Consider the following 57,450-nt stretch of genomic DNA (forward strand, 5'->3'; position numbering starts at 1 on the left):
CGAGGCCGCCATGGCGCGCGGCGAGGTGGCCTTCCTGCCCATCGCGGCCCTGGCGCCGCGCATGGCGTATCTGCTGTCGCTGCGGCGCGTGCTGGGCGTGCGCAATTCCACGCACACGCTCGTGAAAATCATGCAGCCGTTTGCCGGGCCGGCCTTGCGCCTGGTGTCGTACACGCATCCGGAATACCTGGAAATGCTCGGCGAATATTTCCTCACGGCCTCTCCGCCCGGGTGCGGTGACGCTTTTCTCATGCGCGGCACGGAAGGCGAGACGGTGGCCAACGCCAACAAGGCGCAGCAGATCGACTGGTTCCACGACGGTGAACGCACGGTGCTGGTGGAAAAACAGTTGCTGGTGGAACAATTGCCGCATTTGCCGGCCGAGCGCGATGCGGCCACGACCGCCGAGTGGATCGCCGCCGTGCTGCGCGGCGACGTGCCCGTGCCGCCATCGATTGCCGAGCAGGTCGCGCAATGCCTGATGGCGTCGCGGCAGATTGCAGCACGGCCGCGCTAGCCGCGTCGCCGCAGTTTACAATGGCGTCTTTGTAATCAGCGGTGACCGGAATTCTTATGGCAAAACAATTTGATGTGGCAGTGATCGGCGCGGGCGCGGCCGGCATGATGTGTGCGGCCGTGGCCGCCCAGCAGGGCAAGCGCGTGGTGTTGATCGATCACGCGGCCAAGCTGGCCGAAAAGATCCGCATCTCGGGTGGTGGACGTTGTAACTTCACCAATATTAATGCGACGCCGCAGAACTTCCTCTCGGAAAATCCGCATTTCTGCAAGAGCGCGCTGTCGCGCTACATGCCGCAGGATTTCCTCGCGCTGGTGAAAAAATACCGCATCGGCTACCACGAGAAGCACAAGGGCCAGCTGTTTTGCAATGACTCGGCCGAGCAGATCATCGACATGCTCAAGGACGAGTGCGCCGCTGGCGGCGTGCACTGGCGCATGCCGTGCAAGATCGACGATGTTGTTCAGCAAGATGACGGCGGCTTTGTGCTGCAGACGGACAGCGGCGACATCGAGACGGCCAGCATCGTCATCGCCACGGGCGGCCTGTCGATCCCGAAGATCGGCGCCACCGACTTCGCCTACCGCATCGCCAGCCAGTTCAAGCTGCAGATGGTCGAACCGCGTCCGGCGCTGGTGCCGCTGACGTTCGACCCGGCCAGCTGGGCGCCGTTCGCGGAGCTGTCCGGCATCGCGCTGGAAGTGGACGTGGAGACGGGCAGCCTGAAGGGCCGCAAGGCGACGGGCGCGCGTTTCCGCGAAGACTTGCTGTTTACGCACCGTGGCCTGTCGGGGCCGGCGATCCTGCAAATTTCCAGCTACTGGCTGCCGGGCACGCCCATCGTCATCAATTTGCTGCCGGAAGTGGACGTGGCGCAGACCTTGATCGAAGGCAAGGGCACCCTGAAGAAGCAGCTGGGCAATATCGTCGCGCAATGGCTGCCGCAACGCCTGGCCGACTGCTTGCTGGCCGTCAACGGCCTGGCGCCCGATGCGCGCATCGCCGACATGCCGGACGCGCAGTTGCGCAAGCTGGGGCAGGCCATCAATGCCTGGTCCATCGTGCCGAACGGTTCCGAAGGCTACCGCAAGGCCGAAGTGACGCGCGGCGGCATCGACACGCGCGAACTGTCGCAGCAAACCATGATGGCGAACAAGGTGCCGGGTCTGTACTTTATCGGCGAATCGGTGGATGTGACGGGCTGGCTGGGCGGCTATAACTTCCAGTGGGCCTGGGCTTCGGGCGTGGCGGCAGGAATTGCCTTGCAGTAACAATCAGTTGTTATTTCACGGCGGCAGGTGATTATTGGTGACAATGTTCTTGACTTCGATCAAGTGATGTTGAATACTTGGCATGTAAATTGATTTTTAAACATTTTTCATGCCTGAGTGTAATGTCAGGCATCCCTGACCATCGCCCTGGAGTCGCCATGAAACACCTGATCGCCGCCGTCGCAGCAACCCTGCTCAGTAGCGCCGCCCTTGCCAGCACCCCCGTGCTGAGCAATGGTGGTTTTGAAAACAATACCGTCGGTGGCGGCTACGTGTATGGCAATGTGGCGCCGGGCTGGAGCTTCACGGGCGGCGCCGGCGTGTCGGCCAGCTACACGGCGTGGAATGGCGTGGCGCAGGAGGGCAATGCCTTTGCCTTCCTGCAAAATACGGCATCGATCTCGCAAAGCTTCGTCAGCTCGGGCGCGGCCGACTACACGTTCGCCTTCAACCTGGCGCTGCGGCCCGGCTACGACCAGGGCCAGGCCGTGACGGTCAGCCTCGATGGCAGCCTGCTGGGCCAGTATGCGGTGACGAACACGGGCTGGACCAGCTTCAATGTGAACGCGCTCAACATCGGCGCCGGCAGCCATACCCTGAGCTTTGCCGGCATCAACCCGAACAATGCCTACGATACCTCGGCCTTCCTCGATGGCGTCAGCATGAACGTCAGCGCCGTGCCGGAACCGGGCACCTACGCCATGCTGCTGGCGGGCCTGGGATTGCTGGGCTTCATGGCGCGCCGCCGCAAGACGTCCGTTTGAGGTAAACTGCTGTCCGGATGCGTGGTTTACACCACAGCCGGGCAGCAATCTCAGGCTGCATGCCGCACGCAAGTGGGGGAGGGGCTTCCCTTTCCGAATAAAAGCTGCTACTATCTATCTCTTCCTATACACCACCTCAACGGTTTGAATTTTACATGACCACTATTCGCCTTAAAGAAAACGAGCCGTTCGAAGTCGCAATGCGTCGCTTCAAACGCACCATCGAAAAAACTGGTCTGCTGACCGAATTGCGCGCTCGCGAATTCTACGAAAAGCCAACAGCTGAGCGCAAGCGCAAGCTGGCAGCTGCTGTCAAGCGTCATTACAAACGCATCCGCAGCCAACAACTGCCGAAAAAATTATTCTAAGACTGTTCAGTCAGAACCAACCCGGGTAGCACGGCGCATTGTTCGCCACGGGTTTTGTTTTGATTCGCCTGGGGTTATACTTCAGATGAGTCGCATACCCGCTCCGGTTCGCCGCAGCGGGTTTTCGCTTTTCTGGCCCCGTCGCGCGCACGAGCATCGAACACCACTGACCAACGAGGATTGCCATGAGCTTGAAAGAACAAATTACCGAAGACATGAAAAACGCCATGCGCGCCAAGGAAGCGGGCAAGCTGGGCACGATTCGCCTGTTGCTGGCGGAAATCAAGCGCAAGGAAGTCGACGAGCGCATCGAACTGACGGATGCGCACGTGACGGCCATCGTGGAAAAGATGATCAAGCAGCGCAAGGATTCGATCACGCAATTCGAAGCTGGTGGCCGCGCCGACCTGGCCGATATCGAGAAAGCCGAACTGGTGCACCTGACGGGCTACATGCCTGCCGGCCTGTCGGACGAGGAAGTGGCGGCCGAAGTGGCTGCCGCCGTGGCCGCCTCGGGCGCCGCCGGTCCGCAGGACATGGGCAAGGTGATGGCCATCGTCAAGCCGAAGCTCGCTGGCCGCGCCGACATGACCGTCGTCTCGGCGCTGGTCAAGAAGGCATTGACGCCGGCTGCCTGAGCCGCATATAACAAGCAAGCAGCAATCACGGCTGCCGGCCCACGCTGGCAGCCGTCCAACAGCCCACACGTTGACCTGGCTCAACCTCCGGCCACGTGCGGTAGTATAGTCTGACCTATAACAAGACCCGCCCTAGCCAGTGATACCTCAATCCTTCATTTCCGATTTGCTCAACCGCGTCGATATCGTCGATGTCGTGGGGCGCTATGTGCAACTGAAAAAAGGTGGCGCCAATTTCATGGGCCTGTGCCCGTTCCACAGTGAAAAGTCGCCCAGCTTTACCGTCAGTCCCACCAAGCAGTTCTATCATTGCTTCGGCTGTGGCGCGCATGGCACCTCGATCGGCTTCCTGATCGAGTACTCGGGCATGGGTTTCGTCGACGCCGTCAAGGACCTGGCGCAGAACGTGGGCATGGTGGTGCCGGAGGCGGACGACAAGATCCCGCCGGCCCAGCGCGCGCAGATCCAGGCGCAGAGCCTGGCCCTGTCCGATGCCATGACGCAGGCGTGCGATTACTACCGCGGGCAATTGCGCCATGCGCCGGAAGCCATCGCCTACCTGAAGAACCGGGGCTTGACGGGCGAAGTGGCCGCTCGCTTCGGCATGGGCTTCGCGCCGGGCGGCTGGGACAACCTGCGTTCCGTCTTCCCCGACTACGACGTGGTGGCCCTGGCCGAAGCGGGCCTGGTGATCGACAAGGTTGATGAAGAGGGGAATAACCGCAAGCGCTATGACCGCTTCCGCGAACGCATCATGTTCCCGATCCGCAATACCAAGGGGCAAGTCATCGCCTTTGGCGGCCGCGTGCTCGACCATGGCGAACCGAAATACCTGAACTCGCCGGAAACCCCCTTGTTTTCCAAGGGGTTCGAACTCTATGGGCTGTTCGAGGCGCGCCAGGCCATCCGCGATGCCGGCTACGTGCTGGTGACGGAAGGCTATATGGACGTGGTGGCGCTGGCGCAGATGGGTTTCCCGCAAGCCGTGGCGACCCTGGGCACGGCGTGCACGCCCACTCACGTGCAAAAACTGCTGCGCCAGACGGACAACGTGATCTTCAGTTTCGATGGCGACAAGGCCGGCCGCCGCGCCGCGCGCCGCGCGCTGGAAGCGAGCCTGGCCCATGTGTCGGACAACAAGACGATCAAGTTCCTGTTCTTGCCGTCCGAACACGATCCGGACAGCTACATCCGCGAATTTGGCGCCGAAGGCTTCGAGCAGCAAGTGCATGAAGCCATGCCGCTGTCGCAATTCCTGCTCAAGGAAGTGTCGGGCGAGCATGACCTGTCGGAGCCGGAAGGGCGCGCGCGCGTGCAGTTCGACGCCAAGCCGCTGCTGCAGCTGATGGCGCCGTCATCGTTGCGGCTGCAGATCGTGCGCGGCCTGGCGCAGCTGACGCAGTCCACGCCGGCCGAGATCGAAGGCTTGTTCGAGCTGGCGAAACCTGTTGCTGTGGCGCATCGCGCGCCGCCGAAATCGGGCCGTCCCGTGCCGGTCGGGCTGGAATTGAAGATCATGCGCATGCTGGTGGCGCATCCGCCGCTGACCCTGCGCATCGATGAGGCGGCGCTGGCCGCCTTCCAGCACCTGGGGCCCGATGCGGCGCACAGCCTGGGGCAGCTGGTGGCCGTGGGTCAGGCGCTCGGCGAGCACGGCAGTTTTGCCGCGCTGGCGCAGCAGTTGAAGGAGCTGGGCAGCGAATACGACGAGATCATCGGCGAGATCGCGGCCGGCACGGAATCCGATTACGACAGCGAATTGTCGTGGCTGGTCAGCACCATACGCGAGATCAAATTGAATGCCTTGAAGGCGGAATTGCAGCAATTGTTTGCCTCGGGTTTGCCATCCGAGAAAATTGGTGTACGCTACCGCGAAATCATGCAGGAGCAGGGGGCGCTGGAGCGCGAGCGCGATGCCGAGTTGGTGAATCGCTAATCTTGCCCTGAGGGTATGGCGCGCACTGGAAAAACATTTTTCGCGTGCTATAATTAAATGCTAAGTATTGTGTGCTTTGGCAAGCTAGTTCTGTTTCGTAAATAGTATTTGTTTTCAGTAAGTTAGGCTCTTGATCGGCGCGGAAGATCGTGTCGGCAGCCAGGGCCAACTGGCGTTTTCGGCGTTGCAGGCAAGTCTTGCAGACGCTGGCAAGCCGCGCCAGGCTCTCGCTCCCAACGCGGTCGGATGCAGAATTTTCTGCCGAACACGGCTGGCGACAGTCGGTGGACAGGAAGTGCTGCGTATCCCGCAGATCGTGGCCGATGAGGTGTAAGTAACGTAACAGTGTCGAATTTGCGTAGTCGGCAGGTTCGAAGATGGTGGTTCCCGCAGGTAGACAGGGAACTGGCAGCAAACTTTATCCTAATCCACCGTAAAGCAAGTCGTTGTGTAATCGAAAGCGCCTGTGCCAATCAAGAAACCCGAATCCAAAGCGGCTGTAAAGCCCACTAAAGTTACCACGAAAGCCGAAAAGGCGCTCGACCGGCCAGAAGCGCGCGTGACCAGCGCGCCCGTGGTCAGCCAGACCACCGACGCCGCCACGCTGGCCGCGATCGATACGTCCGGATATGTCTTGCCGTTGGTAAAAGTGCCAGGCCGCCGCGGCCGCAAGCCTAAAGAATTCCAGCCAGAAAATGATGAAGTCGCCGCGCTGAACGCCGTCGAGCGGGCCGAACTGAAGGCTGTCGACAAGGCCAAGGCCAAGGATCGCAAGGCGAAGGAGCGCGCGCTGCTGAAGGACGCCTTCTCGTCCGACACGGAAGCGAGCGAGGAAGAACTCGAGCGCCGGCGCCAGAAACTCAAGACCCTGATCAAGTTCGGCAAGGAACGCGGTTTCCTCACCTACGCCGAAATCAACGATCACCTGCCCGAAAATATCGTCGATCCGGAAGCCATCGAAGGCATCATCGGCACCTTCAACGACATGGGCATCGCCGTCTACGAGCACGCGCCCGATGCGGAAACGTTGTTGCTGTCGGATAACGTTGCCGTTGTCACCAGCGACGACGAGGCGGAAGCTGCCGCCGAGGCCGCATTGTCGACCGTCGATTCCGATTTCGGCCGCACCACCGATCCCGTGCGCATGTATATGCGCGAGATGGGCTCGGTCGAGCTGCTGACGCGCGAAGGCGAGATCGAGATTGCCAAGCGCATCGAAGATGGCTTGAAGGACATGATCCAGGCCATCTCGGCTTGCCCCGTGACGATCGCCGAAATCATCGCCGCCGCCGACCGCATCGCCAACGAAGAGATCAAGATCGACGAAATCGTCGATGGCCTCGTCGATGAAAACGAGCCGGTCGCCGCTGCCCCTGTCGTGTCCGCTCCCGTCGAGGAGGACGAGGAAGAGGGCGAGGCGGAAGAAGAGGAAGGGGAAGAAGAGGAAGAAGCGAGTGCGTCAGGCGCCGCCGGCTTCTCCGCCGAACAGCTGGAAACGCTGAAACGCACGGCACTGGAGAAATTCGCCGTCATTTCTCAGCAATTCGACAAGATGCGCCGCGCCTTCGAAAAGGAAGGCTACAACTCGAAACCGTACGCCAAGGCGCAGGAAGCCATTTCGCAAGAGTTGCTGGGCATCCGCTTCACGGCCAAGGTGGTGGAAAAGCTGTGCGACACCCTGCGTGGCCAGGTCGACGAAGTGCGCCATATCGAGAAGCAGATCCTCGACGTGGCCGTGAACCGCTGCGGCATGCCGCGCGCCCACTTCATCAAGGTCTTCCCCGGCAATGAAACCAATCTCGACTGGGTCGATGGCGAAGTCAACGCCGGACATGCGTACAGCGCCATCCTGGGCCGCAACATTCCGACCGTTAAGGAACTACAGCAGCGCCTGATCGACCTGCAAGCGCGCGTCGTGCTGCCGCTGCCGGACTTGCGCAACATCAACCGCCAGATGGCGGCCGGTGAAATGAAGGCGCGCAAGGCCAAACGCGAAATGACGGAGGCCAACTTGCGCCTGGTCATCTCGATCGCCAAGAAATACACGAACCGCGGCCTGCAATTCCTCGATCTGATCCAGGAAGGCAATATCGGCCTGATGAAGGCCGTCGACAAGTTCGAGTACCGCCGCGGCTACAAGTTCTCGACCTATGCGACCTGGTGGATCCGCCAGGCCATCACGCGCTCGATCGCCGACCAGGCGCGCACGATCCGCATTCCCGTGCACATGATCGAGACGATCAACAAGATGAACCGGATTTCCCGCCAGATCCTGCAGGAAACAGGCGCGGAACCCGATCCGGCCACCCTGGCGATCAAGATGGAAATGCCCGAGGACAAGATCCGCAAGATCATGAAAATCGCCAAGGAACCGATCTCGATGGAAACGCCGATCGGCGACGACGACGATTCCCACCTGGGCGACTTCATCGAGGACAACAACACCCTGGCACCGGCCGACGCGGCCCTGCATGCCTCGATGCGCGGCGTGGTCAAGGACGTGCTCGATTCCCTGACGCCACGCGAAGCGAAAGTGTTGCGCATGCGTTTCGGCATCGAGATGTCCACCGACCATACGCTGGAAGAAGTGGGCAAGCAATTCGACGTGACGCGCGAGCGCATCCGCCAGATCGAAGCGAAGGCGCTGCGCAAGCTGCGCCACCCATCGCGCTCCGACAAGCTGAAAAGCTTCTTGGAAGGCAACTAGAAGCCAATAGGGCTTGACGTACGCCCCTGATACCCCTATCCTCGCGTGTCCGTTTCCAAAACGGCCGCGCGAGGCGGGCATCAACAGCGCCGCCCCGCCGCAGTCCCAGGGCCTCTAGCTCATGCTTGGTTAGAGCAGCGGACTCATAATCCGTTGGTGCCGTGTTCGACTCACGGGAGGCCCACCAGAATTTAGCAGGATAGAACGAGCCCCGGCGGGTGACTGCCGGGGCTTTTTTCATGCTGTCGTACAATCGCGGCATGGCGATTTGATGAAAGATGAAACGAGATGACGGCTGAAGTGACGATTGAAGATGTCGTGGTGGGCGATGGCAAGGCGGCGGCACGCGGCGCGCTGATCACGGCGCATTACCGGGGCTGGCTGGAAGATGGCACGGAGTTTGATTCGTCGCACCGGCGCGGCGAGCCTTTCCGCTGCGTGTTGAGCAATAACAAGGTGATCCAGGGCTGGATACTGGGTTTGCAAGGCATGCAGGTCGGTGGCACGCGCAAGCTGTGGGTGCCGGCGCAGCTGGCATATGGCGAGCGCCAGGTGGGATTGATTCCGCCGAATGCCAATTTGATGTTCGAGATTGAACTGCTGGAAGTGCTGACGCGCGACTGATGTGTAGGCGCGCAGTCAGGCGGGCAGCACATCGGCTTTCATGCCGGTTTTTTGCATCAGCAACTGCTCGATATCGGTGCGCAGCGCCTGGTGCGTCGGGAAATTTGCATAGCGCAAGGTGACATAGCCCGCCTGCCTCAGCATGGCGTCGCGCTCCCGATCCTGGCGCGCGCGGCCGGTGTGGCTGCTATCGTCGAGTTCGATCACGGCGATGACGTGCAGTTGCTGGCTGCACAGGACAAAATCGGCGACCTTGCGGTCGAAACGGTTTCTGTTTGCCCATCCTTTTGCCGTCACCAGCGCGGAAAATGCCACTTGCGCCAGTACCGTGCATTCCGGCAAGGCCGCCTGCAACAGGTGGTACATCCGCTGCTCCCGCGCCGTCATGACGGGTTTTCTTTGCAGCCGCAGCGGCATACGGGACTTGCTGTTCCCACGCATGGCCAGCATGGCAAGGAACAGGAGCAGTGCCGCGATGGCGATCAGGACGGTGCAGGGCGGCATGGGCTGTCACCAGGATGGAAAGTCCTGATGGTACGTGAGAAGCGGCGTGTTTTCGTGCCGCCGCCAGCGTATTTCACGCGGTGCGCTTGTCGCCGATCAAGCCCGTTTCAGCTTGACCGGCAGCGCGTCGAGCACCGGCACGATGTCATGCAGGCTGCTCACTTCATAGGTCGGCGTGGCGGCCGAGGTATTGGCCAGGCGGTCCGGATTGAACCAGCAGCTGTCGATGCCGTAGCGGTTGGCGCCGAGGATGTCGGCGTCGAGCCGGTCGCCGATGATGACGGCCGCGTCCTTGCTGAACGGGCGGGCCATGTTGGCGGCATAGTCGAAGAAGCGCACATCGGGCTTGGCATGCCCGCACGCTTCGGAGGTGGCGACGAAGGAAATGTAGTCGCTCAGGCCGGATGCGGCGATGCGCCGGTTCTGGATGGCTTCGACGCCGTTGGTGATGATGCCCACTTCGCCGATGGCTGACAGGGCTTCGCAGACTTGTCTGGCGCCATCGATGAGCACGACCGTGTCGGGCAGGGAGTCCAGATACAGGCGGCTGGCCAGTTCCGGGTCCAGGTCAATGGCGTTTTCCCGGAAGGACTTGCGGAAGCGTTCCACTTTCAGGAAGTCCTTGGTCACGGTGCCGGTTTCGAAACGTTTCCACAGATCGACATTGATTTCCTGGTAGCGCGTAAACAGGGCATCGATGCCGTCGCGCAAGCCCAGGGTCTGCATGGTGTGCAGGAACGAACGTTTTTCGGACGCCCTGAAATCGAGCAGGGTATCGTCGAGGTCAAACAGGAATAAGCTGTACTTCATGGCGTGTCTTGAAAGCGGTGGATGCATCTTGCATGGTAGCACGTACTGATGAGTCCGGATGGCTGCCCCACGCACGGGACGCCTGTCTGCGGGGCCGTGCGATCAGCTACAATCGCCGCACACCCGTGTGCCTTGTTTATTTCCCATGATCCTGACCGCCGACGCTTGCCGGCCGCTCCAGCCTGAGCCGGACTGGCCATTTTTCGATGCCGATTTTCATGTCGCGGCACAGATGCGGGCACAGGTGCGCGCGCTGACGCCAGACGCCGCGGCGCGGCTGTGGACGCGCCATGTCTCTGCGCAACCGGACGAGACTCATCCCATGCATTTATCCAACGGACATCGCCTGGGCCCGACGGTTTGCGGACCGGATTGGCAAGCGGAGTTCGATGCCGTGTTGTCCTTCGAGCATCCTGCGTCACAGGGCAGCGTGGCCGCATTTCTCATCGGCCATTTCCATGGCGTCGTCGCAGACCCCCTCTTTTTCATCGCCAGCCGGTCGCTCGCCTATGTGCTGACGCGAGCCGTGCTTGCCGCATGCTGGCCTTGCCTGTTGACCTTGTCCGATGAAGGGCCATTGCTGTACCAGCCGGTCACGGGAAAGTTCGTCTGGTTTCGGCCGCACGGGGCGTTGGCTGCTGGCGGCGACAAACTGGCGGCCGTTTAGGCGCTGCAGCGGCTGCTTGCCGTGTCATGGCCGTCATGGGAAACCGGCAGCGCGAACGGCTTCATTCGACCACCGCATAGCGCTCCGGGCGATTCGCCGGTCCCGCCGCCGAACGGCCAAAGTGAATCACGCGGGTGCCGGGTTTGTGGTTGCGCCGCTGGTCGAAAATTTCGATGCCGCCGGGTACCTGGCGGATAAACAGCGCGGCATGGTTGCCATGCGGCAGATGTTGATAGCGACCGTTGACGAAGGTGGCAATCACCGTGCCTTTCGCAATGCGCCCTTTTTCCAGCAGATCGGGCACGCTGGCACCTTCGCGCCACAGTGAAGAGGCGCGGGCGCCAGCGAGATGCTGGACCAGGGTGTCGCACTGGCCATTTCCCACGACTTCTTTTTGCTTGGCATAATCGGCGCGCGCAATGTACGGCATGCAATTGCTCCCCATGGTGGACGATGGCGCAAGCATGCGCCAGATGCGTGCGCGCGTCTTGATACGTACACGGAGAAATGCGCGGTATTGATGCGCATCATGGCAGCGTTTCAGCATGCCAGCCGTCTTACATCCCCACCCACCAGTTGAGCAGGGTTTCATCATCGTCGTCATCGAGGTTGACGTAGATGTTGGCGAAGTACCATTGGACACCCGTCGCTTCGCGGAAGGCGTCGAAGGGGGCGTTGACGTTGTAGATGCCGTGGTGTCCCGGCACGCTGAAGGTCAGGTTGCCCTTGTACTGGCCATCCATGGTGCCGCCCAGCTGGCTTTGCACGTCGCGTTCGAGCTGCTCGACGGCGGCCTGGTCGACGGCATCGGCGTAGATCTGGATGCAGAAGTTGCCGCCGCGCTTCAAGACTTCGGCGCGGGCGAGCGGGTCGGCGATGCTGACGATGTCGCCGCGCGCCAGGTTCAGGGTCAGGCCTGGCGAGGCCAGCAGTTCGTAGACGTGCTCGTCGATCTGGCGCGCCGGCAGGGTTTCATACACGGGCCCGTCTTTATTTTCGCCTGCCAGCACGCGGATGTGCGGCAGTCCTTCGCAATTGATCTCTTCCATTCCTGCTTTCATGATGCCTGGGCCAACCCCAGTACTGTGGTGTGTGGCAATATTGTACCGGGTACCTGTCGTTGGGCTAACGCAGAAGGGAATACGATGGAAAACGTGGTGCAGGCGGGCGGCTGCTTGTGTGGCGCCGTGCGCTTCGAGGTGACGGGCGTGGGCGCCAATCCGCATGGCTGCGCCTGCCGTAATTGCCAGCGGCACACGGGGGCGCTGACGGCCGCGTGGGTGGAGTTTGCGCGCGATCAAGTGCGCTGGACGGGCATGGCCGGCGCGCCGGCCACCTACCGTTCTTCCGCTTATTCCAGCCGCGCCTTTTGCGCCACTTGCGGCAGCTCCATCGGCGCCATCGATGATGCGCCGACGGTGGCCTTGCTGGTGGGCAGTTTCGACGATCCCGGCCAGGCGGCGTTCGCGCCGGCGTATCACTCGTTCGAGGACGGCGTGCCCGGCTGGTGGCCGAACGGCGGGGGCGCGGATTAGGCGGGTTTGGCAGGCGCCACGGCGCGCTTCCATCGCAGGTGGGCGATCACTTCGCGTCCGTGCGCCAGCATGGGTTTGTATGTGCTCAGGTGCAAGATATCGCCGTCGAGGCGCGCGACGCGCTGTTGCACCTGGCCTATCCAGTTGGGGAACAGCGACAGTTCCACGTAGTGGCTGAGCAATCCTTGCTGTTCATCGACGTGGTAGGGGCCGGAATAGCTGAGGTAAGCGCTCGCTGCATCGCGGAACTCGTCGGCGCTGGCCTGGTAGAGATCGCCGCCCGGAAATGGCTTGCGGCCCCGCCGCATCAGCTGCGCGGCCATGTAGCCGTCCGGTGCATACAAGATGGTGCCTTGCGCATCCTCGCCCATCGGGTAGGAGGCGTGCGATTCGCCCACCGCTGTTTCCGTGTAGGACTGCAGTTGCCAGGTGCCGATCAATTGTTCGCGTAATGTGCCGCTCATCGCATACTCCTTGAGGTTGGTCAAAGTATGTTGCAGTGCACATTGAATCACAGGGATTATTTCCATGCCGCACGTTTTAAGTCGCCGGCGGACAGGAAAAAAGCACGCCGCAGCGTGCTTTGATGAGTGGCGTGGCGCGTTCGCGCCTAGCTTAGAAGCGGTAAGTGGCGCTGATGCGCAGCACCGGGTAAGCCTTGAAATCCTTGACCTTGTCGGCCAGTTTTTCGTTTTCAGCGGCAACGTCCGTTTTCAGGGCGGCGCATACGAGCGGGTCGCAGCCGGTATTGCGCAGCGAGGTGCTTGGCGAACCCTGGAACAGCACGCCGATATCGCTGGAAATGCCCCAGCCGGCTTCTTTTACCGGGTTGCCCCAGCCGATGCCGATGTAGGGAGCGACCTTGCGGAAGTCGATAGTGCCGTCCAGCTGGCCTGCACTGGCTGCCGTGTAGGTATTGCCATTGAGCGTGTAGCTGCCGGTTTTGTTCGGCTTGCCTTTGGCGTCGATTTTATTGCCGTTGTACACGACACCAGCGCTGACGCGGAAGGCGCCGTCCATGGGGAAGTAATCGAGCAGGGCGTCGAAGGTGCGCAGCTTGAGCTTCAGCTTGTAGTCGACGTCGTCGGTGCTGGAGTCGTACGAGTAGTTCAGGAAGCCGACGCCGAAACGGGCATTCAGGTTCGATTGCAGCGGCACGCTCAGGTGTGCGCCCACGCCCGTGGTGCCCACGTCGGCCGAGATGGCCATTTCTGCCTGGGCTTGGCTTGCGCAGAACATGCCAGCCAGCAAGGCGGCGATCAGGTGTTGCTGTTTCATGCTTACGGACTCCAGTCGTTAATCTAACTACGCGATAAATATGCCATGCGGGAAATAAAGTTTCCACAAGGAAATTTCTTCGAGGATGATAGAGCCTGGAATGGCGTAAGGCAAGATGAAGCGGAGACTGGCGGGGCAAGGTGTTGCTTTCCTGCCGCAACACTGCTCCGCCAAGCCGTGATCGCTGCTTAATTGTGGGCGCTGATGCCGCTGCGGAATTGTTCGAAGCCGGCACGTGCTGCCTTGTAGCAATTGCCTGCCGCCACTTCCAGGCCTTCACGGTCCAGTACTTCCACCGTGCCGCGGCGGTACTGGATCAAACCTTCGTCCTGTAACTTGCGCGCCGTGACGGTGACGCTTTCGCGGCGCACGCCCAGCATGTTGGCCATGGTGTCCTGGGTGACTTTCAGCTCGTTCGACAGTGAACGGTCGAGGCGGTCCAGCAGCCAGCGGCACAGCTTTTGTTCGATGCTGCAATGGCGGCCGCCGACCACGTTCTGCGCCATTTGCGCAAACATGGCGCTGGTGTAGCGCATCAACAATTGCGCCAGCGCACCGCCTTCATTGAACACTTCGCGCAGGAAGGCCGTTTTCAGGCGATAGCCGTAGCCGGCGCTTTGCACGATGGCCGTGCAGGTGGCGCGCTCGGCTTCGTACAGCACCACGCCAGCGACGCCTTCGCGGCCGATGACGGCGATCTCGGTGGTGGCGCCGTCTTCCATCACATACAACAGGGAAACGATGGCGTTGGTGGGGAAGTAGGTGTACTCGATCTTGCCGCCGCAATCGAACAGGTGTTTGCCGGCAGGCAGGGCGACCAGTTCAAGCTGGCAAAACAGGCGCTCCAGATCGGTGCGCGACAAGGCGCGCAGCAATTCGTTCTGTTGCGCACCGGTGATGCTGATCATCGGCGCGGCCGGCGTTTTTGCCGGGGCTGCTTGCCAGTCATGCTGGGCGGCGGCATGGTGATTCGTGGCTGGGGTCAGGTTGCTATAAGCTTTGTACATGATATGGCCTCGTCTTCTGATTTTGTTGGATGGCGCTGCGCTTCCGGCTTGCTAGCGTTGTGCTGAATGTTGTATCCACTATAAGACGAGGGGGCGTTCGCTGGCATCGGATGAGCCGACGCGCTTATGTAGGCTAGGAACATTGCCTCGTGTCATCCGACTCCTACGCCGGCTTTTTCTTATCCCCGCCGGTAAATAACAGTGGTTTGGCAAAAATGCGACATGAAGCCGGCATAAAGCGAACTTTGCCTGCATGGAGCGGTCAAACCATCCTGTGCCCTCGAGCTGCGGTGATAAAATGTTGCGGTGCGGAAATTTGACTTGCGTCTCAGTATGAACTGCGTTTGTGTGCAGGGCATGTCGCGGTGCGCGCTGTTGCTTCGCGCTGCCTGCCCTGCCACCATCCTGCGATGCCTGTCGTGCTGCGCTCCCTGTGGCCGCAGCGTGTCCTTACCGTGCTTTCGTCGCGCCGTTGATCGCGTGCGCCGGCCTCGCCCCCGTTTGACTTAATGAAGGAAGCAACGCATGAAATGGTTTCTTGATCTGAAAATTGCCACCAAGTTGATCTTGTCGTTTGGCGCCGTGCTGTTATTGACGGCGGCACTGGGCGTGTCGGCGATTTTTTCCATGGCGCGCATCAATACCGCATCGACCGACCTGTCCGCCAACTGGATGCCCAGCGTGCTGGCGGCCATGTCCATGCGCAGCGATGTCAGCGATTTCCGCCGCTGGGAACTGGCGCACATGCTGGCCGCGCAAGACGCCGACATGGCGCAGAATGAAACGCGCATGACGGAAACGCAAGCCAAGCTGAAGGCGGACGGCGACAAGTACCGCGCGCTGATTTCCGAACCGGGCGAGCTGGAAGTCTTCGAGCGCTTTCTGGCGCTTAACGATGAATTCATGCGCCTGCATGCGACCATGCTGAGCCTGTCGCGCGAGATGAAAAAGGAAGAGGCGCGCGCCTTGGCCGTGGGGCCATCGGCCAAGGTCATGACCGACATGATGGTGGTCCTGGATAAGCTGGTGAGCATCAATTCCGATGGTGGCGTGCGCTCGAGCGCCAGCGCCGATGCAACCTATGCGGCCTCGCGCGTCAGCCTGATCGGCCTGGTGGTGGGCATTGTGGCCGTCGGCATGCTGCTGGCGCTGTGGGTGGCGCGCAGCGTGTCGCGTCCGCTGATCGAGGCGGTCGGTGTGGCGCGCCAGGTGGCGGCCGGTGACTTGACGGCGCACATTGTGGTGCAATCGCAAGATGAAACGGGGCAGCTGATGCTGGCCCTGAAAGAGATGAATGCCAGCCTGCAAAACCTGGTGGGGCAGGTGCGCAGCGGTACGGACACCATCGCCACGGCGTCGAGCCAGATTGCGGCCGGCAACCAGGACCTGTCGTCGCGCACGGAAGAGCAGGCCAGCTCGCTGGAAGAGACGGCTTCGTCGATGGAAGAGCTGACCTCGACCGTGAAGCAGAACGCGGACAATGCGCGCCAGGCCAACACCATGGCGCTGACGTCGTCGAGCATCGCCATCGAGGGCGGCAAGGTAGTGGGCGAAGTGGTGGGCACGATGGCGTCGATCAATGCGTCCTCGCGCAAGATCGTCGACATCATCGCCGTCATCGACGGCATCGCCTTCCAGACCAATATTCTGGCGCTGAATGCGGCTGTCGAGGCGGCACGCGCGGGCGAGCAAGGGCGAGGCTTTGCCGTGGTGGCGACGGAAGTGCGCAACCTGGCGCAGCGTTCGGCCGCGGCGGCCAAGGATATCAAGGTGCTCATCGGCGATTCCGTCGAGAAGGTCGAGGCGGGCTCAAAACTGGTGGACCAGGCGGGCCGTACGATGGACGACATCGTCGCCAGCATCACGCGCGTGACGGACATCATGAGCGAGATCACGGCCGCCAGCAACGAGCAGAGCGCCGGTATCGAGCAAGTGAATCAGGCGATCGCCCAGATGGACCAGGTCACGCAGCAAAATGCGGCGCTGGTGGAAGAGGCGGCCGCGGCGGCCGAGTCGATGCAGGAGCAGGCCGCCAGCTTGAGCGAGGTGGTCAGCATCTTCAAGCTCGATGCCGCCAGCGCCGTCGTACACGCGCCGCGGCCGGCCTCGACAGTGGCCGCCGTGGCAGTGCCGGCGCGGACGACCGCGGCGGCGCCACGACAACTGGCTGCCGCGACGCGCAGCGCGCCGGCCGATGAGTGGGAAACCTTTTAAGGCTGGGCCGGCTTGCGGCGCTTGCTGACGGTTTTGGCGGGCCCTGCGGCAGCGACGTTGGCCTGGCGTTGTTGCCATGCGCGCAGCGCGTCTTCGTAGGCGGCCAGGTCTTCCTGGTACATTTCCAGCACGCAAAAGGTGCAGCCGCTATGGCAGCACTCGTCATTGCCTGGTTTGACAGGCGGCTGCGGCTGCGGCTGGGGATCGTGGGGAGGGGAAGCGCTGGACATGGTGGCGGAAGTGGGTTGCAAGGGGGGGGCGGAGCCGGCATGATACGGTATTCGGGCAAGCCGTTGCTGGAACGTTTTTTGCTCAAAAATCACGGTTTCCGTGTACAGTTGCGGTGAATTAGGGTATCGTTTACAGCACTGATATTGTATCTTCTGCGCGCGATGTTCCGCCGGCGCGATCTCCGCCGCCATCGCAGCACACTTCCCCGACGCTCCCGCACTCGCCCTACAGCATGTCCCGGAGGACGGAAGTGCCGCAAGAACAATGATCCATGGCTTGCAAGACGGAGCTGCCCGTGCCCCGAAATGTTGTTTATTGAGAAAGCATGGCTTCCGCAGTGCGGAGGCACACCAGAAAATTTATGTCTGAAACCGAATCGACTCCTACGCCCAGCCCGGCGATCGCCACTGACGCGGCGCCTGCCGCCACGACGGCACCTGTTGTACCTCCTCCCCCCATTGCTGCCCCTACCGTGAGTTTTGCCGACTTTGGCCTGGCCCCCGAGATCCTGCGCGCGCTGACCGAGCAGGGCTATACCCATCCGACACCGATCCAGGAACAGGCGATCCCCGTGGTCCTGCAAGGCCGCGACGTGATGGGCGCCGCGCAGACGGGTACGGGCAAGACGGCCGGCTTTTCGCTGCCGATCATCCAGTTGCTGCTGGCCCATGCCAGCAGCAGCATGTCGCCCGCCCGCCATCCGGTGCGCGCGCTGATCCTGACGCCGACCCGCGAACTGGCGGTGCAGGTGGCGGAAAACGTCAAGGCTTATGCCAAGCACACCCCGCTGCGCTCGACCGTCGTCTTTGGCGGCATGGACATGAAGCCGCAAACCGTCATCCTGCGTGGTGGTGTGGAAATCGTCATTGCCACGCCGGGCCGTCTGCTCGACCATATCGAGCAAAAGAACATCAGTCTGAGCCAGGTGCAGATGCTGGTCATGGATGAGGCCGACCGCATGCTGGACATGGGTTTCTTGCCTGACTTGCAACGCATCATCAACTTGCTGCCAAAACAACGCCAGAACCTGATGTTCTCGGCCACGTTCTCGCCGGAAATCAAGAAGCTGGCCGCGACCTTCCTCAACGATCCGCTGACGATCGAAGTGGCGCGCAGCAACCAGACGGCCGACAAGGTCACGCAAGTGGTCTACAAGGTGCCGGAAGACCAGAAGCATGCGCTGGTAGCCCATCTGTTGCGTCAGCGCGACCTGAAGCAGGTCATCGTGTTTTCGAACACCAAGATCGGCGCTTCGCGCCTGGCCCGCGTGCTGGAGCAGGAAGGCATGAGTGCCACGGCGATTCACGGCGACAAGAGCCAGCAGGAGCGCATGGCGGCGCTGGAAGCGTTCAAGAAGGGCGAAATCGACGTGCTGGTCGCCACCGACGTGGCCGCGCGCGGCCTCGATATCTCGGACCTGCCGTGCGTCATCAACTTCGATTTGCCCTACAACGCTGAAGATTATGTGCACCGCATCGGCCGCACGGGCCGCGCCGGCGCCTCGGGCGACGCCATTTCGATCTATTCGGACAAGGACGAGCGCCTGCTGACGGATATCGAAAAACTGATCAAGCAAAGCATCAAGCGCGGCGAACTGACGGGTTTCATACCGTCTTCCAGTCGTGGCGACAGCGAACGTCGTCCATCGTTGCGCCGCCCGGCCGAAGGCGAGGCGCGCGCGCCACGCTATGCCGGCGACGCTGAAGTCAGGCCGGCGAGCCGCATGCCGGAGCGCGGCAACCGTCCATCGGTTCCCGGCGCGCGCCGCGACAAGGTTGATCCCTGGTTCTTGAAACCGTACGAGCCAGCCAAGGTCGCCGCGCCTGTCAGCACGGTCATCGCACCGACAGTGAGTAAGCCGAAGCAGAAAGTGGCGGCCTTGCTGGGCGGTTTGCTGAAACAGTAAATGCCAGTTGAAGAAAGATTGTGCATTTTGTCGAAGAAATCACAATTCTGGTGCCGACAGCGCCGTACACGATGATACGGCGTGCAGCTTGCAATGATTGGCAATATGTTTGCTCGGGGGAGTGGATGCATACCGCTCCATTTTCCGGGAGATTTAAATATGGCTATGTCACCGTCAAGTGTGGGAATGCTCCCAGCGTTGCTTTCAATAACGTTTCGGGTGAACGGATGCGCCCGGCATCGAGTATCCAGCGCCATCCCAGATAATTTGGCAGGTAGCGCGTGGCCACGCCGTGAAATGGCCGTAGCCATTGCCGCAAGCGGTGGTGATAGGCGTTGACGTTCTGTACGTGGGCGGCGCCCTGCACGCGGATGCCGGCGCGCAAGTTGACAGTCTGGTGGCTGATGCCCGCTTCGCTGGCAAAAGCCCGGTAGGCCGCATGGTCATCGGTGACCAGCAGGATATCCTTGTCGATCACGGGCGATAGACAGCGGTGTAGCTGTGCTTTCGTCAACGCCCCTTTGCCCGTGATGAAATCCAGGGTTTGCCCGGTGCGGTCGCGCGCCACCAGGATGCAGATTTGTTCATTGGCTATGCCGCGTTTGTGCGCACGGCCACCCCGGCGGCGGGCCGGACGCGTCATCTGTCGCGCACCTTTTTCCGACTCCAGCACATAGAATTCGTCAGCTTCGGCGATGCCATGCAAGCCATGCGGCCGGTCCGTCTTCGCTATGCTGAGAAAGCGGTGGCGCCAGCGAAACGTCGTGTTGCGGTGCAATCCTAGCTGCAGAGCGGCCCGGCGCACCGAGGTGGAGTCGAGCAGGCAATCGGCATATGCGAGCCATAGCGCCTTGTGGTGCAAGCGGGCAAGCGACGTGCCTGTCAATGCATTGAAGGTGCGGCCGCAGGGCACGCAGCGGTAGCGCTGCAGGCCGTGCGCATGGCCATGCCGGTGCAGGTGAGCCGAGTGGCAGGCGGGACAGGCCAAGCGCGTCTGCGCCAACTTTTCAAGCAGTGCCACGGTCGCGTCGTGGGGCGTATTGCCCTGCAACAGGACGATTCCAGCCTGCCGTTGGCGTCTGCTCAGGTGAGCAAACTGTGCGATAAAGCTGATCCATTCGGCTGTCTGCATGATCTGCTCCCTCGAGGGTGAGTATGCAGAGTCAGACAGCGCAGCCGGGGAATGATTCCATCATTTCCCCTATTTGACGATGACAGAGCCTTAAATATCGAACTTCGAGCGGTTTTTAATCCACCATGCACGTCCTAATACGACGATGATCGATCCAAACAATCCCATTGCAAAGGCCCGTAGCAGCGCGGCCGACAGACGCGTCGAACGGTGTTCCGGCAAGCTTGGCCCGGCGATAAAGCGGCTCTTTTCGAGGTACAGGTTATTTGCCAGCTGGTTGTCCATGGTGATTTTGTTGTACACCTCTTGGATGGTCTTGTCCTTTAAATCTTTGTTCTTGAACACCGCCAGCTTTACCGACTCGAGTCCACGCAAGATGGCCTCTCCGGATTTAGTGTTATCCAGCAGAATTTTGGCTTGACCGTAGTATTCACGCAGCAAGATATTTTTTTGCTGTTCGCGTTTTGCATGGTAAATCACTTCGTTGGTTGTCGCGGTATCTACTTCTGTCGTCATGAGCTGCGTGACCGGCGACAAATAGCGTGCATTGTCTTCCGTGACTGAAATCACCTGGCGCGAAGTTTGATTGGCCGACTCCGGGTAGCGCGCCATAATCTGTTTCAGATTTGCGCTTTTGCGTTGATAAAGATCGAGTTTTTCTTTGTTTTCAATAATGTCATTATCGAGTCTGGTAATAAGTGCCGTAATTTCGGTATACTTAAAACGCAATACATCGGAATAAATCAGATAAGTAATGCTGTCCATTGCATAGCGCCCCAACAAGCCAACCATGCGCTGGGCGTTTTCACCACTTCCGGCCGCATACACGATGCGCAAACCGATGACATTGTTGCCGCCATCCCTGGGCTGCTCCATCAATTCCTTGGCATCAAGTTTTGTGAATGGGAAAACTGGCTGCATCAGTTTTGCAATGTCGTCGGCGGAAGAAAATACTTTGCGCAGACCCTCTACGCCAGGCGTGGCTTCAAGCTTGTTTTGCTGCACAAATTCGTTGAAGCGTCCGCTAGTACTGAAGACTGCGGCATAGCGCTTGTAATCGGCCAGCATGATGCCAGGAGGAGGTTCTTTGTCCTTGATATTTCTATCCAATGGCATTGGAATGGCGCCACCGAACTGCAGGAAACCTTCACTTTGATATTTTGCACCACGTATTCCCTGCCATAAGCCAAGTCCTGATGCAACGACGGTGACGCCGATAATTATCCAGCGCGCACGCCATAATGGAGGGAATAGATCACTCAGAGGAAATCCAAACTGATTGCCGTCATTGTTTTCTTCGCTGAGCTCATCATATTTTTCCATAATTTGTTTTTGCTATCTAAGTCGATGTTGATAAAGAAATTGCTGTTTGCTGAAAATTATTTCACTCTTATTGCATCCGGCCTGGACGCTTGATGTCAGAACCAGTTGGTGTTGTTGCCATGCAGTAGAGAAAGATGTTAGATGTATGTTTGTTATCTATACCAATAAAACATCGTCCATTGATTTTCCTCTTCAAGCGGATGCGATGTATAAAATCAATGGAGTCAGAGTATCAATAGATATCTACCGGTGTGATGCATTTGGGAAAATGTAAAATGCTTATCATTTTGCCAGCGCAGAAGAAAATGAAGAGAATCCTGTTAACCGTGCGACGCTCATTATATCCTTTAATCGTGGTCTGACAGGATGGCGACTTGCCTGGCCAAGGAGGTCATCAAGGCGCAACGCGTGTTGTATCTGCGCCTTTCCATGGGCTTCAAGGCAGTGTGGAACGAGTGCCGCTGCTGTTGCTTCCGCACCACTATGCGTTCAAATTTTGCAGGCCCGCGGGTGCTGTTGCGGAATTACGGGGCGGCGTGACAGACCGTCTTTGCTCGTACCAGATCAGATCCTCGATTCCGCATTGCGGTGAATATTCCTGAACGGCGCGCAGCAGCAATGCACGTACAGTCTCGAATTCAAAACGGTCGCAAGCCGCTTCCAGGTCCGTTAAAATAATCTGCAATTCAGACCAAGGAATTTCAGATTCCTGGGCGCGCATGATAAGGGGATGCTCGGTGCCCTCAACGTTATCGCCAATTAATAACTCTTCATACAGTTTTTCCCCAGGACGCAAGCCGACGTGGGAAATTTCTATTCCATCCGGCGCGGCCTTGCTTCTGACTTCAAGCCCGCTCAGATGCACCATTCTTTCGGCGAGATCCATAATTTTGATTGGCTCTCCCATATCGAGGACGAATACATCGCCGCCCGAACCCATGGCTCCGGCTTGCAGTACCAGTTGCGCAGCTTCCGGAATAGTCATGAAATAGCGCGTAATTTCCGGGTGGGTCAACGTAATTGGTCCGCCATTCATGATTTGTTTACGGAACAGCGGCACCACCGAGCCGGATGAACCCAGGACATTGCCAAAACGCACCATGCAAAAGCGCGTCCGATTGCCTTCGCGCGCAAAGGCTTGCAAAATCAATTCTGCAAAACGCTTTGTGGTGCCCATCACATTGGTCGGGCGCACCGCTTTGTCAGTTGAAATCAGCACAAAACACTTTACTTCCGCCTCCACTGCCGCTCGCGCAATGCTCAAAGTGCCGAATACATTGTTGCGTACCCCTTCGATCGGATTGTGTTCTACCAGCGGTACATGCTTATAGGCTGCAGCGTGGTAGAGCGTTTCAACCTTGAAGGTGGTCATGATGCGTTTGCATTTTTCCGTATCCAGTACAGAACCAAGGAAAGGAATCAGATCCAGTTCAAATCCCTGGCCGCTGTTCAATCCCTTGAGTTCCTGTTTGATGGAATAAAGAGCGAATTCGGACATTTCCAGCAAAATCAGACGCGCCGGTCGCAAACGGATAATCTGCCGGCATAGTTCGGAGCCGATCGAGCCCCCGGCACCGGTCACCATCACGGATTTGCCAGTGATGCAGCTGGCGACCAGCGTCAGATCGGGCGCGACTTGGTCGCGTCCCAGCAAATCTTCGATTTCAATGTCGCGCACATCCTGCAAGCGCAGCTCGCCGCTGACCAGGCTTTCCACCGGCGGCGTCACTTTGACCTTGACCTTCAGCGTTTCCAGCTTGTTCAGGATGTGTTTTTGCCTGCTTTTAGACAGCGACGGCATGGCCAGCAGGACTTCGCTGATCTTCGCCTTGCTGATCAACTCCGGCAGATAGGCTGCGCTATGCACCTTGATACCGCCTATGGTGGCGCCATTCAATTCCGCCATATCGTCGATGAAGGCCACCGGCAGATACTCCTCGCCCGCGCGCAATGCTTTGGCCAACTGCGAACCAGCTTTTCCCGCGCCGTAAATAGCGACCCGCACCGTTTGCTGGCTGCCATGCGGGTACAGCAGAAAACCACGTGCCAGGAAGCGACTCGCCACCACATAGGTGATTGCGCTGATCCAGTAAATGCCAAAGACGCCGCGCGACAGACCCGACATATGGGTGACCAGGGCCGCCAAGGTGACCAGCATTGCTACTGAAATAGTAACGCCGAGTATGACAACATAAACGATTTTCTGGTCGATGAAACGGATGACGGCACGGTACAAGCCTAGCCGTATGAAAATAGGAATCGAAATGACCGGTACGGAAATAATCAGCCACAGGTAATGCGTAAACAATGGGGCGCTTGATAAATCGTACCGCAAGAGAATTGCGCAACAAAATGTTAGTGGCAGGAAAATTAAATCTGCCGTCGCCGCTATCAATTGTTTCTGGATACGTGATAAATCAAGAAATGATTTCATTTTTCTATTCAAGCGTAATTGGAGATGAGTGCTATTGAATGGCGAATATTATCTGCCGCCAGCACATGATACAGGAATAACAACAACCGCCATGCTAATGGGTCACCCCATCGCGGCGTACGACTTTCATGAATGTCAGTAAGATAATTTTCAAATCCAGCGCCAACGATTGACGTTGCATGTATTCCACGTCGAGCTTGACCTTTTCTGGAATCGGCAATTCGTCGCGGCCGTTAACCTGAGCCCATCCGGTCAGGCCGGGAAGGATGGCATCCACTCCGTTCTGGGTGCGCAGCGCGATCAGGTCGTCCTGGTTGAACAGTGCCGGGCGTGGGCCGACAAAACTCATATTACCGCACAGAATACTCCAAAGCTGCGGTAGTTCATCCAGGCTGGATTTGCGTAAAAAAGAGCCGCACGGTGTGAGGAAGCGCTTCGGATCGGCCAGCAAATGGGTCGCCACCGCAGGCGTGTCGGTACGCATGGTACGGAACTTCGGCATGCGGAAGATCTTGTTGTGGCGTCCCACCCGATCCGACCAGTAGATCGCCGGGCCTTTCGAAGTCAATTTGACGCACAGCGCCACCAGCACGATAGGGAGCAGCAAAATGAGGCTGGCCAGCAGGGCCAGCAGCAGGTCGAATAGTCGTTTCATGCTTATACTTGTTATTGTTTCAGAAAGTGTGCCACGGTTTTATTGATGGATTCCTGTATATCCAGCACCGGTTTCCAGCCTAGGGTGGCCTTGGTGTGGGCGATGTCCACTTGCAGCGAGCCGAGCAGCCGATCCGCCACCGCTTTCTTGCCCAGCAGCGCGGCGCAACGCTGGATCAGCCCGGCCGGCACCGGCATCAGCCATGTGCGCTTGCCCATGCCGCTGGCCAGCATGCGCAACAATTCACCGATGCTGACATCGTGATCGTCCGACACCATGAAGGTCTGGCCCGGCGCAGCGGGATGACGGCAGCACAGGATCAGCAGATCGACCAGATTGTCCAGCGCCACCATGCTGCGCTGGTTATGAATCGCCCCCAGCGGCAGTGGCAGTCCGATTTTGGCCAGTTGCATCAGACGCATGAAATTGGCGCGTACACCGGGCCCGTAGACCAGCGGCGGGCGGACAATCACCAACTCCAATCCGGTGGCCAGCGCCACTTCTTTCAGCGCCAGTTCGGCCTCCAGCTTCGATTGGCCATATGGGTCTTGCGGCGCGCCTGTGTCGAAGGCGGTAAACGGCCGGGTGCCTGTGGCCTCGCCATTGACTTTCACGCTGCTGACGAAGACGAACCGCTTCACGCCATGCTGGGCGGCCTGCCTGGCCAGATGCACGCTGGCAGCCACGTTGACGGCGCGGAAAGCGGCCAGCGGATCGTCCGATGTGTCGTTCATGACGTGCACCCGCGCCGCCAGGTGGATCACCGCATCGCAGCCAGCCAGGGCCTGCGACCAGTCGGTCGTGGCGCTCAGTTCGCCAACCGCCAATTGGGCTGGATTGCTTGCCTTGCGTACCGCGGCTGTGCAGGCAATGGAGCGCCGCTCCAGTTCGGCGCACAAGGCCGTACCGACAAAGCCGCTGGCCCCGGTAACGAGGATGTTAGACATGGCTGCTCACTTTATTCTTGGTTGACACGAGATCAGCAAAATGGCCTTCCAGCTTATCGATCAACAGTTTTTTCTCAAATTGTTCGGCATAGCAGCGCTGCGCCGCTGCGCCCATCGTGGCGCGTTGCTCTACGCTGGCGTCGGCCATGCGCGCCACGGCATCGGCCAGGCCGGCGGCATCGCCGGCGGCACAGGCATAACCGGCGCCCGACTCGCGAATCACTTCGGCGCCTTCGCCATCGAGCGCGCCGATCAGCGGCAGGCCCGATGAGAGGTAAGTCTGGACCTTGCCCGGAATCGTCATGGCAAAGATCTCGCTGGCCTTCAGCGTCACCAGCAAGGTGTCGGCATGGGCAAAAAACGATGGCATGCGCTCGAGTGCAAAGCGGCCCGGCATCAGCACCTGATCCTGCAAACCGCGCAGCGCGACCTGCGCCCTGACCCAGTCGGCCATGCGTCCGTCACCGACAATAATCCAGCGAATCTCGCGCCGTTCGCGCAAGCGCTCGGCAGCGTCCAGGATGGTGGGGAAATCTTGCGCATCGCCGATATTGCCGGCGAACAGGACATTAAATGCACCTTCTTTGGACGGCACCTCAAGAGCCGGGATCACCGTTTCTTCATGAAACAATTCTTCCGCCCAACTAGGGAAATAGCGGATTTTCTCGCGTTGCGGACAATATTTTTCTATCCCGCCGATAAACGATTTGGATTGCGCCAAAATCAAGTCGCAGTGGCGATAAATGAAGCGCACCATTACCCCGACCGCATTGAGCACCTTGCGCGATTTCACGACGCCAACGGCGCTTAGCGACTCCGGCCACAAGTCAAGCGCCCAGAACACGATCGGCGTCTTCTTGAACAACTTCAGCACCAGGGCCGGGATGCCGACAGTGATCGGCGATGGCTCGTACACGAAAATCACGTCATATTTCTTGCCGATCAGTTTGAGCGGACCGAGCAAGGAGCCGGATAAAACGAAACTCAGGTAATTGAGCGCCAGGCGCAAGGCCCCCTTGCCGCGCGGCGCCAGCGGTACCCGCACCACGCGGACGGCGCCAAATTGCGCGTATTTGGCGCGATGCTCGCTGAAATCCTGATAAATTTTTCCCTCAGGATAATTCGGCCAACCCGTCAAGACGGTGACTTCATGGCCGCGCTGCTGCAATTCCGTCGCCAGGTCATTGATGCGAAAGTTTTCCGGCCAAAAATACTGGCTAACGATTAATATCTTCACGCTGTCGCTTATCCCGCCTTGTGCCACACTTTGCGGTTCACGTAATCGGTATAGCTGTGCAGGATGCGTATCACTTTATCGGACACGTTCGGCGCGCTGTAGTCGGCCACCAGCTTCAGATCGCGCACCGCGCCGCGCTGCTGGCTGTCGAGGATCGCCAGGCCCTGCAGCACGCGCTCCACTTCCAGCCCGGTCATCATGACCGACGCTTCTTCCATTCCTTCCGGCCGCTCGTGCGCTTCGCGGATATTCAGGGCCGGGAAATTGAGGATGGACGATTCTTCCGTAATCGTGCCGCTGTCGGACAGCACGGCTTTCGAACTGGCTTGCAGCTTGACGTAATCCTTGAAGCCCAACGGTTTCAGCAGGCGCACCAGGGGATGGAAGGTGACCGCCTTGGCGTCGACCTTCTTTTGCGTGCGCGGATGGGTCGACATGATCACCGGCAACTGGTACCGCTCTGCCACGGCATTGAGCACCGCCACCAGCTTGGCGAAATTGACTTCGGAATCGATGTTTTCCTCGCGGTGCGCGCTGACCACGAAATACTGGCCTTCGCTCAGGCCCAGGCGTGCCACGGCGTCCGAAGCGTCGATGCCGTCTTTGTAGTTGTGCAGCACTTCATACATCGGGCTGCCGGTCTTGATGACGCGGTCCGGCGGCAAGCCTTCGCGCAGCAGGTATTCGCGCGCGATGCTGCTGTAGGTCAGGTTGATGTCGGCCGTGTGGTCGACGATCTTGCGGTTGGTTTCTTCCGGCACGCGCTGGTCGAAGCAACGGTTGCCCGCTTCCATATGGAAAATCGGAATCTTGCGGCGCTTGGCGGGAATCGCCGCCAGGCAGCTGTTGGTATCGCCCAGGATCAGCAGCGCGTCCGGCTGTACCTGCTCCAGCACGGCATCGACGGCGATGATGATCTTGCCGATGGTTTCGGCGGCATTCGCTCCGGCCGCGTTGAGAAAGTGGTCAGGCTTGCGCACTTCCAGGTCGTGGAAAAAAATCTCGTTGAGTTCGTAATCGTAATTCTGTCCGGTATGTACGAGCACATGCTCGCAATGCTGGTCCAGCTTGGCCAGCACGCGCGACAGACGAATAATTTCAGGCCGCGTGCCAACCACGGTCATGACTTTCAGTTTTTTCATTGTCAAACCTTGTAGGTAATCGTATCGGGATGCTGGCGGTCGAAAATCTCGTTAGCCCACAGCATGACGATCATTTCTTCGTCGCCGATATTGGTAATGTCGTGCGACCAGCCGGGAATGGTTTCCACCACTTCCGGCGACTTGGCGCTGGTGCAATGCTGATGCGTGGCACCGCTATCGATATGGCGGAAGCCGAAACGGGCTTCGCCCTTGATCACCAGGAATTTCTCGGTCTTCGTATGGTGATAATGGCCGCCACGGGTAATTCCCGGATGCGCCGTGAAAAAGGAAAACTGTCCGGCGTCATGCGTCTTCAGCACTTCCACAAACACGCCGCGCGGATCTTCATGCTTGACCAGCGGATAAGAAAACTGTTCGGGCGTGAAATAGGTGATGAAGGTCGAGTACAGCGCGCGCGTCAAGCCGCCGCCGACAGCCTCGGTAAGCAGGTTGGCGCGGCTGTCCTTGAAGGTTTGCAATTGCTGCGCCAGCGCGCCGACGCTGATGCGGTACACCGGCTGCACTTCCTGGTACTCGGCCGGCACGGGCGTTTGCTGCATCACGTCCAAAAACGCGGCGATGACGTCGTCGATATACACCAGCTCGATCTGCGCGGCCGGGTCGTTGATTTGCACCGGCAAACCTTGCGCGATATTGTGGCAAAAGGTCGCCACCGCCGAATTGTAATTCGGCCGGCACCATTTGCCGAACACATTCGGCAGGCGGTAGATATATACCGGCGCGCCGCTGGCCGCACTGAAGGCACGCAGCGCATCTTCGGCGCCGCGCTTGCTGCTGCCGTAGGCATTGTCGCGCTGCGCCTGGATAGACGAAGTGTAGATGACGGGTACCGCGCGACCGCTTGCCTGCAGTGCGTCGCACAGGGCCTGGGTCAGGTCGGTGTTGCCTTGGGCGAACTCCGCTTCCGTCTGCGGCCGGTTGATGCCCGCCAGGTGGAAGATGAAGTCGGCCTGCGCCGCCTTTTCGCCCAGCGCCTGCCAGGATTCACCCTTGACGAAGGTCAGCACTTCGATGCCGGCCCGTTCGCGCAAATGGACCATCAGGTTCCTGCCGATGAAGCCCTGGGCTCCGGTGACTAAGACTTTCATGCACTTAACCTTCCGCTACCGCTGCTTCGCCGCGCACGATGGCCTGGATGAAGTCGAGCTTCATCAGCAGCTTCTGCATGCCGTCCTGGTCCAGGCGTTCGGTATTGTGCGAGTTGTAATCTTCAAATGTGGAAATCTTCTGTTCGCCCTGCTCGACGAATTTTCCGTAATTCAAGTCGCGCAAATCGGGTGGCACGCGGAAATACTCGCCGAGGTCGGTAGCCGCCGCCATTTCCTCACGGCTCAGCAAGGTTTCATACAGTTTTTCGCCGTGCCGGGTACCGATGATATTGACTTCATGATCGGGCTTGTCGAGGATCGCCAGCAGCGCCTGCACCAGCACCTCGACCGTGGCGGCCGGCGCCTTTTGCACGAACATGTCGCCGTTGGTGCCGTGCTCGAAGGCGTACAGCACCAGATCGACCGCGTCTTCCAGCGTCATCATGAAGCGCGTCATGGCCGGATCGGTGATCGTGATCGGCTGGCCGGCCTTGACCTGTTCAACGAACAGCGGGATCACCGAACCGCGCGACGCCATCACATTGCCGTAGCGGGTGCCGCAAATGACGGTCTTGGCGTCATCCAGGTTGCGCGATTTGGCGACCATGACTTTTTCCATCATGGCCTTGGAAATTCCCATCGCATTGATCGGATAGGCGGCCTTGTCGGTGCTCAGGCAGACCACCCGGCGCACGCTGTTCTGAATGGCGGCTTCGAGCAGATTGTCGGTGCCCAGGATATTGGTTTTCACCGCTTCCATCGGGTGGAATTCGCAGGAGGGCACTTGCTTCAGCGCGGCCGCGTGGAAAATGTAATCCACGCCGCGGGTGGCGTTGAGCACGCTGTCGAAATCGCGCACGTCGCCGATGTAGAACTTCAGCTTGGGGCTGAGGTACTTCTTGCGCATGTCATCCTGCTTTTTCTCATCGCGGCTGAAAATGCGGATTTCACCGATGCCGGTGTCCAAAAAACGTTTTAACACGGCATTCCCGAAAGAACCCGTACCACCGGTAATCAGAAGAACCTTGCCTTCAAACATAATATCTCTTTTCCGTTAATCGCATTAACTTGTGATGTTTAAGACGCGCCCAGTGTGTTGCGCACCAGCTCGTCGCGTTGCTGCACAGTGGGATAATTGATCAGTACTGCCTTGTAAGCGCCCTTGAAGACGAACAGGCTGCCGGCAGAGGCGCCGACCACGCCGCAAGCGCGGATCAGTTGCGCGACGTCGTCGAGTGAACCGGCGCCGCCCAGGATGGTGATCGGCAGTTTCACGGCGGCGCGTATCTTTTCCGCCAGCGCCAGATCGTAACCTTTCATCTGGCCATCGTTTTCAATCGAATTGATAACGATCTCGCCCGCGCCCAGCGCCTCGGCCTTTTGCGCCACTTCCACCGCGTTCAGCTTGGTATTCTTGCGACCGTTGTGCAGGAATACATCGTATTCCTTGCTCAGCATGCGTTTCTTGACGTCCAGCACCACGACCACGCTCTGGCTGCCGATTTCATCGGCAATCTGGCGGATCAGTTCCGGATTTTCAATCGCCGCCGCACTGATGGCGATTTTTTCCACGCCCAGGCTGATGATGCGCTTGGCCTGCGCCACGGTGCGGATGCCGCCGCCGTAGCACAGCGGCATGCGGCACTCGGCGGCCAGGTCGGCGATTAATTTATAGTCCGGTTCGACGCCGTTGACGGTGGCATCGATGTCGAGCACGATCAGTTCGTCGCTTTCCTTTTCATTGAAAATCTTGACGGCATTGATCGGGTCGCCCACGTATTTCGGATTCTTGAACGACACCGTCTTGACCAGGCCTTCTTCATGCACCAGCAGACAGGGGATGATTCTCGGTCTCAGCATTTACAGCTCCGCAAAGTTTTTCAGAAGCAAGGCACCATAGTGGTGACTCTTCTCGGGATGGAATTGCACCCCGTAGACATTGCCGGAGCGAACCGCACAAGCGAAATTGAGGCCGTAAGTCGAACTCGCCATCACGCTCTCAGGCTGCGCGCACTCGAAAAAGTACGAATGCAGGAAATAAAAACGCGCGTCGTTTTCCAGGCCGGCGAACAACGCGTGCGGCACGACGGGGGCGACATCGTTCCAACCCATGTGCGGGGTCGGCAACTGGGCCGACAGCGCTTCGCCCTTGAAGGCGCGCACCTGGCCCGGCACCCAGCCCAGGCCCGGCAGCTTGCCTTCATCGCTGCCTTCGGCCAGGATTTGCATGCCGACGCAAATCCCGAGCACCGGCACCTGCTCGTCGCGCACCAGCGTTTCCAGGGTGCCGCGCATGCCTGAGGCGTCGAGCAATTCCATCGCATGGTCGAATGCGCCCACGCCCGGCAAGATGATTTTGCTGGCGCCTTCCAGTTCGGCCGCGGTTTTCACCGCCATCGCCGGAATATTCATGCGCTTGTACATATTCGAAAAAGCGCTGATATTGCCGAGGCCGTAATCGACAATCTTGATCATCGGATGATCGCCTTCTGGAAGCCGATCAGGCGCAATGCCTTGGTGATGAAGTTGAGCAGGGACATGCTGGACTTGTAATCCGAATAACTCTTGTTTTCGCCATGCATCAAGGCTTTCAATTCATCGATCGTCAGCCCCAGTTTGGTGGCAATGTATTCGAAATCCTGGGCCACGGTCGCCTCGTCGTAAGCCTTGATGGCGATCTTGTCGAGCGCTTCCTGGCGGCTCAGTTGACCGGTCAGTATCAAGCTGGAGAAGTGGGCGCGGCGCTTGTCGAAGCCAAATTTGGTCGGCAGCCAATAACCTTCATAAAATCGGGTAAAACGCGATTCATAGTGTTTGTGCGCATACTTTTGCCAGCCATAGGTGTCAACCAGCAATTGCATTGCCTCTTCCTTAATGAAAGGCACGCAATTGAGCGGCTTGACGACTTTGACACCCTTCACGAAGCGGTAGTAAATCTTGTACTTGAAAATATCGCACAGCGGAAAGGTTTTCAGCTTGCGCTTGCCGAAGCGGCTATGGATATCTTTCAACTGGGTCAGGTCGGACGCATGGTAGTGCCACTCCAGGGGCTCGCGCACGCATTCGGTGGAATAGTTGGCGCCCGTCAGGATGTACTTGACCCCGTTTTTGGCGGCGAAATTGTACAGCGACGCAAAAAAAGCGTGATCTTGCGGCGTGTCGATATGCGGCACCTGGGCCTTGAAGAAGGCCAGTTGCAAATCCTGCATTTCCTGCCAGTTCACGACTTCGGTATGCAAGTCGAAACCGAGGCCGTCCACCATTTTCTCGATATTGTTGACTGCCTGCTGCGAGTTCCAGCCGGCATCGACGTGGAACAGCAGCGGACGCAAGCCATGTTGTTTGGCCAGATAGGCCACGTAGGAACTGTCGACGCCACCGCTCAGGCCGATAATGCAATCGTGCGGCTTGCCAGCACCATCACGCTTGATGCGCTCGACGTCTGCCAGCAATTGCTGGTGGCCGCGCTCGTCCGGATGCCAGTTTGGAACGATATTAGCATGATAATTGTTGCAGTAATCACACCAACCTTTTTCATCGAAAGTAATGTTCGAATCCGAGGTGTCCATGATGCAATTACTGCAGATAGCATAGTCACGCTTGGTTTGCATTGATTGATCCATGAGAAATAATTGTCAAAATTGAAAATTGCAAAGATAATGTACGGTCTGATAAAATTTTAAGATTTCAGCAAAGCTAACTATTATACAGGAATACCTCCCCCTTCAAACGCGGGAGGCGCATTTTTTGAGGCAAAACACAGAGAATCTACCTTATTTTTAATAAATTAAAGGCATTATTACTCTCTGTTTCATTTGGCCTGTATTCTCGGATAATTTGAAAATATAATGGCGCACCACAACTCGCGGCGCCTGCGTCAAATTCCGGGGCGGGTGCCGACCGCGTGCATCCCCCTTGCTTCGGAGGGTAGGGTGCTCTTTGCCGGCGCCGGCAAGTCTTTTGAGGCGCGATGGCTGGCTGTCCGTTTTGCTTATCACTTAGATTATATCTGTTGTCTAAGCCTGTCAGCCATTCTTGCTGGTACTGTGTGGGCTGCGGCGTTTTTTTGCCGAGGCTGGCCGTGCCCGCGGTAGCTTGTCCGCTATGTGGTGAGCGCCAATCGGCTGCCGTCGCTTATGCTGGCGGAAAGTGCGTCATGTGGCGGCATCATGGGCCGCTCCCTGTCTGTTTCGAGCATGCTGCTGCAAGCCTGGGCAACTGTCTGCGCTGAGTTTGAAAGGGTAGGTGGGTGCGCGGATGCAAGCTTGCGGCGCCTTGCCCGCCTTTATGGTACGGTGGCTTTGAGTGCTTTGTGTCAGGGAAGTGTTACAAATAATTACATAATAGGTGTGGCGTATTGGCCTCAATTTTATCCTCGTGCATGCACCGGGTGTGCGAATATCTGCTGGTGCCATGGTTCGCTGCGAGTGGGTGTAGCGCCTGCGCCAAGCGATTCCTGGTATCGGGCAGATCGCGAGCGTCTGGACTCTGATCGGGACGGTCGGCGACATTAGGGTTTGGCCCGGTCGGCCGACTGGTCGCGTGGTGGCACGCTGCTCGGGCAGCAAGGAAGCAGCCGGCAAGGCGCAAGTTCGGGCGCAGGGGCGCCTCATCATGATCCTCGGATTGATGGCGAAGTGGCAGCTGAAAATGATCAGCAAGTGGCGAGGCATGAGCCCAATATTCGTCAGCACATAATTCGGTCGCCGCAATGAAGGTCGAGCCTGATATCGGCCACTGTGCCTGCTTTAAGCGAGCTGGCTGCGCGCCCGCTGACACGCTTGCCGCAATGGGCTTTCACGGTAGCGAGGTGCTAAAATGGCGCTGCTGCGCAGAGGCTCCGTGTTATACTGGCGCCAGTGTAATGGCAATAATGGTTTTTTATAAACGAGGGTTGGTATTTATTAAATCCCTGTTGCGTTAGAAGCAGCATTGATCTTGATTCTAAAAAAATGTTACATTAGCAATTCTGATGAATCTGATTTCAATAAAAATACTGCGCAACGTGTTTCTTTATTTTTGCGATTTATAAAAAAGTATTTAACATTGATGAAATTCATTCGAAATCCAGGCTGTTGCCTGCCTGATCTTGTGGTAGACCTTTTTGTGGCATTGCCGGGCGATCTTTCGGGAATGCACATATGAAAACGCTGGCGTTGATACCTGCGCGTGGCGGTTCAAAAGGAATTCCTCGCAAAAATATTAATATGATCGCCGGCAAACCCCTGATTGCCTGGACGATCGAGGCTGCGCTGGCGTCCACTCTGCTCGATGGCGTAGTGGTGAGCACGGACAATGCTGAAATCGCAGAAGTGGCGCTGCGCTACGGTGCCCAAGTGCCGTTCCTGCGTCCGGCCGAATTGGCCCGCGACGAGACTCCCGGCGTGGAGCCTGTGCTCCATGCGCTGCAGCAACTGCCGGACTATGATGCGGTGCTGCTGCTGCAGCCGACATCTCCCTTGCGCAGCAGTGCCGACATCGATGCCTGCCTTGCCTTGGCGCGCGAGCGGGAAGCCGTTTCGGTGGTGTCAGTCAGCGAACCCGATGCACACCCCGACTGGATGTACCGAATGACGGCAACGCAGCAACTGGAAAAGTTGTTGACTTCGCAATCGCACACCCGACGCCAGGATCTGCCGACTGTATTGACGCTGAACGGTGCTTTATACTTCGCCAATGCCGACTGGTTGCGGCGCAGCCGCACCCTGCTTGCCGATGAAACGCTGGCCTATGTCATGCCAGCGGACCGTTCGGTCGATATCGATACCCCCCTGGACTGGAAATTCGCCGAATTATTGTTGAACGAAAAAATATGAAAAAAAAGATTTTAATTACTGGCGCCGACGGTTTTATCGGCTCCCACCTGACTGAAGCTCTGGTACGCGCGGGCTATGACGTGCGTGCCTTTGTTTTATACAATTCATTCAATTCCTGGGGCTGGCTGGACCGCTGTTCGGCCGACGTCAAGGGCAAGTTTGAAGTGTTTGCCGGCGATGTGCGCGACCCGAACGGCGTGCGTACCGCGATGAAGGGATGCGATGCGGTATTGCATCTGGCTGCGCTGATTGCCATTCCATATTCCTACCATTCGCCCGATACTTATGTCGATACGAATATCAAGGGTACGCTGAACATCGTTCAGGCCGCGCGCGACCTGGGCATCGGCAAGGTGGTGCAAACCTCGACCAGTGAAGTGTATGGTACGGCGCGGTTTGTGCCGATCACCGAAGAGCACCCTTTGCAGGGCCAATCGCCATATTCTGCGAGCAAGATCGGCGCGGACCAGATCGCGATGTCCTTCCACGCCTCCTTTGGTACCCCGGTTACTTTGTTGCGTCCGTTTAATACCTATGGCCCGCGCCAGTCGGCTCGCGCGGTGATACCGACAATTATTACCCAGATCGCGGCAGGCATGCGCGAGATCAAACTTGGCGCGGTGCACCCGACGCGCGATTTCAGTTATGTCGCCGACACCGTTGCCGGTTTTATCGCCGCCATGGAGTCCGAGCGCGGCATAGGCGAAGTGATCAATTTGGGCAGCAATTTCGAGATTTCGATCGGCGACACCGCGCACGCGATCGCCGAGGCGATGGGCGTGGAAATTGCAGTTGTCACCGATGACCAGCGTCTGCGTCCGGAAAAGAGCGAGGTTGAGCGGTTGTGGGCGGCCAACGGCAAGGCGCGTGACTTGCTCGACTGGCAACCGCAATACGGCGGCCGCGACGGTTTCATCCGCGGTCTGCAAGAAACCGTTGCCTGGTTCAGCGATCCCGCCAATCTGGCCAGTTACAAAGCCGATATTTACAACGTATGAACGATACCTCTTCCCAACTCTCCTTGCCGCTGCAAGTGGTCGCCGCCGTCCGCTCGGTAGTCGGCGAAGGACCTGCAGCCCTGCACGAACCGCGTTTCCGTGGCAATGAGTGGAATTACCTGAAAGAATGCCTGGATTCCACTTTCGTCTCGTCGGTAGGTAAATTCGTTGACCGCTTTGAGCATCAGTTGGCCGAATTCACCGGCGCCGCGCGGGCCGTGGCCGTGGTCAACGGCACCGCTGCCTTGCATGTCGCGCTGCGCATGGCCGGCGTCGAGCCGGGCGATGAAGTGTTATTGCCGGCCTTGACCTTCATCGCCACCGCGAATGCCGTCAGCTACTGCGGGGCGACGCCGCATTTTGTCGATAGCGAAGAAACGTCTCTGGGCATGGATGCGCAAGCCTTGCGCGAATATTTGAATGGCAGCACCGAAATGCGCGGTGGCCATTGCATCAACCGTCAGACCGGCCGCGTCATCCGCGCCATGGTGCCGATGCATACCTTTGGCCACCCGGTCGATATCGACGCCTTGCTCGGCGTGGCCCATGATTTTCATCTGCAAGTGATCGAAGACGCGGCCGAATCGCTGGGCAGCACTATCGGCGGACGCCACACCGGCACTTTTGGCGTGATGGGGACGCTCAGCTTCAACGGCAATAAAACCATTACCACTGGCGGCGGCGGGGCGATTCTCACCAACGACCCGGAATTGGGTGCCCGCCTCAAGCACATCACCACCACGGCAAAGATCCCGCACCGCTGGAATTTCCTGCATGATGAAATTGGCTACAATTATCGTTTGCCCAACATTAATGCCGCACTCGGTTGCGCCCAACTTGAACAATTGCCTGGTTTCCTTTTGAGCAAACGGCAATTGTTTGACCGTTACGCGGCTGCGTTCGCAGGTGTGGAGGGCATGCATATGGTGGCGGAACCGGCCGGCCGGCACAGCAATTATTGGTTGCAGACCCTGGCGCTCGACGAAGCGCATGCCGGCTATCGCGACGAAATTCTCGGCGCCACCAATGATGCCGGCTTAATGACGCGTCCGGTATGGCATTTGATGCATCGTCTGCAACCTTACAGCAGCGCGCCGTGCGCGCCGGTGCCCGTGGCAGAATCGCTCGAACGTCGCCTGCTCAATTTACCGAGCAGTGCAGGCCTGTAAATATTTCCACTGTATGCTGGCCTGGAGTGAATTTTTCTTTTGATGGAAATCAAATAGTTACTTCAGGCGGAGGCGGTGCTTTAGTGGCAAATGATATTAAGCTTGGTAAAAGAGCTAAATATGCACCTTGTCAGAAGGAAGAACAGATTAATGCATTGTTCTTAGAAGAGCGAATTGCAAAAATACCAAGCAATATTACTGAATAACTTGTCATGCAAAAAAAAGATATAAATATACTTTTCCTCGGAGGCGCCAAACGCGTTTCTCTTGCCGAAAAATTTATTGATGAAGGTAAGGAAAGAGGTCTAAATGTAAATATCTTTTCATACGAGTTAGATATTAATGTTCCAATCTCATTGGTTGGAGAGATTATTATCGGACTACGATGGAGTGATAAGAACTTATACGATCATTTGCTTGAAACTATTAAAGCAAAAAAGATTGATATCGTACTGCCTTTTTTGGATTACGCTACTATCGTATCAGCCAGGCTGAAAAAGCTCGTGGATGATAAAGACGTTTTCATACCGGTTTCGGACGAAGGTATATGTGAAGTTTTTTTCAACAAGCGCCTTGCTAATGAGTGGTGCATAGAAAACAGTATAAATATACCTTCTGATATTAATAATTACCCATTGATAGCAAAGCCGATACACGGGTCTGCATCCAAAGGTATTTTAATACTTGAATCACCTGCAGATTTTGATAACCTGACAAATAAAGAAAATTATCTGGTTCAGAAATTTGTTAAAGGTAAAGAATACAGTGTAGATGTTTATGTCTCTGTCCAGGATAAGGAAATAGTTTCAATTGTTCCAAGGATACGATTGGAAACTCAGGGCGGCGAATCTATAAAATCTATCACGCTTAAAGATGAAAGATTGATAAATTTCAGCAGAGAAATTATTGAGAAAACAAAATTAGTTGGCCCTCTTACGCTTCAGTTGATTGAAGATTCGGCAACTAAAGAACTTTACTTTATGGAAATTAATCCAAGGTTTGGTGGTGCTGTACTAAATTCAATTTTTGCCGGTGCAAATTCCCCAAAATATCTTTTAAATGATTTCTATAAAATAAAGAATTCATATGATGAAAATTGGATTGATAGTTTCTTAATGATGCGACGTTTTTCAGAAAATTATAAAATATGCAAATAATAATAGACATGGATGGTACAATTTGTACCGAAGAAAAAACATATAGCAGATCAATGGCTAAGCCATTGGATAATGCAGTTGAATCTGTAAATGGTTTATATGACGAAGGACACACAATAATAATTTATTCTGCGCGTACCTGGATGGAATATGAGATGACTGTGGACTGGTTATCAAGGTATGGCTTTAAATACCATCAGCTGATGTTAGGAAAACCGATTGGAGATGTGTGGATCGATGATCGTGCTATTACCTGTAATGGATGGGATAATGTCAATAAAATTCTAGACGAAAAAAGAAAGAAAAAATGAATAAAGTTCTAATCATTGCTGAGGCAGGTGTAAACCATAATGCGGATATTAATATTGCAAAAAAATTAATTGACGTTGCCAAGGAGGCTGGTGCTGATATTGTTAAATTTCAAACAGCAGTGCCGGAGCTCGTAATGACTGAGCAGGCGGAAAAAGCGGTTTATCAAATTGATAATACCGGTATAGCTTCTGAAAGCCAGCTGGATATGGCTAAAAAAATTCATCTTCCTCTTGAAGCTTATAAAGAATTACTGGATTATTCAAACAGCGTGGGGATAAAATTTTTATCAACACCTTTCGATCATGTTTCAATTGATTATTTGTATAATCTTGGTCTTGACATATTTAAAATACCTTCGGGAGAAATTACTAACCTTCCATATCTTCAGACAATAGGAAGAATGAAGACGAATGTAATTTTATCTACAGGAATGTCAACGCTTGACGAGATAGGTGAAGCGCTAAAAGTTTTGATTGCTGAAGGAACTTTAAAAGAAAACATCACCGTTTTACATTGCAACACCGACTATCCTACTAAGATGACAGATGTTAATCTTAAAGCGATGATAACTATCGGTGAAGTGTTTGGGGTAAAAATTGGATATTCTGACCATACCCTTGGTATTGAAGTGCCGGTTGCCGCTGTGGCAATAGGGGCGACTGTGATTGAAAAACACTTTACTTTAGACCGTTCAATGGATGGTCCTGACCATTTGGCATCTCTGGAACCTGATGAATTGAAAGAAATGGTTAATTCTATCAGAAACATTGAAAAGGCTATGGGGTCAGCTGAAAAGTTGCCTACTGAATCTGAAACGAAGAATATAGTTATTGCTAGAAGAAGCATTCATATAGTGGATGGCTTAACCAAAGGGCATGTCATAACTGAGAAAGATTTGATTATGAAAAGGCCGGGAGATGGAATTTCGCCTATGCATATTCAAAATGTTTTAAATAAAAAATTAAATAAAGATGTAACGAAAGATCATAAGCTTTCGATTGACGATTTGGTTTAAATTGAAATCCATGATTAAAATAGCCCTACTTACAAGTTCGCGAGCAGATTACAGTATATATTATCCTTTGATTAAAGAAATTCATAAACAGAAAATCTTTGAATTGGATATTATAGCTTTTGGCAATCATAATTCCTTGATTTATGGTAATTCTGTTGGCAGGATTGAAGAGGATGGTTTTAGGGTCAAATACAAAATTGACGCCTTGGTTCTTGGTGAATCTCCAGAGTCAATTTCTGATTCTATGGGCTTGACGATGATGAAATTTTCATCAATCTGGAGTCTGGAAAACTACAAATTAATCATTTGCTTGGGAGACCGTTATGAAATGTTTGCAGCAGTAGCTTCTGCTGTGCCATTTAACATTCCGGTTGCACATATTTCGGGTGGGGAAATAACTTTAGGGGCTATTGATAACATCTTTAGGAATAGCCTGACGCTAATGTCTAAACTCCATTTTGCATCAACAGAGCAGTATAAAGACCAAGTCGTTAAGATTGTCGGAGATGAGCATAAAGACGCGGTCTTTAACGTAGGTGCATTAAGTATAGATAATCTGAAGAATGTTGATTTTCTTTCTGTCGAAGAGTTCAAGAAAAAATTCAATATCGATCTGACCAAAAAGAGCATTCTGATCACTTTTCATCCAGAAACTGTTTCATTTGAGAAGAACGAAACCTATACAGATGAACTTATCGCTGCTCTAACGCAACTGAAAGCTTATCAGCTGATCATTACCATGCCTAATACTGATACCATGGGTAATATGATCCGCCTGAAACTGAAGGATTTTATAAGTTCTAATGTCAATGCAATAGGAATTGAATCCTTTGGCACTTTAGGATACCTGACCTGCATGAAACACTGTGAATTTATGTTGGGAAACACTTCAAGCGGTTTTGTTGAAGCATCATTTTTCCCGAAATTTGTTATAAATCTTGGTGATAGGCAAAAGGGAAGGATTGAAACACCTAACATCTATACAACGCCGGTTACCAAAGAAGATATACTTAATACGGTGAAGAAAATTGAAGCAGCACCATTGCCGGAAAATTGTAATATTTATGGTGACGGCAATACCGCATCCAGAATAGTAAATGCTATTAAAAAGATGTTTTAGTGTTTTAGGCGCCGATACCGTGATTGGCTCCGGCTCGGCGGTCTTGCGGGATTGCACAGCCAGTTCGGTTTACATCAGCGTTCTGGCCAAATAATTAAACAAAGATCGTTGAAGAAATACATGAAAACCCTTATCATCGCAGAAGCTGGCGTGAATCATCATGACGACCTTGAACTGGCCAAACAATTCATCCTGCCACGCTTGAGAGCGCATCGTCGCCTCAGCAAATGCAAGAGCTATTGAACGCCTTGGACGACCTGACTGATTGCCGTTTGATTTTCGCGATGCCGAACGCGGATACGGGGAGTTTCCTTTTGTCCTCGATGGTTGATGGCGTAGTGGAAAATTCCTCAAACGGGATTGCCGAAGCGCCAAGCATGGGCATCGGCACGATCAATATCGGCGACCGTCAGCGCGGCCGTTTAATGGCGGACAGTGTGATTGATTGCGAGCCCGATGCCGTATCGATAAGCACGGCTCTGCAGCGTCCGTACTCTACAGAATTCCAGTCCGGGCTGGCAACCATGACCAATCTGCATGGTAATGGTGGCACCAGCCAAAAGATTGTTCAAGTGCTCGGTGAATATCCGCTGGAGCATATTTTGAAAAAATCTTTCTACGATCTTGCCGATATCAGTCCGCGCGTCGAGACGAGCCGGTAAGAATCCGGCACTTTTAATCCGACTATATATTATGCACACTGATACCTGGCGTAAAACCTTATTGCCGACTACGGCAACCGTACAACAAGCGATCACCCGTCTGGAAGAGTCGGGGATGCAGATCGTGCTGATCGTTACTGATGATGAACGATTGCTCGGCACGCTGACCGATGGCGATATCCGACGCGGTTTGCTGCGTGGCTTGACGTTGGCCAGCCCCGTCGACAGCATTATTCAGCGCAATCCGATGGTGGTGCCGCCTGGATGGAACCGCGATATGGTTCTGCAATTGATGAAATTTAATAAATTGCATCAAGTACCCGTAGTCGACGAGCAAAACCGGGTAGTTGGCGTTCATTTGCTCGACAGCTTGCTGGTGCCAGGCAAACGTCCGAATTTGATGGTGATCATGGCTGGCGGACGCGGCACGCGATTGCTGCCGCATACCGAAAACTGCCCCAAGCCCATGCTGCCAGTTGGCGGCAAGCCGATGCTGGAGCATATTATCGAACGCGCCAAAGCAGACGGGTTTGAGCGGTTTGTGCTGGCGGTCCATTATCTCGGGCACATGATCGAGGATTATTTCGGCAATGGTGAACGGTTGCAGGTACAAATTGACTACTTGCGTGAAGAAAAGCCGCTGGGCACAGCCGGCGCGCTGGGTTTGCTGCAGGCATCACCGGAAGAGCCTTTCCTGATCTCCAACGGCGATGTTCTGACCGATATCCGTTATGGCGAATTGCTGGACTTCCACTGTCGGCACCGGGCTGCCGCGACCATGGCGGTTCAATTGCATGAATGGCAACATCCATTTGGTGTGGTGAAAACCAATGGCGTGGATATTATTGGCATTGAAGAAAAGCCGATTACTCGTAGCCATATCAACGCCGGTATTTACGTACTCGAACCTATGGCGTTACAAGTGATACCGAAAGGCGAGCATTGTGATATGCCGACTCTGTTTGCGCGTTTACAGGAACAAGCCGAACGCACCATTGTTTATCCGATGCACGAGCCCTGGCTTGATGTAGGACGTCCGAGCGACCTTGAAAAAGCAAGGGAAGAGCATTCCTGACCGATGATTGTGAACGGCGTTCACTCAAAAATTCTCTGGCATTTTGATGGCAGCTAACTCCGCAAGGTATCCGGTGCGGCTGCCAGCGCTATTTTTTTACATTTGTGCTTGCCGGTACATCGATGTGAATGTTGTTGAATTAAGATTTCAAGCTGGGCATTACTGTGGCCTGAAGCGAACCGGAATTGAAAACCGTCTTCTGCTAAAAAATCGGAATACAGATTGAAAACAGGATTCAGCCGATTTACACCCCGGTCCGCTTTGAAGCCGGACTGATCAACTTGAGTTGCGAAGAAATGCCTGGTTTTATAACAAAAATATTACGCCATAGTTTTCTTAGGTCCACACTGATCTATACACTCGGTGACACGCTCAGCAAGGCGGTTCCTTTTCTCCTGTTGCCCATTGTAGCGAAATACCTGACACCCTCGGATTTTGGCACACTGACAAACTTCAGCGTTGCAGTACAAGTGTTTACGGCAATTTGCGGCATGAATACCTATACCGCACTGACAATTAATTATCATGGATTGAAAGACGGCGTGGCTGGCTATCTTTCAAATCTGATTTATTTAATTCTGTTTTTAGGCGTCGCTTGTTTGCTGATGGTAGGCCTGTTTTCCTTTCCTATCAGCGAATATCTGGGAATCACCTTGCTGTGGCAGGTGCTTGCCATCATTACAGCCGTGTCGACTTGTATTTATACTCTGTACACATCGCTGTTGCGGATCCAGGAGCGGGTATATACCTTTAATGTCGCACAAGTATTGCAATCCCTGCTGACGGGAGGGCTGGCAATACTATTTGTCGTTTTCCTGCAATGGAACTGGCAAGGTCGGGCACTCAGCATGATCGTTTCGGGTGTGGTCGTCACACTGTTGATAATGTGGCATCTGAAAAAGAGTTCTTATATATTTTCCAGTATTGATATGAAAGAGGTTCGCAGCGCATTCTCTTTCGGTTTGCCGCTGCTGCCGCATACCCTATCTTTCTGGTTTAAATCCGGCATCGACAAGATAATAATAACCAATTATATAAGTATCGCAGCAAACGGTATTTACGCTTTGGCGCTGACTTTTTCCGCCGTGATCGGCGTGTTTACCGGAGCATTTTTCAATGCCTATGCCCCGCATTTATACAAGGATTTACTTTCCATTGAGCAATCTGAGCCGAGTGAAAAAAATAGATTAAAGCGAAAATTGGTACGCATTACCTATCTATTTTCTGCTGCTTTGAGTTTGGTAGCACTCAGTGGCTATTTTTTGCTAAAGCTATTAATACCATTGTTTTTCCCCGCTGCATATCAGGAATCGATGGTGTTTTTGCCGATGACGATGGCTACCTTATTTTTTGACGGTATGTATTCCATCATGTCGGGCTATATTTTTTATAAAAGAAAAACCAAGCTGCTGGGAATTATCACTTTTTCGTCTTCCGTACTGCAGATGGCGCTGACCTTTCTTCTAGTACAGCATATCGGCATCATGGGGGCGGCATATTCAAGCTTGCTTGTTTCTGTTCTGACATTTATCGCAGTTTTCATATTTGCCAATAAGCTTTATGATTTGCCGTGGGGCTTGAAGCATGCTGAAAAATTACAACCACTACCGCCCAAATAGGCTGTTGCCTGTATGTAGTCTCGGACCGGCTTCGCCACCCCTAGTCCGTCCGCAAGCGGCTGCCGAAGCGCAGAAATCTGCCTGACACCCTTTAGGTTATTTATGTTATTTTTATGTTACCTGGTTTTTATTTATTTTGCCTTCACTTTCAGGCGTAAGGCTTCTCCGGCTGTTTTCCTGTTCTTCATTTATATATCTTCCTTGATCGGTGCGGTTGCGATTGGCTATGATTACAAGATTGATACTGAAGAAAAGATCTGGAATTTTATTTTCTTGGCGTTGATTTTGGCATTTTTTATCCTGCCATGGAATTGCTTGCCTTATAGTGTAAAAATCATGATGCCGGATCGTCAACGCCTGAGGACGCTGACTTTAGTATTGCTGTCTATTAATATTATTATTTTCATCGTATTCTCGATCAGTATTTTTTACAGTTTTTCATCCATTGTGGATTATTCCGCATTCAAAAATGGCGGAGAGAGCGGCGATTTCATAAAAGCCTTGCCGATCAATAATACCTTATATTTGCTAGCACTGTATCTGCATCCGACTGCCTACTTTTTAATGCCACTTCATTTTTACTATCTAATGACTGGCAATAAGAAGATGTCTTATCTCTGCCTGTTGTTTTCGTTGAATGTGGTATTGCACGGATTAACCATATTCAGTCGTTCAGGGTTTATCATTTTTGTTTTTCTGTACGGCGCTTACCTTCCATTTTTTTACAATAAATGTAGCCGAAAAACAAAAAATACAATCAAGCTTTCGCTTGGATTCCTGGCGGCAAGTGCCTTCACTGTTTTCTTTTTTGTGACGGCAAACCGTTTTGAAAACGAAATTGGTTATAACGACATTCTCGATTCGAATGTCTATATCACTAATCCAATTATATTCAGCTTGTTCGATTATGGATGTCAATGGTATAGAAACGGCAGTATTGTCATTAATTCCTATCAATTTGAATCTTTAAACGGACAGTTGTCGTTTCCTTTTCCTATTTTGATTGCGGATAAGCTTGGATTGGCCAATTATCCGATAGGTGAAATTGAGACGCGGCTGTATGTTTTTTGGGGGGCATATTACGATAGATTTAATGGCATCACTGCAAATCTATTGTTCGATTTCGGATATATAGGAACATTTATATTTGCGGCGATTTATTCTTCTTTTGTTCTTTGGCTGCGGCCAGGGAAAAATGGCTTGCCGCTTGCGAAATTGATGGCAGTTGCGGCATTGTTTTTGCTGCCGGCAATGGGAATATTTAATTATGAAATGAAGACTGTATATTACAATCTTCTAATTGTTTATACATTTTTGATTTGTGGCTATTTGAATGGATTTGGGCACAAAAAAATACTTAAATAGGAAGTTTTGCAGGCATGAAAAAATGTTTCATTCCTTGATTTTTATGCCTTTAGGCAGTCATAACTTCAAGACTGCACCAGAGAAATAACCAGATAATAACCATGAATATTCTTATTTACAGCCCCTATCCCCTGGATAACAACAGCATGCCGGTTTTGCTGGATGAAGCCATGGAATATCTTCAAGATCCTTCGAATCAAGTTCTTTTTGTGACGTGTAGCGGTGAAATCAAGCCCTGCGATTCGAATGCCGAGCAATCTGCTATCCGCTGCGCGGAGTGCATGTTTTCTGCGAATTTGCTGGTTGGTAAAATTGATCACCCGAATTTCAAGCACAAGAAACTGTCTTCATTTCTCAGTGCGGAAGCTGTACGGAGGGTGGATGCGCTGCGCTTCGATTACGACTCGATTGCCGAGGTGAAAACCATCTGTCATCAAGAGGCCAATATCGGCCTGGGCGTGGTGTCTTCCTATGTGTCGATGACGCGTAATCTGGAACCTGAATTTAATCAGGCAAACAGCATGTTTTTTGACGACGCGTTGCGCGCCTCGGCCCGTCTGGTCGAAGCCACCATTGGCATGCTTGAGGATTTCTCACCCGACCAGGTTTGCATTTTTAATGGACGCTTCAGCGGAATCAGGCCGGTGATGGAAGTTAGCCAGGCTCGGGGCATCAGCACGGTGGTCTTGGAATGCACGTTCGCTTCTGATCGGGAGAAGCAGCATAAGGTAAAATTTTTCGATGCCTTGCCTCATGATATTGATAATGGAACGAAAATTATCGAAAACAACTGGAGCGAGTGGAACGAAAAAGAAGACAAGAATACTGTGGCAAAGAGCTTTTTTGAGCGCCGGCGCAAGGCCGAGATGGCATCCGACACGGTGTATACCGCGGCGCAAAAAGAGAATGAGCTGCCTGAAAATTGGGATCCGGATAAGCGAAATTTCGTCATTTTCAATTCTTCGGAAGATGAGTTTTTCTGCGTTGGCGAATCGTTTGACAAATATAAATTATTCGAGAATCAGATCGAGGGCATTCGCTACCTGCTAGCCAAGGCAGCGCAGGATCCATCGATTCATTTTTATCTGCGCATTCATCCAAATTTGCAGCATATCAAGTTTCATTATCATACCGGCCTGGCTTCTATATTTTCCGAGTTCGATAACATTACCGTTATCCTCGCCAGTTCTTCTGTTTCTACATATGCCTTGATCGACAGCTGTGAAAAAGTCTTCGTATTCGGTTCCACCGCCGGGGTGGAAGCCGCTTACTGGGGCAAGCCGGTCGTGCTGCTAGGGGGATCTTTTTATATCCACCTGGATGTGGCGCATTACCCGCGCACCTTGAGCGAACTGGATTCGGCGCTCTTTGCGACCTTGTCGCCTGGCTTGCGGCAGGGAGCGTTGAAATATGCGCTCTATATTTTTGGAAAGCGCGGCATTCCTCCGAAATATGTGGATTTCAACTTTAAGATGCTGCACTTTGGAGGAAAAACCCTGTCAGTTCCCCGCTGCTATTCCTACCGGGGTTCGCTGTTGCCCTATGTTGCCGTTCTCGTTTTTTTCCGGACGCTCAACCTTGCCCAGCATTTGATTTTCAAAAAAATCACTTTCCCCAAGTTTTTGGTTGAAAAAAAATACAGCAAGCAGGATTTTTAATGTTGCAATTGCATACTGAAAAAGATGCTGGAACAATGAATAAATACATTTTCTTTACCAATATACCTACACCCTATCGTACGGCGTTATATAACGAACTTTACGAGCAAGGATTGAATTTTGAGGTGTTTTACATGCGACGCATAGAAGGCGATCGAAGCTGGCAAGTCGATCTATCTTTGCTGAAGCATCCGTATTATATCGATAATGGCTATTATAAAATGATGGGACGTTATCATCTCCATATCAACCCACGCCTGCTGTATAAATTATTCAAAGAAAAAAATACTGAAGTAATTATAGGCGGAAGCTGGAACGATATCGATGTACTGGCGCTGGCATTTTTCAAGCGCCTGGGTCTTTTCAAGCAGCAACTGCATTTCTGGTCCGAAGCGAACTATCTGACCACCGGCGCCTCGAACGATAATATACTCAAACGCTTTCTGCGAAAATTTGTCTACCAGTCGTCGACCGGTGCACAAATCAGTTCCGGGAAAATGACTGAATTGACATTTGAAAAATGGCAGATAAAAGTGCATGCCTATCTTCCTTTGCCCAATACTATCGAAGAAGACAAATTTCACATTACCGCCGCGGAAGTCGCAGCGCGGCAAGAAAATCCGCTCCCGGTATTCTTGCTGCCGGTCCGGTTGACGGAGACCGTCAAGGGTATTGTCAATTTCTTTTCAGCGCTGGGCGATGAAAATATTCGGCGAGGCCGGTTTTTACTTGCCGGAGATGGACCGGATAAGGCCATGATCGAACAGTTTGTCGCCTCCCGCGGCCTCGGTGCGCATATTTCCCTGCTCGGACATTGCAGTACCGAAAAGCTGGCCTCGCTGTACCAGAGTGCCAATGTATTCGTGTTGCCTTCTTTTTCCGATGCTAGTCCGCTGACCCTGGTGGAGGCTTTGTGCATGAAGCTTCCCTTGCTCGTGTCTAATCGATGCGGCAATCATTTCGAGGGAGTCGAGGAGGGTAGCAACGGTTATTTATTTGATCCATACGAGCATGCTTCGATTAAACTGGCCTTCGAAGAGATGATGGCGCGCCAGCAAGACTGGAGTGCCATGGGTGAAATCAGCAGCCAACGCTATTGGCGTATTTTTTCTAAAAAGACCGCCATCAGGAATTTTAAAGAAAAATTGCAAGAATTTTCTGCTCGGGCATAAGTGACAGGATTCCCTGCTTTTTCCTTTCGCGGCATGATTGCCGCACATTTAATCTGATATTGGTTTGATTTATGAAAATTCTCTTCATCGGCCCCTTGCCGCCACCTATGACGGGCCATTCCTTGGCTGTTAAGGTCATGCTGGATGGCCTGGAAAAAGAACATCAGTTGGAAGTGGTTAACTTGAGCAAGAAGGAATTGACTCATGGTGCCAATTCTTTAGGCCGAATTCTGGAAATATTCAAGATATTGAAAGAGGTATGGCATAAAAAAAGCAATGTCGATGCAATTTATTTGACCATTTCGGAATCTGTTGCGGGTAACTTGAAGGACTTGCTGATTTATCTGATTTGCAGCCGTAATCTGAATAAAATGATTATTCATTTGCATGGCGGCAGCCTGAAAAAGCATATTTTTGACAGGTTCCCTTTGCTATATAAAATAAACAGATTTTTCATCAAAAAGCTGGGTGCCGTGATCGTGCTGGGAAACAGCCATGTGGAAATATTCAAAGAAATTATTGCGCCTGAGAAAATATTCATCGTGCCAAATTTCGCTGAAGAATATGTGTTCTTGCACAAGGAACAGATAGCGCATAAATTTTCCTCACTAGAACCGCTGAGAATACTGTTTCTTAGTAATTTAATCGAAGGCAAGGGATACGAAGAATTGCTGGGGGCATTCCAGGAATTAACGCAAGATCAGCGGCAGAGAGTCCGGATAGATTTTGCCGGCGCCTTTGAATCGGATGAGCAGAAAAACGCTTTCCTGAAAAAGGCGTCAGCTCCCGAAATAAAGTATCACGGAATTGTTGGCGCGGCCGACAAGAAGGAGCTTTTGAGTACTGCTCATGTTTTTTGCTTGCCGACCAGTCTGTTCGAGGGCCAGCCGATTTCTATTCTGGAAGCCTATGCTGCAGGCTGTGTCGTGATGACTACCGACCGTGGCGGTATTCCGGATATTTTCACTGGCGGAGTCAATGGATATCAAATTGCCCCGCAATCCAGCAATTCCATCAAGATGGCAATCGAAGAAATCCTGGATGATGGCAGCGGTTTGCTTGCTATTTCTTTATTAAACAGAAGTATTGCGGAAAATAAATATAGAACGGCAATCTATAATTCTTCGCTTAAAAAAATAATCGAAGGAGTCTAGTCATTCTTGCTTGCGATGACGGCGAACCGTGCAAGATTCGCCGTCATTTCACAGAAAGCATGGCCTGTTTCCGATTCCGGACAGGTCTCGTCAGTTCTCTTCGAGCATGGATTTCCGCGTAACACAATGCGGACAAGACACCTCGTACACATATTCCGGCGCCAGCTGCTGGCGCGGAGTGACGACGGCGCGGCAGACGAAACATTGCACGGTTTCCGTCGGTTCCAGTTTCGGGTTCAGGGCCGTGCGGTAGTCGAAGACGAAGCAGTCGCCCGTGTAGTGTTCGCCGCCCACTTCCTCAAAATACTTGAGGATGCCGCCGTCGAGCTGGTACACGCTGTCGTAGCCGATTTCCTTCATGTGGATCGCGGCTTTTTCGCAGCGGATGCCGCCCGTGCAGAAAGTGACGACGGTCTTGCCTTCCAGCTCATCCTTGTGCGCGGCGGCCACGGCCGGGAATTCCGTAAACTTGTCGATGCGATAATCAAGCGTATTGTTGAAGGTGCCCACGTCCACTTCAAACGCGTTGCGCGTCTCCATCATGACCACGGGTTTGCCCGCATCGTCGACGCCGGCGTCGAGCCAGCGCTTGAGCGTGCGCGCGTCGACGGACGGTGCACGGCCCAGTTCCGGCTTGATCAGCGGCATGCGCATGGTGATGATTTCTTTTTTCAGCTTGACCAGCATGCGTTTGTGCGATTGCTCGTTCGACAAGCTTTCCTTCCATTCCAGGTCCGCCAGGCGGGCGTCGCTGCGCACCCAGGCCAGGAAGGCATCGATATGCTCGCGCGTGCCCGACAGGAACATGTTGATGCCTTCCGGCGTCAGCAGGATCGTGCCCTTCAGTTCCAGCGCCAGGCATTGCGCCTGATACAGCGGGCGCATGGCTTCCGTATCGTCCAGCGTAATGAATTTATACGCGGCAATATTGACAAAAGTGATGGCGGGCGTAGCGGCCAGCGGACTGGCGGCGGTGGAAACAGCGGTAGAGACTTGCATGATGGCGATCGGGTTAGACTGAACAGCCGATATTATAAGCCCGGCGGGCCGGGCGGGATACCCGGCATGTGGCGTTGTGCCATGGCAGCCGGCCGTGCATGGCTGGAATTTCTTGTCCGCAGCCCGGGCCAGCATCGCCGGTCGGAGGCCGCGACGCGGTAGAATAGACCCCATTGAATTTTGCACGAAACGGTACACAGGATGGAAATGGTAATGCAAGAGGCCGGCGCTCCGGCCGTGACACCGCAAGCTGCGCAAGGGCCCGCATTTGTCCACTTGCGCGTGCACTCGGAGTATTCGATCGTCGACGGCCTGGTGCGCATCGACGACGTGGTGAAGGCGGCCGCGAAGGACAAACAGGTGGCGCTGGCCGTCACCGACCTGTCCAACCTGTTTGGCATGGTCAAGTTCTACAAGGAGGCGCGCGGCAAGGGCATCAAGCCCATCGTCGGTGTCGACGTGTGGATCACGAATGACGACAACCGCGAAAAACCGTCGCGCCTGTTGTTGCTGGCGAAGAACCGCATGGGCTATCTGCAGCTGTGCGAACTGCTGTCGACGGCCTGGCTGACGAACCAGTACAAGGGACGCGCCGAGCTGCGCATCGAGTGGTTGCAGGCGCTGGCGACGAATACCTATGAGCTGTACCCGGGCGAAAGCGCGGCGAATGGCTTGATCGTGCTGTCGGGCGCGCATTTCGGCGACGTCGGCATCGCCATCGAGAATGGCAACCTGGCCCTGGCCGAGCGCAATGCGCAGCGCTGGGCCGAGATTTTCCCTGGCCACTTCTATGTCGAGATCCAGCGCGGCGGCCAGGCCAACCAGGAGGCGCAGGTGCGCCATGCGGTGGCGCTGGCAGCCAAGCTGGGCTTGCCCGTGGTCGCCACGCATCCCGTGCAATTCATTTCTCCAGAGGAATTTATTGCCCACGAAGCCAGGACCTGTATCGCCGAAGGCGAGATGCTGGCCAACGCCAAGCGCGTCAAGCGCTTCAATGACAGCCAGCGTTTCCTGTCGCAGGAGGACATGGCGGAACTGTTTGCCGACTTGCCAGCCGCGCTGGCCAATTCCGTGGAAATCGCCAAGCGCTGCAACCTGACCTTGACCCTGGGCAAGCCGCAACTGCCGAATTTCCCTACGCCGGACGGCATGACGATCGACCAGTTCCTCGTCGCCGAATCGCAGGCGGGCCTGGAAAAGCGTCTGATCCAGCTGTATCCCGATCCCGAACGCCGCGAAAAGGAGCGCCCGCGCTACGAGTCGCGGCTGAAATTCGAGACGGACACGATTTGCAACATGAAGTTCCCCGGCTACTTCCTGATCGTGGCCGAGTTTATCCAGTGGGCCAAGGAAAACGGCGTGCCCGTCGGCCCGGGCCGCGGTTCGGGCGCCGGTTCGCTGGTGGCGTATTCGCTGCTCATTACCGACCTCGACCCGCTGCAATACAACCTGCTGTTCGAGCGCTTCCTGAATCCCGAACGCGTCTCGATGCCCGACTTCGATATCGACTTTTGCCAGGAAGGGCGCGACCGCGTCATTCAGCACGTCAAGGATTTGTACGGCAAGGAAGCCGTCTCGCAGATCGCCACCTTCGGTACCATGGCGGCCAAGGGCGCGATCCGCGACGTGGGCCGCGTGATGGATTTCGGCTATAACTTCTGCGACGGCATTTCCAAGCTGATTCCGTTCAAGCCGGGCAAGCCCGTGTCGATCGCCGACGCCATCGAGGAAGAGCCGCTGCTCAAGGAGCGCCTGGAAAACGAGGAAGAGGTCAAGCAACTGCTGGACCTGGCGCAGCAAGTCGAAGGCATCACGCGCAATATCGGCATGCACGCGGGGGGCGTCTTGATCGCCCCGGGCAAGCTGACGGATTTCTGCCCGCTGTACACGCAGGGCGGCGACTCGGGCGTCGTCTCGCAGTACGACAAGGATGACGTGGAAGCCGTCGGCCTCGTGAAGTTCGACTTCCTGGGTCTGACGACCCTCACCATTCTCGACCGCGCCGTACGCTACATCAAGCAACTCGATCCTGCGCAGGCGAACTTCGATCTGGCGACCTTGCCGCTGAACGACAAGCCGTCCTACGACTTGCTGACCAAGGCCAAGACCGTGGCCGTGTTCCAGCTGGAGTCGCGCGGCATGCAGGGCATGCTGAAAGACGCGCGTCCCGACCGCTTCGAAGACATTATCGCGCTCGTGGCGCTGTATCGTCCGGGCCCGATGGACCTGATTCCCGACTTCTGCAAGCGCAAGCACGGCGAACGCTTCGATTATCCCGATCCGCGCACGGAATCGATTCTGTCCGAAACCTACGGCATCATGGTGTATCAGGAGCAGGTGATGCAGATGGCGCAGATCGTCGGCGGCTACTCGCTGGGCGGCGCCGACATGCTGCGCCGCGCCATGGGCAAGAAGAAGGCCGAAGAGATGGCCGAGCACCGCGAGATTTTCCGCGCGGGGGCGGCCAAGGATGGCTTGACGGCGGAAAAAGCCGACGAGATCTTCGACTTGATGGAAAAGTTCGCCGGCTACGGTTTCAACAAATCGCACGCCGCCGCCTACGCCTTGCTGTCCTACCACACGGCCTACCTGAAAGCGCACCACACGGCCGCCTTCATGGCCGCCAACTTGTCGCTGGCCATGGACGACACGGACAAGATCAAGATCCTGGTGGAAGATGCGCTGGAAATCTGCAAGCTGACCTTGTTGCCGCCAGACATCAACGAATCCGATTACCGCTTCACGCCGAGCGGCGCGGCGCCGTCCGTCAGCGGCAAGAAGGTCACGCAGATCCGCTACGGTCTGGGCGCCGTCAAGGGCTCGGGCCAGAACGCCATCGAAGCCATCATCGCCGCGCGCGAAGCGGGCGGGCCGTTCACCAGCCTGTTCGACTTCTGCAAGCGCGTGGACAAGAAGCAGATCAACCGCCGCACCATCGAGTCCCTGATCCGCAGCGGCGCCTTCGATTGCCTGAAGGTCGACCGCGCCATCCTGCTGGCGTCCGTGGCGTTCGCCATGGAATGCGCCGACCAGGCGGCCAAGGCGGCCAACCAGGTGAGCCTGTTTGGCGGCGATGACAGCGACATGGTGGCGCCGCCCGAGTACGTCAAGGTGCCCGTGTGGACGGACAAGCAGCGCCTGACGGAAGAAAAGATCGCCCTGGGTTTCTACCTGTCCGGCCACCTGTTCGATTCGTATGCACCCGAGGCGCGCCGTTTTGCCCGCACGAAACTGTCGGAGCTGTCGCCGTCGCGCGAGCCGCGCATGATGGCCGGCGTCATCACGGGCTTGCGCACGCAGATGACGCAGCGCGGCAAGATCCTCATCGTCACGCTCGACGACAAGAGCGGCACGGTGGAAGTGACCGTGTATGGCGAATTGTTCGATTCCAACCGGAAAATCTTCAAGGAAGATGAATTCCTCGCCGTCGTCGGCAAGGTGTCGGAAGACCGTTTCTCGGGCGGCTTGCGCATTACGGCCGAGAGCGCCTTCGACATCATCGCCGCGCGCGTGCAGTATGGCCGTCAGCTGGGTCTGGTATTGCCGGCCACGCTGGATGCCAAGCGCATCCGCGACGTGATCATGCCGCACCGCGCCGAGACGGGGCTGCCGATCGCCGCGCGGGTCAGCCCGCAAGGCGTCAGCTGCGTGCTGCAGTTTGGCGAGGAGTGGAAGGTGGCGCCCTCGGACGAGTTGCAGACGGCGCTCGAGCAGGTGCTCGGTGCGCAAGAGGTGGCGGTCGAATACTGACCGGTAGCAGCGCAAGGCGACGACCAAAGCCAAACCGGATGCGAATCGGGTTTGGCTTTTTTACATTTACATGTCTTTCAGGCCGGTGATCGCATAGCCCTTGGCGGCGATTTGCTGGTGCGGCTGTTCGATATGGTAGTTGGGCAAGGCCTGGGCATCGTCGTCCACTTCGCTGGCGCGCACTTCCAGTTGCCAGTCGGTATTGGTCACTTCTTCCGGAATGATCTTTCCTTCTGGCACCGCGAGGTAGGAAAAAATGCCGTCGTGTTCGGCCCGGCGGTAGATGTCTACGCGCATGACTTGCCTCCTTGTAAGCGTTGGGGGGACCGGCGCACCGGATGTGCATACCGATAGTGCTAGCGTAACAGGATTGTGGCGCAGACGGGTTGTCGGCGTGTGCCGCAGGGGATGGCGTCGGGCAGCGCCGGCGATGCAGTGACGCGGGGGCGGGGCGTCTTGCAATGGGGCGGAGCGTGGAATCAGGTGATGCTGGAAACGTAGTCGTCGTCGAAATCGGCAAGCTGCCGCGCGTCGTTGGCTGTTGCCGGCAGGCGGGCCATGGCGGCCTGGGCCGGGCAGCGATGGGTGTCCAGGCCGCTGCGCAGGCTGGCGATCATGGCCAGTGTCAGGGCGTGGCGCTTGCGTGCTTCCGAGCGCTTCTTCGACGGCAGATCTTCCATGACGGGCATGGGCAGGTTTTCGCATGGCAACTCGAAATCGCCGTCGCCGCGGGCTTGCGCACCCAGTTCTTGCCAAAGGGCGTTGTAGTCGGCGAACAAACGTCCTTTCTTGGCGGAATGGTGCACGGCGCGGTTGTTGTTGCCTACGAGAATCATGTTGCGGCAGCCATGTTCGTGTCCCAGCTGGCGCACCAGGCGCACCATCAGGGCCTTGGGGCGCATGCCGTGCAGGTCGCGCGTGGCTTCGCGTACGCGGTGCAAGCCTTCCGCGCCGCGCGGACCCTGGAGGCAGCCGATACCCACTGCCATGCTGGCGCGCGAGCCGAAGAAGGTAAACGCGACCGAGTAGATTACGTCATCGCCATGTGCCAGCTGCAACACCATTTCGCCTTCGCGGTCCATCGGCTGCAGCGCGCACAGCTGCAGATGATAGGGGGCGCCGGATTTTCCCTGCACCGTCCCCAGCCGTACCGGCGCGCGCGCCGCCTGCGCCATCAGCTTGCCCCAGCCTTGCTGCAGGATGAAGTGATAGTGGTCGACCAGCAAGGCGACGCGCTGGCGGCAGGACAGGTTCTTGCTCAGGTAGTGGCGGTAGACCTTGTGCATCAGGCGCGGATAGGTTTGCAGCAACTCGCCGAAGACAGGGTGGGAGTTGAGCAGTTGCAGCCAGATGCGTGTCTGGCGCTGCTGCAAGCGCGCGCGCAGTTGCAGCTTGAGCATCTCGCGTACGCGGGAGATGCCAGGGGGCATGTTGGAGAGACCAGCATGCAGGGTGATGGCTTGTGTCATCAGGCACTTTCCATGTTGAATGATGCGGACGGTGCTGGCGCTGAAGGCGCTATGCGAACGATTTAGATGTTGCGCGCACGGATGATGCAACTGGTGCGCGTGGGCATGGAAGAGATGGCTACAGGAAAGAATCCGTGCCACCGTCCCCATGCCCGGGTCCGTGTGGATGGGCGAAACGGCGCGCCAGCCTTTCTTCTGGCAGCCGTTTTCGGGGAGCGCTAAGTCTAGTAGCGGTACGTGACATACACGGCGCCGATCGGCGCCGTCTTGCGTTTCACGATGGGGCTCTTGGCCGCGTCGCCCAGGCGGTGTTCGACACCGACCAAGGTATTGATGCCCCAGCGCGCATCGAAGCGGTGTTCCCAGTTCACGGTGGCCTGCGCTTCATAGAAGCCGCCTTTTGGGGTGTATTGCTTGAACGAGGTATTGGCCGCCTGGGCCGCCGTCACGCCATACATGGTCTGCACGTACTTGCGCTCGCCCCAGCCCAGCTGTCCGCCGATGCTCACACTGTCTTGCTGCACGCCCTTGGCGTCGGCCCGGCCGTAAATCTGGCCCGTGGCGCCGAAATGCACATTCGCGCCGTTTTCGCGGTTCGACAGGGGAACATCGCTCGTGACGCTCAGCGACAGGCCCGGCAGCGGCGAATAGCCGGCGCTCAGCAAGGCGCTGGCGTTGCCTTTGACTTCGCCCATGCCTTTCAGGTAATCGCTGCCGCCCCAGCCGTTGACGCCCTTGCGCTTGTGGTCTTCGCGGTTGCCGCGGTAGCCGAGCGCGGCGCTGTAGCTGAAGGGGCCGGCCTGGCCGCCATAACCGATGCCGCGCGAGGTGCTGATGAAAAGGCCATTGGACATGGCGTAGTCGAGAATGATCAGCGGCGAGGCCGACAGCTTGTCGGAGCCGGAGTAGCTGGAAACGGCGGCAACCCCGCCACCGATGGTGAAGACATTTTGGGAGGCCGGTTCGGCGGCCGAGGCGGCCAATGGGTTCAAGCTCAGGCCGCAGGCCAGGGCCAGCGAAGTCAACAGGGTAGTAGGAGCGTGCATGGAGTTTTCCGTCAGGTGGAGAATCGAGTCCGGAGTGGCTCGATTGACAGCGAGTAGTATCGGTCTGTGCCATGAAGGAAAAATGAGCCCCATATGAAGATTGGATGAAGATTTGTTCTTTAACCATTCTTCAGCTTGCGGTGGTCTAATAGCGCTTATGAAAATACTGCTGATAGAAGACGACATGGACCTGGGCAACGGCGTGCGCATCGCCCTGCGCGACCAGGGCATGCAGGTGGTCTGGGTGCGCAGCCTGGAAGACGCGGCGCGCAGCATCGAACACGACAGTTGTGAGCTGGTGCTGCTGGACCTGGGCCTGCCGGACGGCGATGGCCTCGATTTGCTGGCCCGCTTGCGCGCGGCCCGCCTGCCGGTGCTGATCCTCAGTGCCCGCGATACGCTGGAACAGCGCCTGCGGGGCCTGGACGGCGGCGCCGACGATTACCTGGTCAAGCCGTTCGTGCTGGCCGAGCTGCTGTCGCGCGTGCGCGCGCTGGCGCGCCGCAGCTATGGCTTCGACGGCGACACCATCGAATTACGCGGCCTGCTGCTGCAAGTGCCCACGCGCCGCGTCAGCGTGCATGGCCGGCCCGTGGAGCTGACGGCCAGCGAGTATGCCTTGCTGAAAACCTTGCTGATGCGCGCCAACCGCGTCATCACGCGCCGCGTGCTGGAAGAGCATATCCTGCCGGGCGGCCTGGCCAATGCCAGCAATACCTTGGATGTGCATATGGGTAACTTGCGCCGCAAGATAGGCGAAGGTTATATCCGTACCGTGCGCGGCGTCGGTTATGTCATCGACCAGCAGGGCGACTCGCCCGCGCAGCCGGGCACCGGTGCATGATGGGCCGTTTCTGGGCCATGCTGCGCCGGCCCACGCTGGTGCGCCGCCTGATGGTCGCGCAAATGCTGATGCTGAGCGTGTTGTGGAGCCTGGC

At 55.8% G+C, this 57,450-nt stretch carries 55 protein-coding genes and 1 tRNA gene (2 of these 56 only partly in view); 32 read left to right on the plus strand and 24 right to left on the minus strand.

Translation table 11 applies throughout. From position 1 onward, the window contains the following. The 9 genes from ybiB to O0880_RS03160 all read left to right on the plus strand — a co-directional run. Positions 1–517: the 3' portion of a DNA-binding protein YbiB gene (ybiB, locus tag O0880_RS03120; RefSeq protein ID WP_289884968.1), read on the plus strand. It extends 476 nt beyond the left edge of the window; only the last 517 of its 993 coding nucleotides appear in the window; the start codon falls outside the window, past its left edge; it ends in the stop codon at positions 515–517. A gap of 56 nt (positions 518–573) precedes the next feature. Further along, positions 574–1,788 (plus strand): NAD(P)/FAD-dependent oxidoreductase, encoded by a 1,215-nt coding sequence (locus tag O0880_RS03125; RefSeq protein ID WP_071322140.1) that lies wholly within the window; start codon positions 574–576, stop codon positions 1,786–1,788. A gap of 158 nt (positions 1,789–1,946) precedes the next feature. Next, positions 1,947–2,552: an FxDxF family PEP-CTERM protein gene (locus O0880_RS03130; RefSeq protein ID WP_071322141.1), complete on the plus strand. Its 606-nt coding sequence runs from the start codon at positions 1,947–1,949 to the stop codon at positions 2,550–2,552. A 155-nt stretch (positions 2,553–2,707) separates the two neighbouring features. Then, entirely contained in the window at positions 2,708–2,920 is a 213-nt protein-coding gene (gene rpsU / locus O0880_RS03135) for a 30S ribosomal protein S21 (RefSeq protein ID WP_008451879.1), read from the plus strand. 185 nt (positions 2,921–3,105) lie between these two features. Next, complete coding sequence (locus tag O0880_RS03140) at positions 3,106–3,558, plus strand: GatB/YqeY domain-containing protein (RefSeq protein ID WP_034746974.1); 453 nt, start codon at positions 3,106–3,108, stop codon at positions 3,556–3,558. Between the two features lie 139 nt (positions 3,559–3,697). Then, the gene (gene dnaG, locus O0880_RS03145; protein ID WP_289885010.1) at positions 3,698–5,494 is read left to right on the plus strand and encodes a DNA primase; all 1,797 of its coding nucleotides are present in this window, start codon (positions 3,698–3,700) and stop codon (positions 5,492–5,494) included. Between the two features lie 466 nt (positions 5,495–5,960). Continuing rightward, a complete protein-coding gene (gene rpoD, locus O0880_RS03150) occupies positions 5,961–8,201 on the plus strand; it encodes an RNA polymerase sigma factor RpoD (RefSeq protein ID WP_289885011.1) in 2,241 nt (746 codons plus the stop codon). 108 nt (positions 8,202–8,309) lie between these two features. Further along, positions 8,310–8,388, plus strand: a tRNA-Ile gene (locus tag O0880_RS03155). A 101-nt stretch (positions 8,389–8,489) separates the two neighbouring features. Then, entirely contained in the window at positions 8,490–8,825 is a 336-nt protein-coding gene (locus O0880_RS03160; protein ID WP_289885013.1) for an FKBP-type peptidyl-prolyl cis-trans isomerase, read from the plus strand. A gap of 15 nt (positions 8,826–8,840) precedes the next feature. Here O0880_RS03160 and O0880_RS03165 read toward each other — a convergent pair whose 3' ends face one another. Next, positions 8,841–9,275 (minus strand): DUF2726 domain-containing protein, encoded by a 435-nt coding sequence (locus tag O0880_RS03165; protein WP_289885014.1) that lies wholly within the window; start codon positions 9,273–9,275, stop codon positions 8,841–8,843. A 150-nt stretch (positions 9,276–9,425) separates the two neighbouring features. After that, entirely contained in the window at positions 9,426–10,139 is a 714-nt protein-coding gene (locus O0880_RS03170; RefSeq protein WP_289885015.1) for a YjjG family noncanonical pyrimidine nucleotidase, read from the minus strand. A 145-nt stretch (positions 10,140–10,284) separates the two neighbouring features. On the opposite strand from O0880_RS03170, the gene O0880_RS03175 reads away from it, so the two are divergent. Continuing rightward, a complete protein-coding gene (locus tag O0880_RS03175) occupies positions 10,285–10,806 on the plus strand; it encodes a DUF2947 family protein (RefSeq protein ID WP_289885017.1) in 522 nt (173 codons plus the stop codon). Positions 10,807–10,867: 61 nt separating this feature from the next. On the opposite strand, the gene O0880_RS03180 is transcribed toward O0880_RS03175, so the two are convergent. Both O0880_RS03180 and O0880_RS03185 read right to left on the minus strand, forming a co-directional pair. Then, on the minus strand, positions 10,868–11,353 hold the full coding sequence (locus tag O0880_RS03180; RefSeq protein ID WP_289885019.1) for a BPSL0067 family protein: 486 nt from the start codon (positions 11,351–11,353) through the stop codon (positions 10,868–10,870). A 10-nt stretch (positions 11,354–11,363) separates the two neighbouring features. Then, complete coding sequence (locus tag O0880_RS03185; protein ID WP_289885020.1) at positions 11,364–11,867, minus strand: DUF4265 domain-containing protein; 504 nt, start codon at positions 11,865–11,867, stop codon at positions 11,364–11,366. Between the two features lie 84 nt (positions 11,868–11,951). On the opposite strand from O0880_RS03185, the gene O0880_RS03190 reads away from it, so the two are divergent. Next, the gene (locus O0880_RS03190; RefSeq protein ID WP_289885021.1) at positions 11,952–12,341 is read left to right on the plus strand and encodes a GFA family protein; all 390 of its coding nucleotides are present in this window, start codon (positions 11,952–11,954) and stop codon (positions 12,339–12,341) included. Here the strand turns inward: O0880_RS03190 and O0880_RS03195 are convergent. The 3 genes from O0880_RS03195 to O0880_RS03205 all read right to left on the minus strand — a co-directional run bounded on the left by O0880_RS03195 (position 12,338) and on the right by O0880_RS03205 (position 14,527). After that, complete coding sequence (locus O0880_RS03195; RefSeq protein WP_289885022.1) at positions 12,338–12,805, minus strand: lipocalin-like domain-containing protein; 468 nt, start codon at positions 12,803–12,805, stop codon at positions 12,338–12,340. The two genes, O0880_RS03190 and O0880_RS03195, sit on opposite strands and share 4 nt — an antisense overlap. A 151-nt stretch (positions 12,806–12,956) precedes the next feature. After that, positions 12,957–13,619, minus strand: a complete 663-nt coding sequence (locus O0880_RS03200) for a hypothetical protein (RefSeq protein ID WP_289885023.1) — start codon at positions 13,617–13,619, stop codon at positions 12,957–12,959. Between the two features lie 188 nt (positions 13,620–13,807). Further along, positions 13,808–14,527: a Crp/Fnr family transcriptional regulator gene (locus tag O0880_RS03205; protein ID WP_289887281.1), complete on the minus strand. Its 720-nt coding sequence runs from the start codon at positions 14,525–14,527 to the stop codon at positions 13,808–13,810. 624 nt (positions 14,528–15,151) lie between these two features. Here O0880_RS03205 and O0880_RS03210 point away from each other — a divergent pair. Continuing rightward, positions 15,152–16,840 (plus strand): methyl-accepting chemotaxis protein, encoded by a 1,689-nt coding sequence (locus tag O0880_RS03210; protein ID WP_289885024.1) that lies wholly within the window; start codon positions 15,152–15,154, stop codon positions 16,838–16,840. Here the strand turns inward: O0880_RS03210 and O0880_RS03215 are convergent. Beyond that, entirely contained in the window at positions 16,837–17,091 is a 255-nt protein-coding gene (locus O0880_RS03215; protein WP_289885025.1) for an oxidoreductase-like domain-containing protein, read from the minus strand. The two genes, O0880_RS03210 and O0880_RS03215, sit on opposite strands and share 4 nt — an antisense overlap. Before the next feature lie 341 nt (positions 17,092–17,432). On the opposite strand from O0880_RS03215, the gene O0880_RS03220 reads away from it, so the two are divergent. Further along, positions 17,433–18,977 carry a DEAD/DEAH box helicase gene (locus O0880_RS03220; RefSeq protein ID WP_289885026.1) on the plus strand — a complete coding sequence of 515 codons (1,545 nt, stop codon included), beginning with the start codon at positions 17,433–17,435 and terminating at the stop codon, positions 18,975–18,977. Between the two features lie 163 nt (positions 18,978–19,140). Here the strand turns inward: O0880_RS03220 and O0880_RS03225 are convergent, their stop codons facing one another. The 12 genes from O0880_RS03225 to O0880_RS03280 all read right to left on the minus strand — a co-directional run bounded on the left by O0880_RS03225 (position 19,141) and on the right by O0880_RS03280 (position 32,579). Continuing rightward, complete coding sequence (locus tag O0880_RS03225) at positions 19,141–20,109, minus strand: IS1595 family transposase (protein ID WP_289885027.1); 969 nt, start codon at positions 20,107–20,109, stop codon at positions 19,141–19,143. 90 nt (positions 20,110–20,199) lie between these two features. Continuing rightward, complete coding sequence (locus O0880_RS03230) at positions 20,200–21,432, minus strand: lipopolysaccharide biosynthesis protein (RefSeq protein WP_289885028.1); 1,233 nt, start codon at positions 21,430–21,432, stop codon at positions 20,200–20,202. A 481-nt stretch (positions 21,433–21,913) separates the two neighbouring features. Then, on the minus strand, positions 21,914–23,866 hold the full coding sequence (locus O0880_RS03235; protein ID WP_289885029.1) for a nucleoside-diphosphate sugar epimerase/dehydratase: 1,953 nt from the start codon (positions 23,864–23,866) through the stop codon (positions 21,914–21,916). A 94-nt stretch (positions 23,867–23,960) separates the two neighbouring features. Next, the gene (locus O0880_RS03240; RefSeq protein WP_289885030.1) at positions 23,961–24,521 is read right to left on the minus strand and encodes a sugar transferase; all 561 of its coding nucleotides are present in this window, start codon (positions 24,519–24,521) and stop codon (positions 23,961–23,963) included. An 11-nt stretch (positions 24,522–24,532) separates the two neighbouring features. Continuing rightward, positions 24,533–25,468: an SDR family oxidoreductase gene (locus tag O0880_RS03245; RefSeq protein WP_289885031.1), complete on the minus strand. Its 936-nt coding sequence runs from the start codon at positions 25,466–25,468 to the stop codon at positions 24,533–24,535. After that, positions 25,461–26,705, minus strand: a complete 1,245-nt coding sequence (locus O0880_RS03250) for a glycosyltransferase family 4 protein (protein WP_289885032.1) — start codon at positions 26,703–26,705, stop codon at positions 25,461–25,463. The genes O0880_RS03245 and O0880_RS03250 overlap by 8 nt, the downstream gene beginning before the upstream one ends. 8 nt (positions 26,706–26,713) lie before the next feature. After that, the gene (gene wecB / locus O0880_RS03255; RefSeq protein WP_289885033.1) at positions 26,714–27,847 is read right to left on the minus strand and encodes a UDP-N-acetylglucosamine 2-epimerase (non-hydrolyzing); all 1,134 of its coding nucleotides are present in this window, start codon (positions 27,845–27,847) and stop codon (positions 26,714–26,716) included. Between the two features lie 2 nt (positions 27,848–27,849). Next, positions 27,850–28,956: an NAD-dependent epimerase/dehydratase family protein gene (locus O0880_RS03260; RefSeq protein ID WP_289885035.1), complete on the minus strand. Its 1,107-nt coding sequence runs from the start codon at positions 28,954–28,956 to the stop codon at positions 27,850–27,852. 4 nt (positions 28,957–28,960) lie between these two features. Then, positions 28,961–29,995 (minus strand): polysaccharide biosynthesis protein, encoded by a 1,035-nt coding sequence (locus O0880_RS03265; RefSeq protein WP_289885036.1) that lies wholly within the window; start codon positions 29,993–29,995, stop codon positions 28,961–28,963. Positions 29,996–30,033: 38 nt separating this feature from the next. After that, positions 30,034–30,816: an AglZ/HisF2 family acetamidino modification protein gene (locus tag O0880_RS03270; RefSeq protein WP_289885037.1), complete on the minus strand. Its 783-nt coding sequence runs from the start codon at positions 30,814–30,816 to the stop codon at positions 30,034–30,036. Next, positions 30,817–31,431 carry an imidazole glycerol phosphate synthase subunit HisH gene (gene hisH, locus O0880_RS03275; protein ID WP_289885038.1) on the minus strand — a complete coding sequence of 205 codons (615 nt, stop codon included), beginning with the start codon at positions 31,429–31,431 and terminating at the stop codon, positions 30,817–30,819. Next, positions 31,428–32,579, minus strand: coding sequence for an N-acetyl sugar amidotransferase (locus O0880_RS03280; RefSeq protein ID WP_329957608.1), 1,152 nt, complete (start codon positions 32,577–32,579; stop codon positions 31,428–31,430). The genes hisH and O0880_RS03280 overlap by 4 nt, the downstream gene beginning before the upstream one ends. Before the next feature lie 1,518 nt (positions 32,580–34,097). Between O0880_RS03280 and O0880_RS03285 the strand changes: the two genes are divergently transcribed. From O0880_RS03285 to O0880_RS03360, 16 genes are all read left to right on the plus strand, one after another. Beyond that, positions 34,098–34,772, plus strand: a complete 675-nt coding sequence (locus O0880_RS03285) for an acylneuraminate cytidylyltransferase family protein (protein WP_289885040.1) — start codon at positions 34,098–34,100, stop codon at positions 34,770–34,772. Further along, a complete protein-coding gene (locus O0880_RS03290; protein WP_289885041.1) occupies positions 34,769–35,770 on the plus strand; it encodes an NAD-dependent 4,6-dehydratase LegB in 1,002 nt (333 codons plus the stop codon). The genes O0880_RS03285 and O0880_RS03290 overlap by 4 nt, the downstream gene beginning before the upstream one ends. Then, entirely contained in the window at positions 35,767–36,939 is a 1,173-nt protein-coding gene (locus O0880_RS03295) for a LegC family aminotransferase (RefSeq protein WP_289885042.1), read from the plus strand. The genes O0880_RS03290 and O0880_RS03295 overlap by 4 nt, the downstream gene beginning before the upstream one ends. Positions 36,940–36,965: 26 nt before the next feature. After that, positions 36,966–37,145 carry a hypothetical protein gene (locus O0880_RS03300; protein ID WP_289885043.1) on the plus strand — a complete coding sequence of 60 codons (180 nt, stop codon included), beginning with the start codon at positions 36,966–36,968 and terminating at the stop codon, positions 37,143–37,145. Positions 37,146–37,151: 6 nt separating this feature from the next. After that, the gene (locus O0880_RS03305) at positions 37,152–38,096 is read left to right on the plus strand and encodes an ATP-grasp domain-containing protein (protein ID WP_289885044.1); all 945 of its coding nucleotides are present in this window, start codon (positions 37,152–37,154) and stop codon (positions 38,094–38,096) included. 8 nt (positions 38,097–38,104) lie between these two features. Next, on the plus strand, positions 38,105–38,407 hold the full coding sequence (locus O0880_RS03310; protein WP_289885046.1) for a hypothetical protein: 303 nt from the start codon (positions 38,105–38,107) through the stop codon (positions 38,405–38,407). Beyond that, positions 38,404–39,423, plus strand: coding sequence for an N-acetylneuraminate synthase (gene neuB, locus O0880_RS03315; RefSeq protein ID WP_289885048.1), 1,020 nt, complete (start codon positions 38,404–38,406; stop codon positions 39,421–39,423). The genes O0880_RS03310 and neuB overlap by 4 nt, the downstream gene beginning before the upstream one ends. Positions 39,424–39,433: 10 nt before the next feature. Next, complete coding sequence (gene neuC, locus O0880_RS03320) at positions 39,434–40,543, plus strand: UDP-N-acetylglucosamine 2-epimerase (RefSeq protein WP_289885051.1); 1,110 nt, start codon at positions 39,434–39,436, stop codon at positions 40,541–40,543. Between the two features lie 120 nt (positions 40,544–40,663). Continuing rightward, the gene (locus tag O0880_RS03325) at positions 40,664–40,786 is read left to right on the plus strand and encodes a hypothetical protein (protein WP_289885052.1); all 123 of its coding nucleotides are present in this window, start codon (positions 40,664–40,666) and stop codon (positions 40,784–40,786) included. A 5-nt stretch (positions 40,787–40,791) separates the two neighbouring features. Then, positions 40,792–41,205, plus strand: a complete 414-nt coding sequence (locus tag O0880_RS03330; protein ID WP_289885053.1) for a UDP-N-acetylglucosamine 2-epimerase — start codon at positions 40,792–40,794, stop codon at positions 41,203–41,205. Positions 41,206–41,236: 31 nt separating this feature from the next. After that, a complete protein-coding gene (locus tag O0880_RS03335; RefSeq protein ID WP_289885054.1) occupies positions 41,237–42,280 on the plus strand; it encodes a nucleotidyltransferase family protein in 1,044 nt (347 codons plus the stop codon). A 281-nt stretch (positions 42,281–42,561) separates the two neighbouring features. Continuing rightward, positions 42,562–43,899 (plus strand): oligosaccharide flippase family protein, encoded by a 1,338-nt coding sequence (locus tag O0880_RS03340; RefSeq protein ID WP_289885056.1) that lies wholly within the window; start codon positions 42,562–42,564, stop codon positions 43,897–43,899. A 102-nt stretch (positions 43,900–44,001) separates the two neighbouring features. Continuing rightward, entirely contained in the window at positions 44,002–45,264 is a 1,263-nt protein-coding gene (locus O0880_RS03345; RefSeq protein ID WP_289885057.1) for an O-antigen polymerase, read from the plus strand. A 101-nt stretch (positions 45,265–45,365) separates the two neighbouring features. Beyond that, positions 45,366–46,922 carry a hypothetical protein gene (locus O0880_RS03350; RefSeq protein WP_289885058.1) on the plus strand — a complete coding sequence of 519 codons (1,557 nt, stop codon included), beginning with the start codon at positions 45,366–45,368 and terminating at the stop codon, positions 46,920–46,922. After that, positions 46,922–48,094 (plus strand): glycosyltransferase, encoded by a 1,173-nt coding sequence (locus O0880_RS03355; RefSeq protein WP_289885059.1) that lies wholly within the window; start codon positions 46,922–46,924, stop codon positions 48,092–48,094. Before O0880_RS03350 ends, O0880_RS03355 begins: the two co-directional genes overlap by 1 nt. 71 nt (positions 48,095–48,165) lie before the next feature. Continuing rightward, a complete protein-coding gene (locus O0880_RS03360) occupies positions 48,166–49,248 on the plus strand; it encodes a glycosyltransferase family 4 protein (RefSeq protein WP_289885060.1) in 1,083 nt (360 codons plus the stop codon). A gap of 90 nt (positions 49,249–49,338) precedes the next feature. Here the strand turns inward: O0880_RS03360 and O0880_RS03365 are convergent, their stop codons facing one another. Next, positions 49,339–50,247: a sulfurtransferase gene (locus O0880_RS03365; RefSeq protein ID WP_289885062.1), complete on the minus strand. Its 909-nt coding sequence runs from the start codon at positions 50,245–50,247 to the stop codon at positions 49,339–49,341. 213 nt (positions 50,248–50,460) lie between these two features. Here O0880_RS03365 and dnaE point away from each other — a divergent pair, with 213 nt between their 5' ends. Continuing rightward, positions 50,461–53,997: a DNA polymerase III subunit alpha gene (gene dnaE, locus O0880_RS03370; RefSeq protein WP_289885063.1), complete on the plus strand. Its 3,537-nt coding sequence runs from the start codon at positions 50,461–50,463 to the stop codon at positions 53,995–53,997. 66 nt (positions 53,998–54,063) lie between these two features. Here dnaE and O0880_RS03375 read toward each other — a convergent pair whose 3' ends face one another. From O0880_RS03375 to O0880_RS03385, 3 genes are all read right to left on the minus strand, one after another. After that, complete coding sequence (locus O0880_RS03375) at positions 54,064–54,294, minus strand: DUF6139 family protein (RefSeq protein ID WP_071322179.1); 231 nt, start codon at positions 54,292–54,294, stop codon at positions 54,064–54,066. 182 nt (positions 54,295–54,476) lie between these two features. Further along, on the minus strand, positions 54,477–55,466 hold the full coding sequence (locus tag O0880_RS03380) for a VirK/YbjX family protein (RefSeq protein WP_289885065.1): 990 nt from the start codon (positions 55,464–55,466) through the stop codon (positions 54,477–54,479). Between the two features lie 224 nt (positions 55,467–55,690). After that, positions 55,691–56,512 (minus strand): MipA/OmpV family protein, encoded by an 822-nt coding sequence (locus tag O0880_RS03385; protein ID WP_289885066.1) that lies wholly within the window; start codon positions 56,510–56,512, stop codon positions 55,691–55,693. A gap of 157 nt (positions 56,513–56,669) precedes the next feature. On the opposite strand from O0880_RS03385, the gene O0880_RS03390 reads away from it, so the two are divergent. After that, positions 56,670–57,356 (plus strand): response regulator, encoded by a 687-nt coding sequence (locus O0880_RS03390; RefSeq protein ID WP_289885068.1) that lies wholly within the window; start codon positions 56,670–56,672, stop codon positions 57,354–57,356. Further along, on the plus strand, positions 57,353–57,450 hold the 5' portion of the coding sequence (locus O0880_RS03395; protein WP_289885069.1) for an ATP-binding protein. The gene runs 1,297 nt beyond the window's last position; the window shows 98 of its 1,395 coding nt (coding positions 1–98); the start codon lies at positions 57,353–57,355; the stop codon falls past the right edge of the window. Before O0880_RS03390 ends, O0880_RS03395 begins: the two co-directional genes overlap by 4 nt.

Source organism: Janthinobacterium sp. SUN118 (genome assembly GCF_030397695.1).
Classification (GTDB): Bacteria; Pseudomonadota; Gammaproteobacteria; order Burkholderiales; family Burkholderiaceae_D; genus Janthinobacterium.

Bases quoted from the DNA above. Each gene is read 5' to 3' on its own strand.
- O0880_RS03125 (WP_071322140.1), top strand. From the start codon at position 574: ATGGCAAAACAATTTGATGTGGCAGTGATCGGCGCGGGCGCGGCCGGC.
- O0880_RS03130 (WP_071322141.1), top strand. From the start codon at position 1,947: ATGAAACACCTGATCGCCGCCGTCGCAGCAACCCTGCTCAGTAGCGCC.
- rpsU (WP_008451879.1), top strand. From the start codon at position 2,708: ATGACCACTATTCGCCTTAAAGAAAACGAGCCGTTCGAAGTCGCAATG.
- O0880_RS03140 (WP_034746974.1), top strand. From the start codon at position 3,106: ATGAGCTTGAAAGAACAAATTACCGAAGACATGAAAAACGCCATGCGC.
- O0880_RS03160 (WP_289885013.1), top strand. From the start codon at position 8,490: ATGACGGCTGAAGTGACGATTGAAGATGTCGTGGTGGGCGATGGCAAG.
- O0880_RS03165 (WP_289885014.1), bottom strand. From the start codon at position 9,275: ATGCTGGCCATGCGTGGGAACAGCAAGTCCCGTATGCCGCTGCGGCTG.
- O0880_RS03170 (WP_289885015.1), bottom strand. From the start codon at position 10,139: ATGAAGTACAGCTTATTCCTGTTTGACCTCGACGATACCCTGCTCGAT.
- O0880_RS03175 (WP_289885017.1), top strand. From the start codon at position 10,285: ATGATCCTGACCGCCGACGCTTGCCGGCCGCTCCAGCCTGAGCCGGAC.
- O0880_RS03180 (WP_289885019.1), bottom strand. From the start codon at position 11,353: ATGCTGAAACGCTGCCATGATGCGCATCAATACCGCGCATTTCTCCGT.
- O0880_RS03185 (WP_289885020.1), bottom strand. From the start codon at position 11,867: ATGAAAGCAGGAATGGAAGAGATCAATTGCGAAGGACTGCCGCACATC.
- O0880_RS03190 (WP_289885021.1), top strand. From the start codon at position 11,952: ATGGAAAACGTGGTGCAGGCGGGCGGCTGCTTGTGTGGCGCCGTGCGC.
- O0880_RS03195 (WP_289885022.1), bottom strand. From the start codon at position 12,805: ATGAGCGGCACATTACGCGAACAATTGATCGGCACCTGGCAACTGCAG.
- O0880_RS03200 (WP_289885023.1), bottom strand. From the start codon at position 13,619: ATGAAACAGCAACACCTGATCGCCGCCTTGCTGGCTGGCATGTTCTGC.
- O0880_RS03205 (WP_289887281.1), bottom strand. From the start codon at position 14,527: ATGATCAGCATCACCGGTGCGCAACAGAACGAATTGCTGCGCGCCTTG.
- O0880_RS03210 (WP_289885024.1), top strand. From the start codon at position 15,152: ATGAAATGGTTTCTTGATCTGAAAATTGCCACCAAGTTGATCTTGTCG.
- O0880_RS03220 (WP_289885026.1), top strand. From the start codon at position 17,433: ATGTCTGAAACCGAATCGACTCCTACGCCCAGCCCGGCGATCGCCACT.
- O0880_RS03225 (WP_289885027.1), bottom strand. From the start codon at position 20,109: ATGCAGACAGCCGAATGGATCAGCTTTATCGCACAGTTTGCTCACCTG.
- O0880_RS03230 (WP_289885028.1), bottom strand. From the start codon at position 21,432: ATGGAAAAATATGATGAGCTCAGCGAAGAAAACAATGACGGCAATCAG.
- O0880_RS03235 (WP_289885029.1), bottom strand. From the start codon at position 23,866: ATGAAATCATTTCTTGATTTATCACGTATCCAGAAACAATTGATAGCG.
- O0880_RS03240 (WP_289885030.1), bottom strand. From the start codon at position 24,521: ATGAAACGACTATTCGACCTGCTGCTGGCCCTGCTGGCCAGCCTCATT.
- O0880_RS03245 (WP_289885031.1), bottom strand. From the start codon at position 25,468: ATGTCTAACATCCTCGTTACCGGGGCCAGCGGCTTTGTCGGTACGGCC.
- wecB (WP_289885033.1), bottom strand. From the start codon at position 27,847: ATGAAAAAACTGAAAGTCATGACCGTGGTTGGCACGCGGCCTGAAATT.
- O0880_RS03260 (WP_289885035.1), bottom strand. From the start codon at position 28,956: ATGAAAGTCTTAGTCACCGGAGCCCAGGGCTTCATCGGCAGGAACCTG.
- O0880_RS03265 (WP_289885036.1), bottom strand. From the start codon at position 29,995: ATGTTTGAAGGCAAGGTTCTTCTGATTACCGGTGGTACGGGTTCTTTC.
- O0880_RS03270 (WP_289885037.1), bottom strand. From the start codon at position 30,816: ATGCTGAGACCGAGAATCATCCCCTGTCTGCTGGTGCATGAAGAAGGC.
- hisH (WP_289885038.1), bottom strand. From the start codon at position 31,431: ATGATCAAGATTGTCGATTACGGCCTCGGCAATATCAGCGCTTTTTCG.
- O0880_RS03280 (WP_329957608.1), bottom strand. From the start codon at position 32,579: ATGGATCAATCAATGCAAACCAAGCGTGACTATGCTATCTGCAGTAAT.
- O0880_RS03285 (WP_289885040.1), top strand. From the start codon at position 34,098: ATGAAAACGCTGGCGTTGATACCTGCGCGTGGCGGTTCAAAAGGAATT.
- O0880_RS03290 (WP_289885041.1), top strand. From the start codon at position 34,769: ATGAAAAAAAAGATTTTAATTACTGGCGCCGACGGTTTTATCGGCTCC.
- O0880_RS03295 (WP_289885042.1), top strand. From the start codon at position 35,767: ATGAACGATACCTCTTCCCAACTCTCCTTGCCGCTGCAAGTGGTCGCC.
- O0880_RS03305 (WP_289885044.1), top strand. From the start codon at position 37,152: ATGCAAAAAAAAGATATAAATATACTTTTCCTCGGAGGCGCCAAACGC.
- O0880_RS03310 (WP_289885046.1), top strand. From the start codon at position 38,105: ATGGATGGTACAATTTGTACCGAAGAAAAAACATATAGCAGATCAATG.
- neuB (WP_289885048.1), top strand. From the start codon at position 38,404: ATGAATAAAGTTCTAATCATTGCTGAGGCAGGTGTAAACCATAATGCG.
- neuC (WP_289885051.1), top strand. From the start codon at position 39,434: ATGATTAAAATAGCCCTACTTACAAGTTCGCGAGCAGATTACAGTATA.
- O0880_RS03325 (WP_289885052.1), top strand. From the start codon at position 40,664: ATGAAAACCCTTATCATCGCAGAAGCTGGCGTGAATCATCATGACGAC.
- O0880_RS03335 (WP_289885054.1), top strand. From the start codon at position 41,237: ATGCACACTGATACCTGGCGTAAAACCTTATTGCCGACTACGGCAACC.
- O0880_RS03345 (WP_289885057.1), top strand. From the start codon at position 44,002: ATGTTATTTTTATGTTACCTGGTTTTTATTTATTTTGCCTTCACTTTC.
- O0880_RS03350 (WP_289885058.1), top strand. From the start codon at position 45,366: ATGAATATTCTTATTTACAGCCCCTATCCCCTGGATAACAACAGCATG.
- O0880_RS03355 (WP_289885059.1), top strand. From the start codon at position 46,922: ATGTTGCAATTGCATACTGAAAAAGATGCTGGAACAATGAATAAATAC.
- O0880_RS03360 (WP_289885060.1), top strand. From the start codon at position 48,166: ATGAAAATTCTCTTCATCGGCCCCTTGCCGCCACCTATGACGGGCCAT.
- O0880_RS03365 (WP_289885062.1), bottom strand. From the start codon at position 50,247: ATGCAAGTCTCTACCGCTGTTTCCACCGCCGCCAGTCCGCTGGCCGCT.
- dnaE (WP_289885063.1), top strand. From the start codon at position 50,461: ATGCAAGAGGCCGGCGCTCCGGCCGTGACACCGCAAGCTGCGCAAGGG.
- O0880_RS03375 (WP_071322179.1), bottom strand. From the start codon at position 54,294: ATGCGCGTAGACATCTACCGCCGGGCCGAACACGACGGCATTTTTTCC.
- O0880_RS03380 (WP_289885065.1), bottom strand. From the start codon at position 55,466: ATGACACAAGCCATCACCCTGCATGCTGGTCTCTCCAACATGCCCCCT.
- O0880_RS03385 (WP_289885066.1), bottom strand. From the start codon at position 56,512: ATGCACGCTCCTACTACCCTGTTGACTTCGCTGGCCCTGGCCTGCGGC.
- O0880_RS03390 (WP_289885068.1), top strand. From the start codon at position 56,670: ATGAAAATACTGCTGATAGAAGACGACATGGACCTGGGCAACGGCGTG.